The organism is Curtobacterium sp. NPDC090223, from assembly GCF_044746585.1.
GTDB lineage: Bacteria > Actinomycetota > Actinomycetes > Actinomycetales > Microbacteriaceae > Curtobacterium.
In genome coordinates this window covers 54,059-110,415 of record NZ_JBIVCN010000002.1, presented here as the reverse complement: position 1 = coordinate 110,415, position 56,357 = coordinate 54,059, and the positions used below count along the sequence as shown (strand labels likewise).

At 72.6% G+C, this 56,357-nt stretch carries 53 protein-coding genes (1 of these 53 cut by a window edge); 24 read left to right on the top strand and 29 right to left on the bottom strand.

What is annotated here, in order from left to right; genetic code table 11:
* A protein-coding gene (gene lepB, locus ACIPJY_RS05110; protein ID WP_400463201.1) for a signal peptidase I crosses the window boundary here: on the top strand, positions 1-571 show its 3' portion. 41 nt of this gene lie to the left of the window's left edge; the window shows 571 of its 612 coding nt (coding positions 42-612); its start codon lies off the left edge, out of view; the stop codon is at positions 569-571.
* A 51-nt stretch (positions 572-622) separates the two neighbouring features.
* Entirely contained in the window at positions 623-1,450 is an 828-nt protein-coding gene (locus ACIPJY_RS05105; protein ID WP_400463198.1) for a helix-turn-helix transcriptional regulator, read from the top strand.
* A gap of 13 nt (positions 1,451-1,463) precedes the next feature.
* On the opposite strand, the gene ACIPJY_RS05100 is transcribed toward ACIPJY_RS05105, so the two are convergent.
* From ACIPJY_RS05100 to ACIPJY_RS05080, 5 genes are read right to left on the bottom strand one after another with little or no spacing between them, the layout of a single operon-like run.
* On the bottom strand, positions 1,464-1,784 hold the full coding sequence (locus ACIPJY_RS05100) for a hypothetical protein (protein WP_400463195.1): 321 nt from the start codon (positions 1,782-1,784) through the stop codon (positions 1,464-1,466).
* Between the two features lie 9 nt (positions 1,785-1,793).
* Positions 1,794-2,420, bottom strand: coding sequence for a response regulator transcription factor (locus tag ACIPJY_RS05095; RefSeq protein WP_123654409.1), 627 nt, complete (start codon positions 2,418-2,420; stop codon positions 1,794-1,796).
* Positions 2,417-3,628, bottom strand: coding sequence for a sensor histidine kinase (locus ACIPJY_RS05090; protein ID WP_400463191.1), 1,212 nt, complete (start codon positions 3,626-3,628; stop codon positions 2,417-2,419). Before ACIPJY_RS05090 ends, ACIPJY_RS05095 begins: the two co-directional genes overlap by 4 nt.
* A 38-nt stretch (positions 3,629-3,666) precedes the next feature.
* Positions 3,667-4,476 carry an ABC transporter permease gene (locus ACIPJY_RS05085; protein ID WP_400463189.1) on the bottom strand — a complete coding sequence of 270 codons (810 nt, stop codon included), beginning with the start codon at positions 4,474-4,476 and terminating at the stop codon, positions 3,667-3,669.
* A complete protein-coding gene (locus ACIPJY_RS05080) occupies positions 4,473-5,381 on the bottom strand; it encodes an ABC transporter ATP-binding protein (protein WP_400463186.1) in 909 nt (302 codons plus the stop codon). The genes ACIPJY_RS05085 and ACIPJY_RS05080 overlap by 4 nt, the downstream gene beginning before the upstream one ends.
* 166 nt (positions 5,382-5,547) lie before the next feature.
* Here ACIPJY_RS05080 and ACIPJY_RS05075 point away from each other — a divergent pair, with 166 nt between their 5' ends.
* Positions 5,548-6,750 carry a PP2C family protein-serine/threonine phosphatase gene (locus ACIPJY_RS05075; RefSeq protein WP_400463183.1) on the top strand — a complete coding sequence of 401 codons (1,203 nt, stop codon included), beginning with the start codon at positions 5,548-5,550 and terminating at the stop codon, positions 6,748-6,750.
* A gap of 293 nt (positions 6,751-7,043) precedes the next feature.
* On the opposite strand, the gene ACIPJY_RS05070 is transcribed toward ACIPJY_RS05075, so the two are convergent.
* Complete coding sequence (locus ACIPJY_RS05070; protein ID WP_400463180.1) at positions 7,044-7,925, bottom strand: phosphoribosylaminoimidazolesuccinocarboxamide synthase; 882 nt, start codon at positions 7,923-7,925, stop codon at positions 7,044-7,046.
* Positions 7,922-9,190, bottom strand: coding sequence for a phosphoribosylamine--glycine ligase (gene purD / locus ACIPJY_RS05065; RefSeq protein WP_400463177.1), 1,269 nt, complete (start codon positions 9,188-9,190; stop codon positions 7,922-7,924). The genes ACIPJY_RS05070 and purD overlap by 4 nt, the downstream gene beginning before the upstream one ends.
* Before the next feature lie 57 nt (positions 9,191-9,247).
* Between purD and ACIPJY_RS05060 the strand changes: the two genes are divergently transcribed.
* Positions 9,248-9,610: a sterol carrier family protein gene (locus tag ACIPJY_RS05060; RefSeq protein ID WP_400463174.1), complete on the top strand. Its 363-nt coding sequence runs from the start codon at positions 9,248-9,250 to the stop codon at positions 9,608-9,610.
* A gap of 286 nt (positions 9,611-9,896) precedes the next feature.
* Here ACIPJY_RS05060 and ACIPJY_RS05055 read toward each other — a convergent pair whose 3' ends face one another.
* Complete coding sequence (locus ACIPJY_RS05055) at positions 9,897-12,473, bottom strand: response regulator transcription factor (protein ID WP_400463171.1); 2,577 nt, start codon at positions 12,471-12,473, stop codon at positions 9,897-9,899.
* Positions 12,474-12,581: 108 nt separating this feature from the next.
* On the opposite strand from ACIPJY_RS05055, the gene ACIPJY_RS05050 reads away from it, so the two are divergent.
* The gene (locus ACIPJY_RS05050) at positions 12,582-12,977 is read left to right on the top strand and encodes a hypothetical protein (protein ID WP_400463168.1); all 396 of its coding nucleotides are present in this window, start codon (positions 12,582-12,584) and stop codon (positions 12,975-12,977) included.
* An 84-nt stretch (positions 12,978-13,061) separates the two neighbouring features.
* Here the strand turns inward: ACIPJY_RS05050 and purF are convergent, their stop codons facing one another.
* Entirely contained in the window at positions 13,062-14,519 is a 1,458-nt protein-coding gene (purF, locus tag ACIPJY_RS05045) for an amidophosphoribosyltransferase (protein WP_400463165.1), read from the bottom strand.
* Between the two features lie 72 nt (positions 14,520-14,591).
* Between purF and purM the strand changes: the two genes are divergently transcribed.
* On the top strand, positions 14,592-15,689 hold the full coding sequence (gene purM / locus ACIPJY_RS05040; RefSeq protein WP_400463163.1) for a phosphoribosylformylglycinamidine cyclo-ligase: 1,098 nt from the start codon (positions 14,592-14,594) through the stop codon (positions 15,687-15,689).
* Positions 15,690-15,913: 224 nt separating this feature from the next.
* Here purM and ACIPJY_RS05035 read toward each other — a convergent pair whose 3' ends face one another.
* Complete coding sequence (locus ACIPJY_RS05035) at positions 15,914-16,138, bottom strand: DUF3073 domain-containing protein (RefSeq protein ID WP_123654398.1); 225 nt, start codon at positions 16,136-16,138, stop codon at positions 15,914-15,916.
* A 162-nt stretch (positions 16,139-16,300) separates the two neighbouring features.
* On the opposite strand from ACIPJY_RS05035, the gene ACIPJY_RS05030 reads away from it, so the two are divergent.
* Entirely contained in the window at positions 16,301-17,413 is a 1,113-nt protein-coding gene (locus ACIPJY_RS05030; protein ID WP_400463159.1) for an NAD(P)-binding domain-containing protein, read from the top strand.
* Positions 17,414-17,555: 142 nt separating this feature from the next.
* Here ACIPJY_RS05030 and ACIPJY_RS05025 read toward each other — a convergent pair whose 3' ends face one another.
* The 4 genes from ACIPJY_RS05025 to ACIPJY_RS05010 all read right to left on the bottom strand — a co-directional run bounded on the left by ACIPJY_RS05025 (position 17,556) and on the right by ACIPJY_RS05010 (position 21,521).
* Positions 17,556-17,996: a DoxX family protein gene (locus ACIPJY_RS05025; RefSeq protein ID WP_400463157.1), complete on the bottom strand. Its 441-nt coding sequence runs from the start codon at positions 17,994-17,996 to the stop codon at positions 17,556-17,558.
* 106 nt (positions 17,997-18,102) lie between these two features.
* The gene (locus ACIPJY_RS05020; protein WP_400463154.1) at positions 18,103-18,378 is read right to left on the bottom strand and encodes a DUF3072 domain-containing protein; all 276 of its coding nucleotides are present in this window, start codon (positions 18,376-18,378) and stop codon (positions 18,103-18,105) included.
* 113 nt (positions 18,379-18,491) lie between these two features.
* Positions 18,492-19,256 carry a hypothetical protein gene (locus tag ACIPJY_RS05015; protein ID WP_400463151.1) on the bottom strand — a complete coding sequence of 255 codons (765 nt, stop codon included), beginning with the start codon at positions 19,254-19,256 and terminating at the stop codon, positions 18,492-18,494.
* Positions 19,257-19,286: 30 nt separating this feature from the next.
* Positions 19,287-21,521 carry an APC family permease gene (locus ACIPJY_RS05010; RefSeq protein ID WP_400463149.1) on the bottom strand — a complete coding sequence of 745 codons (2,235 nt, stop codon included), beginning with the start codon at positions 21,519-21,521 and terminating at the stop codon, positions 19,287-19,289.
* A gap of 130 nt (positions 21,522-21,651) precedes the next feature.
* Here ACIPJY_RS05010 and ACIPJY_RS05005 point away from each other — a divergent pair, with 130 nt between their 5' ends.
* Positions 21,652-22,440, top strand: coding sequence for a MerR family transcriptional regulator (locus ACIPJY_RS05005; RefSeq protein WP_400463147.1), 789 nt, complete (start codon positions 21,652-21,654; stop codon positions 22,438-22,440).
* 209 nt (positions 22,441-22,649) lie between these two features.
* On the opposite strand, the gene ACIPJY_RS05000 is transcribed toward ACIPJY_RS05005, so the two are convergent.
* The 3 genes from ACIPJY_RS05000 to ACIPJY_RS04990 form a co-directional block, all read right to left on the bottom strand.
* Positions 22,650-23,222, bottom strand: coding sequence for a PadR family transcriptional regulator (locus tag ACIPJY_RS05000; RefSeq protein ID WP_400463144.1), 573 nt, complete (start codon positions 23,220-23,222; stop codon positions 22,650-22,652).
* Entirely contained in the window at positions 23,219-24,112 is an 894-nt protein-coding gene (locus ACIPJY_RS04995; RefSeq protein WP_400463142.1) for a DUF4097 family beta strand repeat-containing protein, read from the bottom strand. Before ACIPJY_RS04995 ends, ACIPJY_RS05000 begins: the two co-directional genes overlap by 4 nt.
* 87 nt (positions 24,113-24,199) lie before the next feature.
* Positions 24,200-24,874 carry a YitT family protein gene (locus tag ACIPJY_RS04990; RefSeq protein ID WP_400463139.1) on the bottom strand — a complete coding sequence of 225 codons (675 nt, stop codon included), beginning with the start codon at positions 24,872-24,874 and terminating at the stop codon, positions 24,200-24,202.
* A 62-nt stretch (positions 24,875-24,936) separates the two neighbouring features.
* On the opposite strand from ACIPJY_RS04990, the gene ACIPJY_RS04985 reads away from it, so the two are divergent.
* The 3 genes from ACIPJY_RS04985 to ACIPJY_RS04975 all read left to right on the top strand — a co-directional run bounded on the left by ACIPJY_RS04985 (position 24,937) and on the right by ACIPJY_RS04975 (position 30,382).
* Positions 24,937-26,391 carry a PLP-dependent aminotransferase family protein gene (locus ACIPJY_RS04985; protein WP_400463136.1) on the top strand — a complete coding sequence of 485 codons (1,455 nt, stop codon included), beginning with the start codon at positions 24,937-24,939 and terminating at the stop codon, positions 26,389-26,391.
* A 103-nt stretch (positions 26,392-26,494) separates the two neighbouring features.
* A complete protein-coding gene (locus ACIPJY_RS04980) occupies positions 26,495-27,145 on the top strand; it encodes a DUF6518 family protein (protein ID WP_400463133.1) in 651 nt (216 codons plus the stop codon).
* Between the two features lie 66 nt (positions 27,146-27,211).
* On the top strand, positions 27,212-30,382 hold the full coding sequence (locus ACIPJY_RS04975; RefSeq protein ID WP_400468144.1) for an efflux RND transporter permease subunit: 3,171 nt from the start codon (positions 27,212-27,214) through the stop codon (positions 30,380-30,382).
* Here the strand turns inward: ACIPJY_RS04975 and ACIPJY_RS04970 are convergent.
* Complete coding sequence (locus tag ACIPJY_RS04970) at positions 30,379-30,636, bottom strand: hypothetical protein (RefSeq protein ID WP_400463127.1); 258 nt, start codon at positions 30,634-30,636, stop codon at positions 30,379-30,381. The genes ACIPJY_RS04975 and ACIPJY_RS04970 overlap by 4 nt on opposite strands.
* A gap of 128 nt (positions 30,637-30,764) precedes the next feature.
* Entirely contained in the window at positions 30,765-31,853 is a 1,089-nt protein-coding gene (locus ACIPJY_RS04965) for an alpha/beta hydrolase (protein WP_400463124.1), read from the bottom strand.
* 98 nt (positions 31,854-31,951) lie between these two features.
* Between ACIPJY_RS04965 and ACIPJY_RS04960 the strand changes: the two genes are divergently transcribed.
* Both ACIPJY_RS04960 and ACIPJY_RS04955 read left to right on the top strand, forming a co-directional pair.
* Positions 31,952-32,806: a PPK2 family polyphosphate kinase gene (locus ACIPJY_RS04960; protein WP_400463121.1), complete on the top strand. Its 855-nt coding sequence runs from the start codon at positions 31,952-31,954 to the stop codon at positions 32,804-32,806.
* A 207-nt stretch (positions 32,807-33,013) separates the two neighbouring features.
* Entirely contained in the window at positions 33,014-35,113 is a 2,100-nt protein-coding gene (locus tag ACIPJY_RS04955; protein WP_400463118.1) for a DEAD/DEAH box helicase, read from the top strand.
* 135 nt (positions 35,114-35,248) lie between these two features.
* On the opposite strand, the gene ACIPJY_RS04950 is transcribed toward ACIPJY_RS04955, so the two are convergent.
* Both ACIPJY_RS04950 and ACIPJY_RS04945 read right to left on the bottom strand, forming a co-directional pair.
* Positions 35,249-35,758 carry a DinB family protein gene (locus ACIPJY_RS04950; protein WP_400463115.1) on the bottom strand — a complete coding sequence of 170 codons (510 nt, stop codon included), beginning with the start codon at positions 35,756-35,758 and terminating at the stop codon, positions 35,249-35,251.
* Positions 35,759-35,780: 22 nt separating this feature from the next.
* Positions 35,781-36,239, bottom strand: a complete 459-nt coding sequence (locus ACIPJY_RS04945; RefSeq protein WP_400463113.1) for a MarR family winged helix-turn-helix transcriptional regulator — start codon at positions 36,237-36,239, stop codon at positions 35,781-35,783.
* 390 nt (positions 36,240-36,629) lie between these two features.
* Between ACIPJY_RS04945 and ACIPJY_RS04940 the strand changes: the two genes are divergently transcribed.
* Together ACIPJY_RS04940 and ACIPJY_RS04935 are read left to right on the top strand one after the other, a co-directional pair.
* Complete coding sequence (locus ACIPJY_RS04940) at positions 36,630-37,799, top strand: exonuclease SbcCD subunit D (protein WP_400463110.1); 1,170 nt, start codon at positions 36,630-36,632, stop codon at positions 37,797-37,799.
* Positions 37,799-40,801 (top strand): AAA family ATPase, encoded by a 3,003-nt coding sequence (locus ACIPJY_RS04935; RefSeq protein ID WP_400463107.1) that lies wholly within the window; start codon positions 37,799-37,801, stop codon positions 40,799-40,801. The genes ACIPJY_RS04940 and ACIPJY_RS04935 overlap by 1 nt, the downstream gene beginning before the upstream one ends.
* Positions 40,802-40,843: 42 nt before the next feature.
* Here the strand turns inward: ACIPJY_RS04935 and ACIPJY_RS04930 are convergent, their stop codons facing one another.
* Genes ACIPJY_RS04930 through ACIPJY_RS04915 form a run of 4 tightly spaced genes read right to left on the bottom strand, consistent with a single transcriptional unit; the run spans position 40,844 to position 43,693 of the window.
* Complete coding sequence (locus tag ACIPJY_RS04930) at positions 40,844-41,026, bottom strand: hypothetical protein (RefSeq protein WP_400463104.1); 183 nt, start codon at positions 41,024-41,026, stop codon at positions 40,844-40,846.
* Positions 41,023-41,886, bottom strand: coding sequence for a class E sortase (locus ACIPJY_RS04925; protein ID WP_400463101.1), 864 nt, complete (start codon positions 41,884-41,886; stop codon positions 41,023-41,025). Before ACIPJY_RS04925 ends, ACIPJY_RS04930 begins: the two co-directional genes overlap by 4 nt.
* A gap of 41 nt (positions 41,887-41,927) precedes the next feature.
* Positions 41,928-42,788, bottom strand: coding sequence for an FHA domain-containing protein (locus tag ACIPJY_RS04920; RefSeq protein ID WP_400463099.1), 861 nt, complete (start codon positions 42,786-42,788; stop codon positions 41,928-41,930).
* A gap of 41 nt (positions 42,789-42,829) precedes the next feature.
* Entirely contained in the window at positions 42,830-43,693 is an 864-nt protein-coding gene (locus ACIPJY_RS04915; RefSeq protein ID WP_400463096.1) for a conjugal transfer protein, read from the bottom strand.
* Between the two features lie 679 nt (positions 43,694-44,372).
* Here ACIPJY_RS04915 and ACIPJY_RS04910 point away from each other — a divergent pair.
* Positions 44,373-44,807 carry a GNAT family acetyltransferase gene (locus ACIPJY_RS04910; protein ID WP_400463093.1) on the top strand — a complete coding sequence of 145 codons (435 nt, stop codon included), beginning with the start codon at positions 44,373-44,375 and terminating at the stop codon, positions 44,805-44,807.
* A gap of 13 nt (positions 44,808-44,820) precedes the next feature.
* Here ACIPJY_RS04910 and ACIPJY_RS04905 read toward each other — a convergent pair whose 3' ends face one another.
* On the bottom strand, positions 44,821-45,795 hold the full coding sequence (locus ACIPJY_RS04905) for an EamA/RhaT family transporter (RefSeq protein ID WP_400463090.1): 975 nt from the start codon (positions 45,793-45,795) through the stop codon (positions 44,821-44,823).
* Positions 45,796-45,831: 36 nt separating this feature from the next.
* On the opposite strand from ACIPJY_RS04905, the gene ACIPJY_RS04900 reads away from it, so the two are divergent.
* The 6 genes from ACIPJY_RS04900 to ACIPJY_RS04875 all read left to right on the top strand — a co-directional run bounded on the left by ACIPJY_RS04900 (position 45,832) and on the right by ACIPJY_RS04875 (position 52,110).
* Entirely contained in the window at positions 45,832-47,010 is a 1,179-nt protein-coding gene (locus tag ACIPJY_RS04900) for a lysostaphin resistance A-like protein (protein ID WP_400463087.1), read from the top strand.
* Between the two features lie 9 nt (positions 47,011-47,019).
* Positions 47,020-48,870, top strand: coding sequence for a DNA helicase RecQ (gene recQ, locus ACIPJY_RS04895; RefSeq protein WP_400463084.1), 1,851 nt, complete (start codon positions 47,020-47,022; stop codon positions 48,868-48,870).
* Between the two features lie 98 nt (positions 48,871-48,968).
* Positions 48,969-49,697 carry a lysophospholipid acyltransferase family protein gene (locus ACIPJY_RS04890; protein WP_400463842.1) on the top strand — a complete coding sequence of 243 codons (729 nt, stop codon included), beginning with the start codon at positions 48,969-48,971 and terminating at the stop codon, positions 49,695-49,697.
* 122 nt (positions 49,698-49,819) lie between these two features.
* Positions 49,820-50,143, top strand: coding sequence for a hypothetical protein (locus ACIPJY_RS04885; protein ID WP_400463081.1), 324 nt, complete (start codon positions 49,820-49,822; stop codon positions 50,141-50,143).
* 16 nt (positions 50,144-50,159) lie between these two features.
* Positions 50,160-51,071, top strand: coding sequence for a M23 family metallopeptidase (locus tag ACIPJY_RS04880; RefSeq protein WP_400463078.1), 912 nt, complete (start codon positions 50,160-50,162; stop codon positions 51,069-51,071).
* A gap of 112 nt (positions 51,072-51,183) precedes the next feature.
* Complete coding sequence (locus ACIPJY_RS04875; protein WP_400463076.1) at positions 51,184-52,110, top strand: NAD(P)-dependent oxidoreductase; 927 nt, start codon at positions 51,184-51,186, stop codon at positions 52,108-52,110.
* Here ACIPJY_RS04875 and ACIPJY_RS04870 read toward each other — a convergent pair.
* Positions 52,107-52,307 carry a hypothetical protein gene (locus tag ACIPJY_RS04870; RefSeq protein ID WP_400463073.1) on the bottom strand — a complete coding sequence of 67 codons (201 nt, stop codon included), beginning with the start codon at positions 52,305-52,307 and terminating at the stop codon, positions 52,107-52,109. The genes ACIPJY_RS04875 and ACIPJY_RS04870 overlap by 4 nt on opposite strands.
* A gap of 218 nt (positions 52,308-52,525) precedes the next feature.
* On the opposite strand from ACIPJY_RS04870, the gene ACIPJY_RS04865 reads away from it, so the two are divergent.
* Positions 52,526-53,422, top strand: coding sequence for an alpha-E domain-containing protein (locus ACIPJY_RS04865; protein ID WP_400463070.1), 897 nt, complete (start codon positions 52,526-52,528; stop codon positions 53,420-53,422).
* Between the two features lie 83 nt (positions 53,423-53,505).
* On the opposite strand, the gene ACIPJY_RS04860 is transcribed toward ACIPJY_RS04865, so the two are convergent.
* Together ACIPJY_RS04860 and ACIPJY_RS04855 are read right to left on the bottom strand one after the other, a co-directional pair.
* Positions 53,506-54,852, bottom strand: a complete 1,347-nt coding sequence (locus ACIPJY_RS04860; protein ID WP_400463067.1) for an MFS transporter — start codon at positions 54,850-54,852, stop codon at positions 53,506-53,508.
* On the bottom strand, positions 54,849-55,298 hold the full coding sequence (locus ACIPJY_RS04855) for a MarR family winged helix-turn-helix transcriptional regulator (protein ID WP_400463064.1): 450 nt from the start codon (positions 55,296-55,298) through the stop codon (positions 54,849-54,851). The genes ACIPJY_RS04860 and ACIPJY_RS04855 overlap by 4 nt, the downstream gene beginning before the upstream one ends.
* Positions 55,299-55,424: 126 nt before the next feature.
* Between ACIPJY_RS04855 and ACIPJY_RS04850 the strand changes: the two genes are divergently transcribed.
* A complete protein-coding gene (locus ACIPJY_RS04850) occupies positions 55,425-56,177 on the top strand; it encodes an SDR family NAD(P)-dependent oxidoreductase (RefSeq protein ID WP_400463061.1) in 753 nt (250 codons plus the stop codon).
* Positions 56,178-56,357 lie beyond the last annotated feature (180 nt).

The window sequence follows — 56,357 nt, the reverse complement described above, 5'->3', positions numbered from 1 at the left end:
GTTCCTGCGGGACCTCGTCATCATCGTCGTCGCGGCGCTGCTGGCGTCGTTCCTGGTCAAGTCGTACCTGGTGCGCTCGTTCTACATCCCGTCGGCGTCGATGGAGAACACCCTGCTCGTGGGTGACCGGGTGCTCGTGAACGAGCTCGTCCCGAAGACGGTGAAGCTGCAGCGCGGCGACGTCGTCGTCTTCAAGGACCCGGGCGGCTGGCTCGGCCCCGGGCTCGGCGACGACCTCATCAAGCGGGTGATCGGGCTGCCGGGTGACGAGGTGTCCTGCTGCGACGCGCAGGGGCGACTGCAGGTGAACGGCCACGCGGTGGACGAGCCCTACGTGCTGCACGACCAGGGCTCCGACCGGGTGTCGAACGACTTCACCGAGACGGTGCCGGCCGGCCGGATCTGGGTGATGGGCGACAACCGGTACGACTCCGCTGACTCCCGCGTGCACGGCGCCGTGCCGGAGTCGGACGTCGTCGGACGGGCCTTCGTCATCACGTGGCCGATCAGCCGGTGGTCGACGCTGTCCCGACACGGCGACGAGTGGGACGCGGTGCCCGACCCGGGGTGAGCCGAGCCGGCCGCGGTGTTGCGCGGGACCGCTGCCGCGATACCGTAGCGCGTGACCGAGACACCGCCGTTCGAGTACGTCACCGGGGGCGACGACGACGTCAGCCTGCGGCGGATCGGCACCCACGGACCGCGCACCGGGACGATCGGCCCCCGCCCGGACCACGTGCTGTTCTGGCTCTCGGACGGGCACGCCGTGCTCACCGCCGACACCGGCGAGCGGTGGGACGTGGGCCCCGGACGGCCGATGATGCTCTCCGCGCCGGTCGCCTACGCGTTCGAGACCGACGCCACCCGGATGACGCTGCTGCACCTGTCGCCGACGTTCCTGCAGACCGTGGCGGCGCGGGTCGACACGGACACCGATCCGTGGGAGTTCGTCCAACCCGACGCCGGGGACATCCGGCTCGAACCCCTCCGGACCTTGCTCCGCGAGGTGACGAAGCAGATCCTCGACCCGGGGCTGCCCGACGACGACCGCCGTGCGGTGAACCACCGGGTGGCGAAGGTCGTCCTGTCGACGTTCACCCGGTCGCGGTCCGACGTGGAGAACCGGCTGCGCCGCGTCGTGCGGTTCGTCCACGAGCACGCCGCCCACGACGTCACGGTGGGGGACATCGGCGCTGCGGCCGGGTTGAGCGAGCGCGGTGTCCAGGACCTGTTCCGCCGGACGCTCGACGTCACGCCGATGCGGTACCTCCGCGAGGTGCGGCTCGACCGGGTGCACCTCGAGCTGCAGGTGCGACGACGCGGTGTCGTCACGGTGCGGGAGGTCGCCGTGCGGTGGCGGTTCGCGCACCTCGGGCGGTTCGCCGCCGCCTACCGGGACCGGTTCGGGGAGAGCCCGCACGAGACGCTGGCGCGGTACGGCCGCGGCTGACACACCGGCTGGCTCAGCACCCGCTCGACGTCAGCGTCACGTCGGTGACCTCGCCGCTCGCGATGTCCGCCGTCGTCGAGCACAGCCCGTCGGCGCGGACGGTGACCTTGCCAACGGCGATCCCCGCGAAGTTCAGGGTGTCGCCCGGGAACGCCTTCTGGTGCGCGGCCGCCCGTCCGTTCGGGACGAGCACCTCGACCAGGTACCCGTGCTCGGCCTCGTTCGCGGACACGGTGACGGAGATCCGCCCGGTGGAGTCACGAGCACCGCACCCGGTCAGGACCAAGCCCGCGGCGAGACCGAGGACCAGGACAGCGGGGAGACGACGGAGCACCCGGCAAGCCTACGCGGAACCGAGCAGCCATCCGTTGTCGGCAGCCACCCGGAGCGCCTCGGTGGCGTTCCGCGCGGCCGTCTTCCCGATCGCCGCGGACAGGTGGTTCCGCACGGTGCCCTCGGACAGGTGCAGGGCGGCGGCGACCCCGGCGACGGTGGGCGCGGTCCGGAACGCGATGAGCGCGTCGGTCTCCCGCGGGGTGAGCGGCGACGGGCCGGCTGCCAGGGACTCCGCGGCGAGCACGGGGTCGACGACGCGGAACCCGCCGGCGACCCGGCGGACGGCGTCGGCGAGCTGTTCGGCGGGCGTGTCCTTGACCACGAACCCGGCGGCACCGGACTCGAGCGCGCGCCGGAGGTACCCCGGGCGGCCGAACGTGGTGACGATGAGGGAACGGCAGGACGGCAGCGACGCGGCGAGCTGTGCGGCGGCGGTGAGCCCGTCGGCGCCGGGCATCTCGACGTCGAGCAGCGCGACGGTGGCACCGGACTCCCGGGCGGCGTCGAGGACCAGGTCGCCCCTGGCCACCTGCGCGACGACCTCGATGTCCGGCTCGAGGGACAGCAGGGACGCGAGCGCACCGCGGACGAGCGCCTGGTCGTCGGCGAGCAGCACCCGGATCGTGTCGGTCATCGTCGCCCTCGTTCCACCCGGAGCAGGAACCCGCCCAGCTCGCTCGACCCGGTGACGAGCGTCGCACCGACGGCATCGGCGCGCTCCCGGAGCCCACGGAGCCCGTTGCCCCCGAGCACGTCACCACCCGCGGCGTCGGGACCAGCGGCACCGAGCACCCCGGTCCCGTCGTCCTCCACCGTCAGCGACGTCCGCGTGAGCGTGATGCGCACCGCCGACGCCGCCGCGTGCCGCACGACGTTCGTCACGCCCTCGCGGAGGACCCACGCGAACAGGCTCCGGACGTCGGTCGCGGCCACGTCGCCGGACACCGGCAGGTCGGCGTCGATGGACGCTGCGGACAGTGCCGCACGGGCCGAGACGAGTTCGGCGGACAGGTCGGCCTCCCGGTACCCGCTGACCGCCTGGCGCAGCCCCTGCAGGGCCTCGCGGGAGAGCCGCTCGACGTCCTGCATCTCGACCCTGGCGCGGGCGGGGTCGACGTCCACGAGTCGTGCCGCGAGCTCGGACTTCATCGCGACGACCGTCAGCGAGTGCCCGAGGACGTCGTGCAGGTCACGGGAGAAGCGGGCACGCTCCTCGACCACGGCCAGTCGGGTGATCTCGTCCTGGGCGACGCCGAGCCGCTGCTCCGCCTCGCGCTGGCGCCCGAAGAACAGCATCGACGCCCCGACCGAGACCGTGATCACGGGCGCGAACAGGATCCCCATGTCCGACGCGTTCGACCACCCGATGACCGCGGCGACGACGAGTTCCCCGAGCACGGTGACCACGACGATCGCGAGTGCCACCCAGATCCGTGCCGCGACGAAGCCGGACAACGCCACGAGCAGCGGCCACGACCACACCGCGAGCGGTCCGACCACGACGAGCAGGAGCGCACAGCAGAGGGCGTACGAACCGACGACGACGGTGCGCCCGGCGAGTCCGCGTCGCCACATCAGCTCCGGCGCGACCAGGTAGAACGCGTAGACCAGCGTGAGCGCGACGGTGGACACGAGGTGGTCCGTCAGCGAGCGCCCGTCGGTCCAGAGCGCCACGATGAGCAGCACCTGCCACAGCAGCCCGAAGACCGCACCGCCGTACCACCGCCGACGCGCGTGCGCGATCTCCGCCGCGTCGCTGCTGGGCGGAGCGGCCCACGGGAACGAGCGTGGGAGCTGACGGGAGGCCCGGCTCGCCCCCGCAACGCTCGTCACGTCGTCCATGGACGCAAGGCTAGGGCCGTCCGTGCCGGCCGCGCACGTCACTGCCGCGCGGCGTCACGACGGTAGCGCCACATGATGACGGCTCCGAGCGCGATCGCCCACCCGACGAGGACCAGCGCGGGTTCCAGCATGCCGCTCGTCCCCGTGGCGCCGGCGCCCATCTGCCCGATCCGGTTCAGCCAGTACGAGGGGAGCAGGTGCGCCACGCTGGCCATCCACGAGGGCATGATCGACAGCGGCACCCAGAGCCCGCCGAGGATCGCGAGCCCCATGAACACGACCATGAAGAGCGGCTGTGCGAAGGACGGCTTCGCGAACTGCCCGATCAGGATCGCGATCAGCGCGAACGGCACGACACCGCACCAGATCCCGAACGCCGCCGCGATCCAGTGGCCGGGGTCGAGCGAGGCGTGCAGCGCCAGGACGGACACCAGGATCGTCACGGCGATCGACATCGCGGAGAACGCCATCGCGGCGATGACCTTCGACACCAGGAACCCCCACCCGGAGAGCGGCGTGACCCGAAGCTGCCGGTTCCAGCCGATCGAGCGCTCGTTGACGATCGCGAAGGCCTGGCTGAGCGCGGCCATCATCGCGCCGTACGACGCCATCTGGAGCGTGGTCACGACGAGGTACCGCAGTCCCGTGGTGGGGTCCTGCTCCGAGCCGTAGGCGGCGCCGAAGACCAGGAGCATCACGACCGGCACGGCGAAGGTGAACACCATCGCCCGGACGTTCCGGAGCTGTCGCTTCGTCTCGAGCAGCACGTAGCGGATCGGCATCCGGCCGCCCCGCGCAGCGGGCGTGGTCAGCGGTGCGGCGACTGCCGCGGGGGTCGTGGTGGTCATGCGGGTGCTCCGATCGGGTCGCGGGTGAGTGCCAGGAAGGCGTCGTCCATCGTGGAGGCGACCACCTCGATGTCGTGGGCCTCCGGGAACGAGGCGACCAGGGCCCTGAGGGTGACGTCGGAGTCGTCGGTGCGGAGCGTGACGGAGCCGTGCCGAGCCTCCAGGCCGACCGTGCCGGGCAGTGCCAGCAGTGCGTCGTGGGCGGTCTCGGGGACCCCGCCGAAGCGGATCGTCCGCGTCGCGGCGATCGCCTTGATCTCGGCCGGGGTGCCGTCGGCGACGACGCGACCGGACCGCAGGATGACGATCCGGTCGGCGAACGTGTCCGCCTCGTCGAGGTGGTGCGTCGCGAACACGACCGTGCGTCCGGCGTCGGTGAACTCGCGCATCGAGGACCAGAACGTGTGCCGCGCCTCGACGTCCATGGCGGCGGTCGGCTCGTCGAGGACCAGCAGGTCCGGGTCGGAGACCACCGCGACCGCGAAGCGCGCGCGCTGTAGTTGTCCGCCGGAGAGCTTGTTCACCCGGCGGCCCGCGATCTCGGTGCACCGTGCGCGGCGCAGGGCCTCGTCGATCGGCATCGGGCTGCGGTGCGCGGCGCCGACGAGCGCGACCGCGTCCCGGACCGTCATGTCCGGCAGCAGCGCGCCGCCCTGCAGCATCGCGCCGACCCGACCGTCGATGACCGCCCGGCGCGGATCGTCGCCGAACAGCCGCACCGTGCCCTCGGTGGGGGAGGACAGCCCGAGCGCGAGGTCGACCGTGGTCGTCTTGCCGGCGCCGTTCGGGCCGAGCAGGGCGACGACCTCGCCGGTGCGGATGGTGAGGTCGACGCCGTCGACCGCGGTCACCGGGCCGAAGCGCTTCCGGAGGCCGCTGAGCTGGATCACGGGTGCTGGGTTCATGGTCCCAGCCTCCGGTGGGAGCGCGACGCGCCCATGGGGCAGCCGTCACGGATCTCCCGTGACTTCTGTCACGGGGCCCGGTCCGGCGGAATGACCCGTCTACTGGGGGCGGAGGTCCTCCGATCTGGGGACATGCCCTGTCCGGTTGGCGCGTTAGCGTGGAGTCATGACAGCGGAGACCGCGACGACCGTGCCGTCGACACCCCAGGCGGACGCGGTCCGGCGTGCGGCGTTGCTCGCAGCGCTCGACGTCGTCGAGGGTGGCGCGGAGGAACGCTTCGACCGGATCACCCGCATCGCACGCGAGGCCTTCGGCGTCTCCGGCTCGTTCCTCAACCTGGCCGGCGTGGACCGCCTGACGATCAAGTCGCAGCAGAGCGCGACGGAGTTCGGCCCGACGATCCCCTTGCAGGACACCTTCTGCGGACGCACGCTCACGAGCACCGGAGCCGTGCTCGTGCCGGACGCGCAGTCCGATGCCCGGTTCCGCGACCTCCCGATGGTCACGGGTGACCCGAACGTGCGCTTCTACGCCGGGGTCCCGCTGCACGTCGGCTCCGACGACGTCAAGGTCGGGACGCTCTGCCTCATCGACTCCGCGCCCCGGACGCTCGAACCCGACGACGTCGCGCTGCTCGAGGAGCTCGGGACCTGGGCGGAGCGCGAGCTCGCCGCCGGCGCCGACGAGGACCGTCTGCGCTCGGTGCTCGCCGGGCTGGAGCCCGCCGCGGTCGACGTGCCCGGGTACCTGGTCACCGGGATGTCCGTCCCGCACGGGGTCGTCTCCGGCGACTTCCACGACTGGCACGTGTCGGATCGCGGGCTGCACCTCACCGTGTCGGACGTGATGGGGAAGGGGATGTCCGCGGGGCTCCTCGCCGCGAACATCCGTGGGGCGCTGCTCGCGCACGCCACGTCCGCCGCGGACACCGCCGTCACCGCGCTCGAGGCCCAGGTCGCCCCGGAGCTCAGCCGCGCGGAGTCCTTCGCGACCCTGTTCCACGGTGTGCTGTCGCCGGCGTCCGGGCGGGTGGACTTCGTCGACGCCGGGCACGGCCTGGTGCTGCAGCTGCACGCCGACGGCACCGAGACCATCCACCGCTCGTTCGACCTGCCGCTGGGACTGCACCCGACGGGGCTGTCCCGCTCCGCGGGGTCGCTCGTGCTCGAGCCGGGGGACACCCTCATCCTGGTCAGCGACGGCGCACTCGAGCTCTGGGACTCCACGCTCGCGTCGCTGTCGCGGCTCGGCGGGCTCTACCGGAACTCGACGGACGCGGCGGCGTTCCTGGAGCGCATCCGCGCTCGCGCGGCGTCCCACGATCCGGGAGACGACCTGACGGTCGTCGTCGTCGCGCGCGACGCCTGAGCGCGCGGGCGTGCGGGCGCGCGGGCGCGCGCGGCCGTGAGATCGCACTTGGTGTCGGACCGGCGCGGAGGAGGCGACGCGTACTGCGATCTCAGCGGCGCGCGGCCAGCGCGAGCACGTCCGGACGGGAGGCTCCGTGCCGGACCGGCGCCGAGCCTCCCGTCTGGCAGATGCCGCGTCGCGCGGCCGTGAGATCGCAGTTCCAGTCGGGTGACGCCGCGGGGTGACGACACGAAGTGCGATCTCACCGGCGCGGGATCGCGCGCGGCCGGGCGCGCCCCGGCGCGCGGGCGCTACGCGCCCAGGCGCTCGATGAGCTCGCGGTAGCGGGCGGCCGTGCGCTCGACGATCTCGTCGGGGAGCACCGGCGGGACGCCCTGCTTGTCCCAGTGGTCACTGAGCCAGTTCCGCACGATCTGCTTGTCGAACGAGTCCGTCCGGTTGCCCTGGTCGTACGAGGTGGCGTCCCAGTACCGGCTGGAGTCGCTCGTCAGGACCTCGTCCCCGATGCGGATCTGCCCGGCGGTGTCGTGCCCGAACTCGAACTTCGTGTCGGCGATGATGGCCCCGCGCTGCAGGGCGATCGCCGCTGCCTCGGAGTAGACGTGCAGCGAGAGGTCCCGGAGCTGCGCCGCGATCTCCGGGCCGACGAGCTCTTCCGTGCGCTCGAAGGAGATGTTCTCGTCGTGCTCGCCCTGGGGTGCCTTGTACGCCGGCGTGTAGATCGGCTCCGGCAGCCGGTCGCCGTTCGCGAGGCCCTCGGGCAGGGCGACGCCGCAGACGCTGCCGGACTCCTGGTACTCCGCCCAGCCGCTGCCGACCAGGTAGCCGCGGACGACGCACTCGATCGGGAACATCCGCAGCGGCATCACGTGCATCGACCGGCTCGCGATCTCCGACGGCACCGGCGTGCTGGTGCCGGTCGGCGCGAGCAGGTGGTTCGGGACGTCACCGAGCTGCGTGAACCAGAATCGGGAGAGCCGCGTGAGGAGCTCGCCCTTGCCCGGGATCGGCGGTTCGAGCGCGAAGTCGTACGCGCTCACGCGGTCGGAGGCGACGAGCAGGAGCTCGGTCGCACCGGCGACGTTCGCGGTGCCGGCGGGGACGTAGAGCTCGCGGACCTTGCCGGACGAGACGTGCTGCCAGCCGTCGACCAGGGGTGCTGCTGCGCTCATCGGGTGACCTTCGCGGCGATGTCGGTGCGGGACTGGGAGCCCTGCAGGGTGATGTCGTGCAGGCCGGCGTACGCACGGTCCCGCGCCTGGGTGAAGTCGGTGCCGGTGGCGACCACGCTGAGCACCCGACCGCCCGTCGCGACGAGCTCGCCGTCGAGGACGCCCGTCGCCGCGTGCAGGACCGCGACGCCGTCACGGGCGTTCGCGGCGTCGATGCCGGTGATGGCGCGGCCGGTCTTCGGGTTCTCCGGGTAGCCCTCGCTCGCGAGGACGACGGTGACCGCTGCGTCGTCGCGGAACTCGGGTGCCGGGCGGCCGCCGAGCTGACCGGAGGCCGCGGCGAGCAGGAGCTCGCTGAGCGGGGTGGCCAGCCGGGGGAGGACGACCTGGGTCTCCGGGTCGCCGAAGCGCGCGTTGAACTCGATGACCTGGACACCCTGCTCGGTTACGATCAGGCCGCAGTAGAGCAGCCCGACGAACGGGGTGCCCTCGTGTTCGAGCTGTCGGACGGTGGGCAGCGCGACGAGGTCCGCCACCTCGGCCACGAAGGCGGACTCGGAACCCCACCGTTCGGCGAGCCAGGGGAGCGGCGAGTAGGCCCCCATCCCGCCGGTGTTCGGACCGACGTCGCCGTCACCGAGGCGCTTGTAGTCCTGCGCGGGGCTGAGCGGCGCGATGTCGTGGCCGTCGCTGAGGAAGAACAGTGAGACTTCTTCGCCGTCGAGGAACTCCTCGACCACGACGGGTCCGTGCTGCAGCCAGTACGTGGCGTGGTCGACGGCGGCCTGACGGTCCTCGGTCACGAGGACGCCCTTGCCGGCTGCGAGCCCGTCGGCCTTCACGACGTACGGGGCGCCGAGCTCGTCGATGGCGGCGACGGCTTCGTCGATGGTGCCCGCGGAGACGGGACGGCCGGTCGGGACGTTCGCCTCGGACATGATCCGCTTCGCGAAGGCCTTCGAGCCCTCGAGTGCGGCGGCGGCCTTGCTCGGACCGAACACCGGGATGCCGCGGGTCCGGATCGGGTCCGCGACGCCGGCGATGAGCGGTGCCTCGGGGCCGACGACGACGAGCTCGATGTCGTTCTCGATCGCGTACTCGGCGACGAGCGGACCGTTCGTGGGGTCGAGCGAGACCGTCTCGACGTCGGCCGCGATGCCGGCGTTGCCGGGCGCTGCCGTGATGACGTGACCGGCGGACTCCGCGAGGAGCGCCGTGATGATCGCGTGCTCGCGGGCACCGGAACCGAGGACGAGGATTCGCACCCGATCACCCTACCGAGCCACGGGCCCGTGCTGCGATGCACCGGCTAGCCTGTGGACATGCCGGGCAGGACGATCGACGACGCGGAGGGATCCGCCGCGCTGCGGGCGGTGGTGGCAGGGGCGACGGACCGTCCGAGTGTCGCGACGGCCGTCCGGTGGACGCTGCAGCGCCTCGCCGAGGACGTCCCCGGCAACAGCGTCGAGGTCCGGGTGCCGCCGTTCGGCGCCGTGCAGGCCGTGCCGGGGCCGCGACACACCCGCGGGACCCCGCCGAACGTCATCGAGACGGACGCGACGACGTGGATCGCCCTGGCCACCGGTGCCCTGCGCTGGGACGACGCGTCGATCGGCGCCCTGGTGAGCGCTTCCGGGTCCCGCGCCGACCTGGCTCCGTTCCTGCCGGTCCGGACGAGCGACTGACGACCAGCGACGAGCGCGCGCCGGACACCGCGTACCCGCCGGGATCGAATTAGGTAGGCCCTACCGATGTGGCGACGACAGCCCCGGCCGTAGCGTAGAAGTCGCCGGGATTCGGACCCGACCCGAACGGGTCCGAACCCGGCGACGGACCCAACGCTACGCGATGTTCGGCGTCACGTGTCAACCATTCGGCGTGGCGTGCTGCATTCCGCAACCGAATTGCGTTTCCATCGCGCGTGCAAGGCCGAAAGGCGCAAAGTCGGCGGCCATCGGGCCTGCAGCGAGTTCAGAGCAGCGCGCTCAGCTCCGACCGCGCGTGCAGGTCCCACTTCGCGAACACCCGCGACAGGTGCGCGTCGATGGTCCGCACCGACAGCCCGAGCTGCTCGGCGATGCGCCGGTTCGACAGTCCCTGTGCCGCGAGCTCGGCGACCTCGTACTCACGCCGGGTGAGCGGTGTCCGGACCCGTCCGGCGGTGACCGCCATCCCGCACGAGGCCAGCACCGTCTCGGCCGCGATCGTCCTGGTGCGGTCGCCGGCCCGGATCGCGTCGGCGTACTCGACGATGGCCGCGGCGAGTGGTCCGTCCACCCGGGCCGCGGCCTCGCGCATCCGGTCGAGCGACCCGGAGGTGTCCTGCCCGTTCAGCATGTCGTTCGCGTAGTGCAGCGTGTGCGCGTACATGACGTGCGTCCACGCCCCGCTCGCCGTCGCCCGGTCGATCAGCTCGTCCGCGTGTCGGAGCCCGGCGGGGTTGCCGAGCACCGCTTCGGTCCAGGACACGGTCGTCGCGATCTGCTCGCCGGTGATCCGCATGGCCCGCGGCGGGGTCGTCCGCGCGCGCTCGAGGGCGGCGCCCGCTTCTTCGGCGCGGCCCGCGTACGCCAACGCCATCGCCAGCCGGGCCCACGGGTACGCCCCGAACCCGCCGTGGTCGGCGACCGCGTACCGCTCGCACGCGGCGGAGAACGCGGTGATCGCGTCGTCCCAGCGGCGCTGCCCGAGCGCCAGGTTGCCGGCGCCGATGAGCTCGAGGGTGAAGTCGTACTTCAGGAAGGGGTTCGACCGGTTCAGCGAGACCTCGGTGAAGAGGTCCTCGATCTCGCCCCGCCAGACCTGGACCTGGTGCAGGACGGAGATGAGTTCGCCGACGCTCCACGGCGCTTCCTCGACGTGGGCCGCGGCCGTCGCCAGGGACGCCCGCCCCAGCGTCATCGCGTCGTCGAGCCGCCCGGCCGTCGCGAGCGCCATCACCGCGCAGGGTGCGACGCAGAGGAAGGACACCGGGACGGTGGGCGCGTCCACGATCCCGGACCGGTCGATCTCGACGCGGAGCTCCCCGAAGCGCCCGCCCCACCCGAGGTGCGCGAGCCGGAGCAGGCGGAGCCGTTCGGCAGCGTCGGCGCGGACCAGTCCCATCGCCACGTCGGTGAGGGCGACGGCGGCGAGCGGGTCGTCGTCGTGGAACTGCCGGATGTTCGCCAGGGTCTCGCAGGCCTCGATGACGGCCGTGTCGGCGACTTCCTCGTTGCGCGTCCGGACGATCTCCCACGCGGCCTCGGCGTCGGCGCGGCCGGCCTCGCGACCGCTGCTGTACCCGGTGGCGAGCGACCGCAGGCAGAGTGCCGCGACGCGCTCGGTCGGCGACAGGTCGGCACGGAGCACCGCGGAGCTGAGGGCGACGGCGCTCTCGAGCTCCTGCAGCCGGGTCGCGACGTGTGCGGCGTCGAGCAGCTGCGGCACGGGCGGGAGCACCCCGCACTCGAGCGCCCAGAGCGCGGCGCGGAGCCGGGCGGCCGGGACGGCACCGGCGGGGTGGTCGGTGCGGAAGGCGTTGGCCCGGGCGAACAGGGTGGTGCGCCGGGCGACGGGGACCAGGGAGCGGACGACCTCGCCGACGAGCGGGTGCGAGGGCCGGACGACCGGGGCGCCGTCCGCGAGCGAGTCGATCCGGACGAGGCCGAGCGCCACGACGCGGTCCACGTCCCCGCCGCCCACCAGGCCGAGCAGCCGGGACAGCGGGATCGGGTCCGCCAGTGCCACGATGTCGACGACGTCGCGGAGGTCCTCCGGCAGCGCGCCGAGCTCCGTCCGGTACATGTCCGCCAGGCTGTTCGACGCGGTGATCCGCCCCCGCCAGTACCACCCGGAGGCAGTGTGCTCGAGTGCGCCGGACGCCAGCGCGGCCCGCACCACCTCGCGCAGGTACAGCGGGTTGCCCTCGGTCGCCCGGTGCACGCGCTCCACGGAGGCGGACTCGAGCGGGGCCGCGAGGGCGTCGCCGATCAGCGCGGCGGTGTCCCGGAGGTCGAGGGGCCCGAGGTCGATCCGCTCGAGCAGGTCGTCCTGCCACAGCGACCGCAGCGGCTCGGCGAGCGCGGTGAAGTCCCGGCAGGTGAGGACCAGGCGGGCGCCCTGGTGCCGGACCAACCAGGCGACGTACCGGGCGGAGATCGCGTCGAGGTGGTCGGCGTCGTCCACGCGGAGCAGCAGGTCGCGGTCCACGACGTCCGCGGCCTCGCGCAGGCGCTGCTCGGCTCCGGCCGCGTCGGCGAGGACCTCGGCCGGCAGGTCGCCGAGCCGTTCCGAGACCGCGCCGAACGGCATCGAGGCGCCGGTGGCGACCGCGGTGATCGGGACCACCAGGAGTCGGCCGTCGCCCTCGCGGCCGGCGACCCGGTCGGTGACGCGGGCGGCAGCGGTGCTCTTCCCGAGCCCGGGTGCACCGACCAGCGCGACGCTCGTGCGGTGCTCGGCGACGACGGAGACGGCGCGGTCCTCTTCGCGGCGCTGCACGATCGGCCAGGCGATCCGGGCGGGGACGTGACGACGTCGGCGGTCAGCGGCCGTCGAACCGGTCATCCAGCGTCACCTCCACCCATGGGATACCACTCGGTACGATCCATCTTGCCCTGGAACGGCCTGGACGGGCAGGCCGGAGCACGTCCCACAGTGGGGGACAATGGAGTCGTGAGCAACACCGATCAACCCGACGACGCTCCGGTCCCCGAGCCCGCCACCGTCTCCACCCCGGACGAGGTCACCATCCGTCGTGCCCCGAAGTTCGGGGTGTTCATCGTCGGTGGCGCACTGCTCGGCTTCGTGGTGACGGTCATCGTGATCGCCCTCACCCTGAATCTGGACCGCGGCGACCAGACCGAGACGGTCGGCTTCAGCGGGCTGGTCGGCTACTTCGGCCTGTGGGGCGTCGCCATCGGCGGCTTCGTCGGCGCGGTCGTCGCCATCGTGCTGGACCGGGTCTTCGCCCGCCGGGCCGCCCGCCTGACGGCGGAGCGGGTCGCGGTGGACATGCCCCCTGAGACCGTGGACGGCGAGATCGAGGACCACGGCGACCAGCGTCCGTAGTCGCGACCAGATCGACGGACGGGAGGCCCGGTGCCAGCTGGCACCGGGCCTCCAGTCCGTCTGGTGGTCGCGTTCGCGACCAGCTCAGCTGAGCTGGTTCGCCTCCACCCAGGAGAGGTACTCCGGGCTCACCGTGCCGGTCACGTACTCGCCCGTGAAGCAGCTCATCTCGAGGTCCGTGACGTCGGAGCCCTCGATGATGGCGTCCCGCATGTCGCCGATCTCCTGGTAGATCAGGTGGTCGCTGCCGAGCACCCGGTTGATCTCCGGGATCTTCCGGTCGTGCGCGATGAGCTCCTGCCGGGTCGGCATGTTGATGCCGTACACGTGCGGGAAGCGGACCGGCGGAGCCGCGCTCGTGAAGGTGACCTCGTTCGCGCCGGCGGCGCGGGCCATCTCGACGATCTCCTTGCTCGTCGTGCCGCGCACGATCGAGTCGTCGACGATCAGGATGTTCTTGCCCTTGAACTCGGACGACATCGCGTTGAGCTTCTGGCGCACGGAACGCTTGCGCTCCGCCTGCCCGGGCATGATGAACGTCCGGCCGACGTAGCGGTTCTTGTAGAAGCCCTCGCGGTACTCGATGCCGAGCTTCTGCGCGACCTGCATCGCGGCGGGTCGGCTGGAGTCCGGGATCGGCATGACCACGTCGATGTCGCCGGTCGGGGCGTACTGCGCGATCGTGTCGGCCAGGCGGTTGCCGAGGCGGAGTCGGGCGTCGTACACCGAGATGCCGTTCATGACGGAGTCGGGGCGCGCGAGGTAGACGTACTCGAACGAGCAGGGCACCAGGCGCGGGTTCGCCGCGCACTGCCTGGCGTGCATCGTGCCGTCCATCTCGACGAAGATCGCCTCGCCCGGGGCGACGTCGCGGACGATGTCGTAGCCACCGGACTCCAGCACGAGCGACTCGGACGCGACGACCCACTCGGACTTGCCGGCGTCGTCGAACTTGTGTCCGAGGATGAGCGGCCGGATGCCGAACGGGTCGCGGAAGGCCAGCAGCCCGTGGCCGGCGATCGTCGCGATCGCGGCGTACGAGCCCTCGACCCGCTGGTGCACGCGTTCGACGGCGTCGAAGACCTGGCCCGGGTCGAGGTCGGCGCCGCGCACCTGTCCCTGCAGCTCGTGTGCCAGGACGTTCACCAGGAGCTCGGTGTCCGAGCTCGTGTTGAGGTGCCGACGGTCGATGTCGAAGAGTTCACGCGTCAGTTCCCGCGTGTTCGTCAGGTTGCCGTTGTGGACGAGGACGATGCCGTAGGGCGCGTTCACGTAGAACGGCTGGGCTTCCTCTTCGTTGCTGGCGGCACCCTTCGTGGCGTACCGGACGTGCCCGAGCCCCATCGTGCCGAGGAGGGCACGCATGTCACGGGTGCGGAAGGACTCCCGCACGTGACCACGGGTCTTGTGCATGTGGTGGATGTGACCCTCGACCGTGGCGATGCCCGTCGAGTCCTGTCCCCGGTGTTGCAGGAGGAGCAGAGCGTCGTAGATGGATTGGTTTGCAGGCCCCTGCGCAACGAGGCCGACGATGCCGCACATTCGCGGTGTGCTCCAGACCGTAGAATCGGGTGGTACCGAACAAGTCTGCCATGCCACGACGGAGGACTCCGCATGCCCAACCCGTACGCAGAGGCCGGGGTCGACACCGCCGCCGGTGATCTGGCCGTCGAGCTGATGAAGTCCGCGGTCGCGGCGACCCACAACACGTCCGTGCTGGGCGGCGTCGGTGGTTTCGCTGGGCTCTACGACGTCTCGTTCCTGAAGGACTTCTCACGGCCGCTGCTGGCCACGTCGACCGACGGCGTCGGCACGAAGGTCGCCATCGCGCAGGCGATCGACAAGCACGACACCATCGGCCAGGACCTCGTCGGCATGGTCGTCGACGACATCGTCGTGGTCGGCGCGAAGCCCCTCTTCATGACGGACTACATCGCATGCGGCCGGGTCGTGCCGTCCCGCATCGCGGACATCGTCGCCGGGATCGCCCGCGGCTGCGCCGAGACCGGCACCGCCCTGGTCGGCGGCGAGACCGCCGAGCACCCGGGTCTCCTCGGGCCGGACGACTACGACGTCGCCGGTGCCGCGGTCGGTGCGGTCGAGGCCTCCGCCGTCCTGGGTGCCGAGCGCGTCCTCGACGGGGACGTCGTCCTGGCGATCGCGTCCTCGGGGCTGCACTCGAACGGGTACTCGCTCGTGCGGCACATCCTGTCGTCGCGCGGGGTCGGCTTCACGGACACGCTGCCCGAGTTCGGTTCGGCTTCCGTCGGCGAGGCCCTGCTCGAACCGACGCGCCTCTACACGACGCCGCTGCTCTCCGTGATCTCCTCGCACGAGGGAGCGGTGCACTCGCTCTCGCACGTGACCGGTGGTGGCATCGCGGCGAACCTGGCGCGCGTGCTGCCCGTCGGGTCCTGGGTCGAGGTCGACCGTGCCACCTGGGAACCCCTGCCCGTCTTCCGGGTCCTCGCCGACATGGCGGGCACGCCGATCGAGGACACCGAGAGCACCTGGAACCTCGGCATCGGCATGTTCGCCGTGGTGTCCGCCACCGCGGCGTCCGAGGTCATCGCGTCGCTCGGGTCGGCCGGGCTCGCCTCGTGGGCGGTCGGCACGGTGTCGACGTCTCCGCGCGAGCTCGACGGCTTCGAGCAGGGCGCGAAGGGCGTCGACGGCGGCGCGGTGCGCCTCACCGGGACGTACGCGGGCTGAGGCGCGCGGCGCTCGCGGGCGCGCGTGCTGCGCGGGCCCGCTCTGCGGAACTCTTTCGACACCGTTCGTGTCGATCGACTCGTGCCGTGTCGAAGCTTGCGGACGCAGGTGATGCGTTTGCAAGCTCCGACACCGTTCGTGTCGATCGACATGTGCGGTGTCGACTCATGCGCACACACGAACGCCGCGCCCCGGAAGGGTGCGCGGCGTTCGAGTCCCGCGGGTCAGGCGGACTTGTTCTGCTGGTCCTGCTGGGGCTCGAACTCGTCGTCTTCCTCGTACTGGTCAGGCCCGTATTGGTCTGCCCAGCGGTCGACGTAGGAGTTCTCGTCCGAGTCGTGCCCGGCGGAGAGCTCGCGTTCGAGCGCACCGTAGTTCGTCTCCGGGCTGAAGTACTTCAGCTCCCGGGCGACCTTGGTGTGCTTTGCCTTCTGACGGCCGCGCCCCATGCGTGACCCCCTCGTGTGTCGGCTCGTGTCCAGTGCTACGGGAGACGAGTCATCACCCGGAGAATCCGAACGGTTCGTGGTTGGAAATCTGCCGATCACTCTACCATGTACCCCTATCTGGACATGGCCCCCGACCGTGCGCGTCCAGCAGAATCGGAAGTGATGACGGACCTGACACCGACCGCCGACGACCAGCACGCCCGGGTGGTCGTCATCGGTGCGGGGCAGGCCGGGCTCTCCGTGGCGTACCACCTGCGCCGGCTCGGCCTGGAGCCGGGTACCGACCTGGTCGTCCTGGACCGGGCCCCGGCCACGGGTGGCGCCTGGCAGTTCCGCTGGGAGGCACTCCGGCTCGGCGCGGCGCACCGGGTGCACGACCTGCCCGGGATGGGTGCGATGGGGCTCCGGTTCGACGATGCCGACCGTTCCCGGCCGGCACGGGACGTCGTCGGCGAGTACTACCGACGATTCGAGGAGTACTACGGGCTCCGCGTCCGGCGTCCGGTGGCGGTGACGAGCGTCACCCGCACGGCCGGCGGGCTGTGTGTCGCGACCCGCACCGCCGACGGGCACGAGAGCCGGATCCACGCCGAGGTGGTCGTCAACGCGTCCGGTACGTGGGGCACCCCGTTCGTGCCGTGGTACCCGGGGCGCGACACGTTCGCCGGACGGCAGATCGACACGACCGAGTACCGGAGCGCGTCGGAGTTCGCCGACCAGGACGTCGTCGTGGTCGGCGGTGGGACGAGCGCGATCGGCTTCCTGCTCGAGCTCGACGGCGTCGCCCGGTCCACGCGGTGGTTCACCCGGCGTCCCGTGGTGTGGTCGGAGACGTCGGCGCTCGACGTCGAGTCCGCCGTCGCCGCGGTCGACGAGCAGGACCGGGCGGCCCGTGCCGGTGAGGTCCTGCCGAGCATCGTCAGCGGCACGGGCGTCCCGGTGTCCCGGCGGATCCGGGCGGGTCTGGACCGGGGGGTGCTGCACGACGAGCCGGTGTTCGCGAGCATCGAGCGCGACGGGGTGGTGACCGCGGACGGCGAGCACGTGCGCGCCGACGCGATCGTGTGGGCCACCGGGTTCCGCGCGGACCTCCGGCACCTCGCGCCGCTGCACCTGCGGACCGCGAAGGGCGGCGTCGTGGTGTCCGAGGGTCGCTCGCAGGAAGAACCGCGCCTGTTCCTCGCCGGGTACGGTCCCCAGGCCTCGACGATCGGCGCGAACCGGGCCGGACGGCTCATCGCGCGCCAGGTGATGGACGCGCTCGCCGCACCCTGACCTCGCACGGTGCGAGGCCCCGCGCCGCGCCCCCGCAGTGTGCGAGGTTCCGTACTGCGTGCGCGGCCTTGCGCCTCGCACAGTGCACGCAACCTCGCACACTGCGGAGCGGGCGCGCGCGGCGCGCAGCGCCCGCGCAGCGCTACGCGGGCAGGGGCTCGGAGAGCCCGCGGCGGCGACGGCGCGCCCGCAGCACGAGCGCGTCGAGGGACAGGCGGCCCGGGCCGGTCAGCGCCACCGCGAGCGCGGCCGCCGCGAGCACGAGCACGTACTCGAACCCGCCGTCCTGCGAGAAGAACCCCGCGGAGGAGTGGGCGAGCACCCCCGCGACCACCATGTCGACCGCGAGCAGCACGCCCACGATGCGCGTCGCGACACCGAGCACGAGCAGGATCCCGCCGACGAGTTCGAGTCCGGCCACCAGGGGCGCCGCGACCTCGGCGAGGGGGACGCCCATGCCGGAGAAGCCCTCGGCGACGGCGGGGATGCCCTGCCCGAACTTCTGGGCGCCGTGGGCGATGAACACCACCCCGAGGACGACGCGGAGCACGGTCAAGCCGATCGATGTCGATGTCGTTCGCATGCCCACGACGGTAGAGGTTGACGTGTCATCGATCACCCCTGTCCGGGGGTCTCGCCGGGTATCGCCAGGACATGCCCAGCCCGGAGTCCGCAGAAGAGCGGACCCGTCAGGAGGTCGCGCCGATCGTCCCCGAGCTGTCCGTGCCGTCCGGGGTGCCCCGACCGGTCTTGGCCTGCAGGCGGTCGATGTGCTCGGACGCCTCGGCCTTGGAGAGGTCGGCGGGGAGTTCCTCACCGGCTTCACGCGCCAGGGTGTCGAGGTAGCTGCGCTGCGGGCCGGTCATCGGCTCGTCGCCGGTGACCCACTGCTCGGGGTCCTTGCTCGCGGTGGTCGAGGGGTCGGGGCGTGCGCCGCCGAGGGTCTCACCAGATGCATCACTCATGCCGCGAACGCTACGCGCGACCCACGACACCGACATCAGGCGCGAGCCCGATCGGGGGACGCCACGCCACCGACGCCACACCACCGACGCCACGCCGACGCCGGCCGCCGACCTCAGGCCGGCACCGCCGTGTACCGGACCAGGTCCGGGCCGACCTCGTTCGCCGCCAGCGGCACCGACCGCCCGTCGCGCGTCACCCAGAGCGTGTTCGCCGGTTCGTCGAGCCGCTCCACCGGCAGCAGCGACCCGTCGAGGAGCACCGACGCACGCACCCGGACCGTCCCGGACGGTACGCGCGGCGGCAGCCCCGGCACGTCGTCCGCGTACGCCGGGTACGTCCCGGGCGCCAGCAGCGGGCTGATCGGGGTGGTGACGATCTCGACCCCCGCGGCGCCGGAGCCGGTCACGGCGCCGGCCGTGACGGTGACCAGCCGGACGACCTGGTCCTTCGGGAGCGGCGCGTCCACAGCGCCGGAGCCGGCCAGTGCGCGGAACGCGGGCCGACCGTCGGGGGCGAGGTGGGCCTCCCGGCCGTCGATCTGGACGCGACCGCGTCCCCGGGTGTCCGCGTAGACACCGGCTTCGAGACCGGAGCGACGTGCCTCGATGAGCGGGACGACGACCCGGTCGGGGCGGTACCAGTCGCGGAGCGTGGCGGGGTCGACCCAGCCGATGCTCGCGACGCCGCGGGCGAGTTCCGCGTCGTCGTCGACGGCGCGCTCGTCGAGCGCGCCGAGCGGGTGCTCGCCGCGGACGGCGACCAGCCCGGCGTACCGGTCGTCGAGCGGCGCGTGGTCGAGGACCTCGACGCGCTTGGAGACCTTGCCGCCGTGGCCGTCGAACGTCGCGTAGGTGCGCAGGTCGGGAACGTCGGTCATGGCTTCAGATCGTATGCCGGGAGGCCCGGGTCACTCCGCGGACGTCGGCGTGCGTCCCGGGGAGGCGGGCACCAGGGCCTTGAGCTCGCCCGTGCACAGGGCCGGGTCGACGCCGTCGGCGGGGCCGGCCGGACGGGTCACGCGGCGCGACTGCGTGCCGGCGCGCTGGACCGAGAGGCTGTTGCGCTGGGCCGACCGGAGGAGCCGGTCGTCCTCCTCGCTGCGGAACACGCCGTTCGGCGAGCGACGGAGCGCGGGACGGACGGGCTCGCCACGGCGGTCCTGGCCGGGGAACGGGCGGGAGCGGCGGCCGTAGAGCAGCTCGGACGAGTCGAGCAGCCACGGCACGAGCGCGACGGTGACGCCGTGCACGAGCAGGAGCTTCTTCCGGATCCGGCGCCCGCGGTGGTTGTGGAGCAGGCCCTCCCACCAGTGGCCGACGATGAAGACCGGCGTGTAGACCGTGACGACCTCGGAGCCGTGCTGCATCCGGTGCGCCTTGATGTACTTGATCAGGGGCATCGAGATGTCGCGGTACGGGCTCGGGACGATCGTGAGCGGGACCTCGATGCCGTGCTCGGCCCACTGCTGCCGGAGCAGTTCCGCGTCGGCCTCGTCGATGGAGACGTGCACCGCCTCGAGGTCGGCGTGCTTCGCCGCGATCGCGTAGTCGAGCGCCTTGAGCACCGGCTTCTGGAGCTTGTTCACGAGGACGATCGCGTGGTCGCCGGTCGCGCCGAACTCGGTCTCGACGTCCGCCTCGATCTCGTGCTTGACGTCGCGGTAGTAGCGGTTCACGCCGAGCATGAGCACGAACAGGACCGGCATGATGACGAACACCAGCCAGGCGCCGTGCGTGAACTTCGTGATGGTGACGATCACCAGGACGACGAACGTGAAGGTCGCGCCGGTCGCGTTGATCGCCCGGGAGCGCATCACCTGGCCGCGGTTGACGGGCTCGGTCGCGGTGCCGTCGCGGTCCTCGCGGAGCAGCCGCGTCCAGTGCCGGACCATGCCGGTCTGCCCGAGCGTGAACGACACGAAGACGCCGATGATGTACAGCTGGATCAGGCTCGTGACGTTCGCCCGGTAGACCACCAGGAGCGCGGCCGCGACGAGTGCGAGGACGATGACGCCGTTGCTGTAGATCAGCCGGTCGCCGCGGGTCGAGAGGGCCTTCGGGGCGTACGAGTCACGCGCCAGGATCGAGCCGAGCAGCGGGAACCCGTTGAACGCGGTGTTGGCCGCCAGGAGCAGCACCGCTGCGGTCGTCGCCTGGATGACGAAGAACAGCACGGAGTTGTCGCCGAAGGTCGCCGCGGCGATCTGGGCGATGAGGGAGCGCTGCGGCGTGGTGGCGCAGTTCGCGAAGCCCTGCAGGTCGCATGCTCGTTCGGCGTAGTGCACGCGGGCGACGAGCGCCAGGGTGATCAGCCCGACGAACAGGACGATGGCGATGCCGCCCATCGCGACCAGGGTCGCCTGGGCGTTCTTGACCTTCGGGCGGCGGAAGGCCTGCACGCCGTTCGCGATCGCCTCGACGCCCGTCAGCGCGGAACAGCCGGAGGCGAAGGCGCGCAGGAGCAGCAGGATGAAGGCCGCCTGCGTGGTGTGCTCGACGTTCGTGATCGTGTAGTTCGCGGACTCGGCGACCGGGGCGTTGCCCGCGAGCACCCGGACCAGGCCGGTGACGACCATCACGAACACGCTCGCGACGAACAGGTAGGTCGGGATCGCGAAGGCCTTGCTGGACTCCCGGACGCCACGGAGGTTCGCGGCCGCGAGCAGCACGACGAACAGCAGGGCGAGTTCGACGCGGAACTCGTTCAGGACCGGGAGCGCCGAGATGATGTTGTCCACGCCCGAGGCCACCGACACGGCGACGGTCATGACGTAGTCGACGAGCAGTGCGCTCGCCACGACCAGGCCGGCGCGTTCACCGAGGTTCCGGTGCGCGACCTCGTAGTCGCCGCCACCGGAGGGGTACGCCTTGATGAGCTGCCGGTAGGACGCCACGACGACGAGGAGCAGCAGGACGACGAGCGCGGCGACCCACGGTGCGAAGGTCAGGAACGACATCCCGCCGAGCAGCAGGATCATCAGGAGCTCCTGCGGCGCGTACGCCACGCTGGACAGCGGGTCGCTCGCGAAGATCGGCAGTGCCAGGTGCTTCGGGAGGAGCTGTCCCTCGAGCTTCTCGGAGGGGAGGGGATCCCCGATCAGTCGCGACTTCAGCGACCGGATCTCGTTCGTCACGAGCGGCAAACCTACTCATTTCCGGGCGCGAGTCAACACGGGTGCCGAGCGCGGTATTCCGCCTCGGGTGCGGTTGTGTCGGCCGGTTCCCAGATTGGTGCTTGCGGTTGACGCAGCGTCAACCCGTAGCGTGTCCTGCATGAGCGATCCGACAGACACCGGCGACCCAGCTGCGAAAGCACCGCACGGCATCGCCGACGTCGCGCGTTCCGCCGGTGTGTCGAGCCGCACCCTCCGGCACTACGACGCGATCGGGCTGCTGCCCGCGACCGCGGTCGGGGACGGCGGTCTGCGGCGCTACGACGACCGAGCGCTCGTGCGGCTCCAGCGCATCCTGCTGCTCCGGGGCCTCGGGCTCGGACTGTCCGCGATCCGGGACGTCCTCGACGGCGAGCAGGACGACGTCGTCGCGCTCACCGCACACGTCGCGTGGCTCGAACGGGAACGCGACCGCATCGCCCGGCAGCTGCAGGCGGTGCGCACCACCATCACCAGACTCCGGAAGGGAGAGGACATGACCACGCACGACACGTTCGACGGATTCGACCAGACGCGGTTCCGGGACGAGGTGGCCGAGCGCTGGGGCGCCGACGCCTGGGAGCGGGGCGCGGCGTGGTGGGGCGCACAGGACGGCTCGGCGAAGGCCGCGTTCCAGGCCGAGCAGCGCGCGATCGCGACCGACGCCGCAGCGCTCGCCGCGTCCGGCGCGGGTCCGTCGTCCGAGCAGGGCGTCGCGCTCGCCCGCCGGCAGTTCGCGTGGCTCGCGCAGGCGACGCCGCCAGCCGAGCTCACCGCGGAGCGGTTCCGCACGCTCGCTGACATGTACGTCGCGGACGAGCGGTTCACGCACGCCTACGAGTGGGCGGGCGCCGGCGCGTCCCGCGCGCTCCGCGACGCGATGCACGCGCTGGCGGACGCGGGGCTGTAGCGCCGCGCCGCGCGGTGGCGCGGCCGCGCGCCGCTGGTGCGGTGCGGCTTCGCACAACCGAAAACGGCCCGAACCACGGAAACGCGTGGTTCGGGCCGTTTTTGGTTGTGCGGCGGGCCGACAGGCGGCGGGCAGGCCGCGGGCCGACAGGCGGCCGGGCCGCGGGCCGACGGGAGGCCGGGGTCGCCCCCGCCCCGCCGGCACGGCTGTCAGAGCGACTTGCGCAGGGCCTCGAGGCCGTCGCGCAGGCGCGTGACGGTGTCCGGGCCGAGCGTCCCGCGGGTCGCACGGCGACGGAGGTCGGCGCGGACCTGCTGCCGGAACGACGACAGCGCCATCTCGAGCTCGCGGAGGGCGCGGGCGCTCTCGGACGGGACGGTGACGGGCTCCTCGGCGTCGGCGCTCTGCGCGGAGGCGGCGAGGTCGGCACGGAGTGACCGCATGGCGTCGCCCACCGAGGCGCGGACGCCGTCGGCCAGGGACTTCACGGAGTCGTTCACGCCGGCTTCGAGCGAGGCGATCTCGTCCGCACGGGCAGCGAGTTCCGCGCGGCCGGCCTCGGTGATCGCGTAGACGGTCTTCCGGCCGTCAGCGGTCTTCGACACGAGGCCGTCGTCCTCGAGCTTCGCCAGGCGCGGGTAGACCGTGCCGGCGCTCGGGACGTACGTGCCGCCGAAGCGGTCGGCGAGGGCCTGGATGACCTCGTACCCGTGCATCGGGTGGTCGGCGAGCAGCACGAGCAGGTAGAGCCGCAGGTGGCCGTGGGCGAATACCGGGCTCATTCGGGTGCCTCGCTCTCGTCGACGACGGTCGGGGTGGCCGTCGGGAAGCCCGCGGTCGTGGTGGTGTCGGTGTCCGCCGGGGGAGCGGTGGCGACGGGCGGTGCGTGCAGGACCGCGATGTCGCCGGACACCGAGTTGACGCGGAGGTCGAGCCAGGCGCCGGAGAGCTCGCCGCCCTGCTTGACGTAGGACCCGCGGACGCCCTTGATCTCGGCGTCGTCGAACTGCAGCTTGCCGGACGCGGTGCTGACGGTGCACCGGAAGGGCACGCCGTCCTCGAGCCGGACGCTGACCGAGCCGGACACGGTGTTCACGCGCGCGGAGTCCGGGGTGCCGTGCAGGTCGAGCACGACGTCCGCGGAGACACCGTCGGCCGAGAAGCGCGGGATCTCGCCGGTCGCCACGACGTCGCCGGAGACGGTGTGCACCGTGAGGGCGCCGTCCAGGTCGCGCATCGTGGTAGTGCCGGAGACCGCGTTGACCGTGACGTCACCCGCGACGCCGTCCACGACGAGGTCCCCGGAGACGGTGTTCAGCGTCGCGCCGCGGTTCGTGCCGGAGAGCAGCGCGCCGGCCGACACCACGCCGAGGGTGACCCCGGCGTCGCGCGGCACCAGGATGCTGACGTCCGCGTGTGCCTTGCCCCGGAAGGACTTGAGGAACCCGATGGGGTCGTCCCAGCGGATCTGCGGGTGGTCGACGGTGAGCGTGTCCCCGTCGAGCTCGACCTTGAGCGCCTTGCCGGACACGCTGTGGACCTCGACCCGTGCCGTGGGTTCGTCGTGTGCGACGACGTCGACCTGCCCGCCGACGAGGCCGACGCGCAGTGACCGGACGATGCCGGTGTCGATGACCTTGGGCTCCTCGACGAGCCACTTCTCCTGAGCCATGTTGTCTCCTCGAACTCGCGATGTATCGCGTCTGGTGAGGGACACGTTATATCGCGTCTTGCCAACTCGCAAGGGTCGTCGGGCGATTCACGGGACGGGCGTGGGCTCCGTGGCGGAGGCGAGCCGGGCCTCCCGGCCGGTCGTGCCGTGACCGGTGCGCTCCGGCGACCACGGGAACCGGCGGAAGAGCGGCATGAGCGGCTGGACCATCGGGCCGATCACGAAGGCGGCGACCACCGTCCCGGCGCCGACGTCGCCGCCGAGGAACCAGCCGACCACGACCACGGTGACCTCGATGACGGTGCGGGCCAGCCAGATCGGCCAGCCGAGGCGCTCGTGCACGCCGACCATCAGGCCGTCCCGCGCCCCGGTGCCGAAGCCGGCGCCGATGTAGAACGCGGTCGCCAGGGCCAGCAGTAGGAGCCCGGCGACGAACAGGCCGATCCGTGCCGGCAGGCCGTCCGGGGTGGGCACGAGCCAGAGCACGAGGTCCGCCGACGGGCCGATCGCCAGGGCGTTGAGCAGGGTGCCGATGCCGGGCTTCTGGCGGAGCGGGATCCAGAACAGCAGGATGATGCCGCTCGACACGACCGTGATGACGCCGAACGACCACGGCACCACGTTCTCCAGGCCCTCCGTCAGCACCGTCCACGAGCTCACCCCGACGATCGCGCGGACCTGCAAGGCGGTGGCGGCGCCGTAGAGGAACAGGCCGACGAAGAGCTGCGCGAACCGGAGGGTGAGGGCGACGGGGCGGGACATGGCTCCGATGCTCGCCGGGATTGGACTGCCGGTCGAGAGCCAATTCCGCTAGCGTGGATCGCATGACGCCGGTCCTGCTCAGTGCTCGTTCCGCCGCCCTGCTCCTCCGTGAGTGGCGCGACGGCTCCGACGCCCCCGCGTACGAGGCGCTCGCCGACGCCGTTCGCGTGCTCGTCATCGACGGCCGGATCCCGCTCGGCGCGCGGATGCCCGCGGAACGCGGTCTGGCCGAGACGCTGGGCGTGTCCAGGACCACCGTCGCGAACGCCTACGCGCGGCTCCGCGGCGACGGGTTCCTGCTGTCCGTCCGTGGGTCCGGCAGCGTGGTGCAGCTGCCGCGGGACCTCGCGGGGCGGCCGGACCCGGAGCGCCTCGGCGGCGTGGTCACGGGCGACGTCCTCGACCTGCGGAAGGCGGCCATGCACTCCGCCCCCGGCGTGGCGGAGGCCGTCGAGCGGGCGGTGCGCCACGTGCCGGCGGCGCTCGCCGGGATCGGGTACGACACCGTCGGCGACCCGGGGCTGCGTGCCGCGATCGCCGACCGGTACACGGGACGCGGGTTGCCGACCTCGCCGTCCGAGATCGTGGTGACCATCGGCGCGCAGCACGCCATCGCGCTGCTGGCCAGGGTGCTCGTCCGGCGCGGCGACGCCGTGCTCGTCGAGTCGCCGACCTACCCGCACGCGCACGAGGCCTTCCGCGAGGCCGGCGGCCGACTGATCGGCGTGCCCGTCGACTCCCGGACCGGCTGGGACGTCGGCGTGCTCGAGACGGCGCTCCGGCGCTCGGCGCCGTCGGTCGCCTACGTGATGCCGGAGCTGCACAACCCGACCGGGGCGACCATGTCGGCCCAGGCCCGGTCCACGCTGCTGTCCGTCGCCGCGTCCACGGGGACGACGGTGATCGCGGACGAGACGATGGGGGAGCTCCGGATCGACGGCGACGCCTCGCCGCCGCTGGCCGCCGCGGCCGACGGGACGGGCGCCGCCGTCGTGATGATCGGGTCGGCCGACAAGGTCTTCTGGGGCGGGCTGCGGATCGGGTGGGTCCGCGCGTCGCCGGACCTGCTGCAGCGGCTGCTGCTCGCCCGCCCGACGGGCGACCTCGGCACGCCGGTGCTGGACCAGCTGGTCGCGCGGGAGCTCTTGCCGCGGACCGAGACCGTCCTGGAGGCCCGGCGCGAGTACCTGCGACAGGGTCGCGACGAGGTCGTGGGCGCGTTGCGCGCGCGGCTCCCGGAGTGGGACGTCCCGTCGCCGGCGGGCGGGTTGACGACGTGGGTGGGGCTCGGGCGACCGGTGTCGAGTGCGCTGGTGCTGGCCGCGCGGTCCGAAGGCGTCGTGTTGGCGTCCGGCGGGGTCTTCGGCCCGGACGGCGGGTTCGAGCGGTTCCTCCGGGTGCCGTTCACGATGCCGCCGGCGGACCGCGTCCGGCTGGTGGACGTGCTCGAGCGGGCGTGGGGGCGGATCGGCGGGACGTCGGCCGGCGTGCAGGGGTCGTTGGCCGCGGTGGTGTGAGGCGCGGGCGCGGGTCGTCCGTCATCCTGTCGGCTGATCCTGCGCCGTGCTGATCCGCCCTACGGGTGATGTCCCGCGGCGGGCAGCTCACCATGCTGGGGTCATGACGCCGACCATATCCGCTCCGCCCGTCCCGCCGGTCCCCGCGGTGCCGGTCGCCGCCCGGGTCTCGATGCTGCTCGGCGGCGCGCTGCTGGCCGGCGTGCTGACGTCGTACGGTCAGGGCGTGCCGGGGCTCTCGACGGCGTCGAACGCGGCCGGTCCCTGGTTCCTGGTGGCCGTGGCGCTGCTGCTCGTCGCCCGGGTCCGCGGCGGTCGGGTGGGGATGCCGCTGGCGATGCTCGGCGGTGTCGTCGTCCTCGAGCTCATGCACGTGGGGTACTGGGCGACGTCGAACCTGCGCGGGTTCCCGGACGTCCTCGCCGTCACGAACCCCTGGGTGCTCCTCGCCGTCCCGGCCGGGGTGCTCGCCGGTGCGGTGGCGGTGCTCGTGCGTGCCCCGGACGAGCGGTGGCGGGGAGCCGCGGCCGGGGCGACCGGGGCGGTGCTCGTCGGGGAGGGCATCCGGGCACTGCTGCGCGTGGCGTCCTCGACCGGTGCCGCGTCCTGGGTCGTCGAGATCGTCGTCGGGGTGCTCGTCGTGGCTGCTGGCGTCGTGTCCGCCCGGTCGCCGATCGGCCGGGTCGTCGCGCTCGGCGTCGGGGTGGTCGGGACGGTCGGGGTGCTCGTCGCCTACCTCGCGCTCGGCGGCTAGGGCCCAGGGGCGCACTCCGGCACCCGGCTGCGAACCGGTGTCGGCGCATCCTGCGAGGATCGGATGGTGCACCTCCTCTCGGTCTTCAGCCTGCGGAACCGCGCGCTCATCGCGCTGGTGACGATCGTCGTCGCGATCTTCGGCGGCATCTCGCTGTGGAGCCTCAAGCAGGAGCTCATCCCGAGCGTCCAGTTCCCGCAGGTGGCGATCGTCAGCGCCTACCCGGGGGCCACGCCGGAAGTCGTGTCGAACGACGTCTCGACGAAGATCGAGCAGGGCATCCAGGCGGTGCCCGACCTCAAGTCGACGACCGCCACGTCCTCGACCGGGCAGAGCGTGGTGTCCGCCGAGTTCGACTACGGCTCGAACCTGGCCAGCGCCGAGGACAAGATCCAGACCGTCGTGAACGCGCTGTCGCTGCCCGACTCGGTCCAGACCCAGATCGTCACCGGGTCCTTCGACGACCTGCCGGTGATCCAGCTCGCGGTGTCCGCCAGCGGGAACCAGGAGCAGCTCGTCGACCGGCTGAACGCGACCGCGATCCCCGACCTCGAGAAGCTCGACGGCGTCCGCGAGGCCGACGTCTACGGCAACCCGGGCCGCCGCGTCCTGATCACCCCGGACCGGGACGAGCTCGCCGCTCGGGGCCTCTCCGAGACGGCCATCAAGGACGCCCTCGACGACAACGGCACGCTCATCCCCGGCGGCACCATCACCCAGGACGGCTCGACGCTCTCGGTGCAGACCGGGCAGCGGATCGCGTCCGTGGCCGACATCGAGGCGCTGCCCCTGACCGGCGGCGGCGCGGCGACCACGGTGGGAGACGTCGCGAAGGTGGCCATCACCGAGTCGCCGCGGACGTCGATCAGTCGCGTCGACGGACAACAGGCACTCACGATCTCCATCACGAAGACGCAAGAGGCGAACACCGTCGACGTGTCGAAGACCGTCCGTGCCGCGCTGCCCGACATCGAGTCGAAGATCGACGGCAACCCGCAGTTCACGGTCGTGTTCGACCAGGCGCCGTACATCCAGCAGTCGATCGACTCCCTCGCCGAAGAAGGCCTGCTCGGCCTCGCGTTCGCCGTCGTCGTGATCCTCGTCTTCCTGCTGTCGGTCCGCTCGACGATCGTCACCGCGATCTCGATCCCGACCTCGGTGCTCCTCGCGGCGATCGGCATGCGCGCGGCGGACTACACGCTGAACATCATCACGCTCGCCGGGCTCACGATCGCGATCGGCCGTGTGGTGGACGACTCCATCGTCGTCATCGAGAACATCAAGCGGCACCTGCAACCGGGCGTCGACCGCAGGCAGGCGGTGCTCGACGGCGTGCGCGAGGTCGCGGGCGCGGTCACGGCGTCCACGCTGACGACGGTCGTGGTGTTCCTGCCAGTGGCCTTCGTCGCCGAGCTCGTGGGTGAGCTGTTCCGACCGTTCGCGTTGACCGTGACGATGGCGCTCATCGCGTCGCTGCTCGTCGCGCTGACGATCGTGCCGGTCCTCGCGTACTGGTTCCTCCGCGCGCCGAAGGGCCACAAGCACGCGGGCACGGGGTCGCCGACAGCGGCGGACCCGGCGGTCCGTCCCGCGGACCCGGCGCTCCGTCCGGCGGACTCGGCGCTCCGCTCGGCGGACGACCTGCACGACGCCGGCGCTCCCGACCGGCTCCGCCGCGGGTACCTGCCGGTGCTGCACTGGGTCCTCCGGTTCCCGGCGCTCGTCGTCGTGCTGGCCGTCCTGGTGCTGGGCGGGACCGCGGCGGCGCTGCCGTTCGTCAAGACGAACTACCTCGGCGACTCCGGCCAGAACACGTTCACGGTGACGCAGGACCTGGCGCCGGGCACCTCGCTCGACGTCCAGTCGGACGCCGCGCGCAAGGTCGAGCGGCAGCTGCGGGCGGTGGACGGCGTCGACACCGTGCAGACCACGATCGGGTCGAGCGGCCAGTCGATCCAGGCCGCGTTCGGCGGTGGCGGGACGGCATCGATCCAGTACGCGGTCACCACCGACTCCGACGCCGACCAGACCCGGATCCAGTCCGACACCCGGAAGCGGCTCGACGCCCTGGACGGTGCCGGCGAGATCGCGCTGTCGTCCTCGGGCGGCGGCTTCGGCGGCAGCAGCGACATCGAGGTGGACGTCACCGCCCCGACCCAGGCGCAGCTGCAGACCGCGGCGGACAAGGCGCTCGACACCCTGAAGGACGTCGCGCACACCACCGGGGCGTCGAGCAACCTCTCCGCCGCCGAGCCGTACCTGGCCGTCCGGGTGGACCGCGTCAAGGCCGGGGCACTCGGCCTCACCGAGACGCAGGTCGGCGGGATCGTCGCCGCGGCGGTCTCCCCGCAGGACACCGGCACGGTCGAGATCGACGACGCCTCGCTCGACGTCTACATCGCCGACCCGGAGCCGCCGACCACCGTCGACGCGCTGCGGGACCTGTCCCTGCCGACGTCGACCGGGCCGGTCCCGCTGTCCGACGTCGCCACGGTCGAGAAGGCCGACGGCCCGACGACCGTCACGACCTCGGACGCGGTCCGCACGGCGACGATCACGGTCACGCCGGACTCCGCGAACCTCGGGGCGGCCGTCACGGCGGTCACCTCGGCGGTCGACCAGCTCGACCTGCCGAAGGGGGCGTCGGCGACGATCGGCGGGGTTGCCTCGAGCCAGTCGTCGGCGTTCAGCCAACTGCTGCTCGCCGCACTCGTCGCGATCCTCATCGTCTACGTCGTGATGGTCGCGACCTTCCGGAGCCTGCTCCAGCCGCTGCTGCTCCTGGTGTCGGTGCCGTTCGCCGCCACCGGCGCGATCCTGCTGCAGATCGTGTCCGGCATCCCGATCGGGGTCGCGTCGCTGATCGGCGTACTCATGCTCGTCGGCATCGTCGTGACGAACGCCATCGTGCTCATCGACCTCGTGAACCAGTACCGGCGGCGGGGACTCCGCGTGCGCGAGGCGCTCATCGAGGGTGCGACGAGGCGACTCCGGCCGATCCTGATGACGGCCCTGGCGACGATCTTCGCGCTCGTGCCGATGGCGATCGGGGTCACCGGGCAGGGCGGCTTCATCTCGCAGCCGCTCGCGCTCGTCGTGATCGGCGGGCTGGTGTCCTCGACGCTGCTGACCCTGGTCGTGCTGCCGGGGCTCTACTACCTGGTCGAGCGGGCGCGGGAGCGTCGGGCGGACCGACGTGCGGCCGAGGGGGACCCCGTCGCGCCGACGGAGGGCTAGCGGCTGCCGGCGTCCTCGTCGGGGGCGCCGGCACCGCTGAACCACGCGACCAGGACGCAGGTGAGCGTCGTCAGGAACGCGATCGCACCGAGCTGGGCGACGAGCGAGGTGTGCCCGGTCGCGGCCCCGTAGCCGGCGAAGCCGACCGTGACGAAGAAGGACAGCCCGAGGAGCAGCTCCGCGCCGGTGCGGACGGGGGAGTGTCGGTCCCAGGTCGTCGCGGGGCGTGCGGGGCGGGTCGAGGTGTCGGTCACACCGTGCAGTCTCCGTCCGACGGGCCCTTCCGGGGCAGACCCGAGTCCGGGTGCCACCCGCCCGGGGTACAGCCGGGGTCGGCGCTGTGACGGACCGCGTCGCCGCGGCTCCTGAGCCCTGATCCGGCTCAGCCGAGGTGGCGTCGGAGGAACGACACGACGCGTTTGCTCATCGCCTCGTCGAGTTGCGCGATGGAGTGCGCGGTGCCCTTGACCGCGACGAACGTCACCGGCACGTCGTGGGATCGCAGCGTGGCCGCGAAGTCCTGGGACTCCCACAGCGGGATGAACTCGTGCGTCGAGTGCCCGATGAAGAACGGTGCCGTGTCCGCGGTGACGTTGTCCGTCGGCGACGCCCTGGCCGCCGCCGGGCACGAGGAGTACGTCGAACAGCCGAGGTACAGCAGCTGCTTGCGCTGGAACGCCGCCGACACCCCGTCCGGCTCCGTCGAGCGTGCGGTGAGGTCCGTCGGCCCGCTCAGGTCGACGACCGCCCGGATCCGGTGCCCCTCGGCGTAGGCGGTGGACTCGTGGTCCTCGACGGCGAGCATCGCCGCGAGGTTGCCGCCCGCGCTGCCGCCGAACACCCCGATCCGGTCGACGTCGACGTCGTAGGTCGACAGGGTCGTCGGCCGGTACACCCAGTCGAGCGCCCGCCGGACGTCGTCGAGGCCGGCGGGGAAGGGGTCCGTCGGTGCCAGGCGGTAGTCGACGTTGAACGTGACGAAGCCCTGCGACGCCAGGTACTTGCACACCGAGCGGTAGGCGGCGGTGGCCTTGTCGCCGTGCGACCAGCTGCCGCCGTGGATCATCAGCACCGCCGGCCGGGTCCCGGTGGCGGCCTTCGCAGCGGCCGCGGTCGCCTCGGCGGCGGGGATGGCGGCCGAGTCGCCGGCGTCGCGGGCAGCGGCCGCAGCGGCATCCGCTCCGGCCCCCGTCCCCGCCGCCGCGGTCGGTGCGGCCGAGGGCGTCGCCGTGGTCTCGGGGGCACTGTCGACCGGCAGGCAGACGTCGAGTTGCTGGAGCCGGTCCGTGCCGTACGGCACGTCCGCGACGACGTCGATGCCGTGGTACCGCAGCGAGAGCGGGTAGATCACGGGGTCGGCGGTCACCGTGGCGTTCTCGTCGCCGGTCGGATCCGAGCTGCACGAAGTGATCGCGCCGAGCGCCACGACCGCGGCGACGAGCGCGATCAGCGTGCGACGGCCGGACCTCATCGCCGACAACGGTATCCCGAGGTGCTGCGCGACGCATGACGCCGTTCACCTCGTGGTGCCAGGATGAGCGGCACACCACCGTCGATGCAGGAGGACCCGTGAGCCGACGCAAGGCATGGAACGCCGATCCGGAGCCGCTCCTGCGCGTGGACGAGGGCTTCCTCCTCGCCGACGTCGACCCGGACGGCACCCCGGGGTTCCCCGGACGGAAGATCGACGGACTCGAATCACTGGCGGCCGGTGCCGACCGGCTATCGGCGCTGCAGGAACGGCTCTGGGCAGCGGCGACCGCCGGCGACCAGCGCCGTGTGCTGCTCGTCCTGCAGGCGATGGACACCGCGGGCAAGGGCGGCATCGTGTCGCACGTCGTCGGCGCGGTCGACCCGAACGGCGTGCACTACGCCGGCTTCAAGGCGCCGACGGCCGAGGAGCGCGAGCACGACTTCCTCTGGCGCGTCGAGCGGGAGCTCCCCGGTGCGGGACAACTCGGCGTGTTCGACCGGTCGCACTACGAGGACGTCCTCATCCAGCGCGTGCGGTCGTTCGCCCCGCCGGCCGAGATCGAGCGGCGCTACGGTGCGATCGTCGACTTCGAGAACCGCCTGGCGGAGCAGGGCACGACGATCGTCAAGGTGATGCTGCACATCTCCAAGGACGAGCAGCGCGCCCGGCTCGGGGACCGCCTCGACCGCCCGGACAAGCACTGGAAGTTCAACCCGGGTGACATCGACGAGCGGCTGCTCTGGGACGACTACCAAGAGGCGTACCAGATCGCCTTCGACCGGACCTCGACCGCCGTGGCGCCCTGGTACGTGGTCCCGGCGAGCCGGAAGTGGTACGCCCGGCTGGCGGTCCAGCAGCTCCTGCTCCGCGCGCTCGAGGACATGCACCTGTCCTGGCCCGCCGCGGACTTCGACGTGGCCGAGCAGCGCCAGCGCCTCGCCGAGTCCTGAGGGGTGGTTTCTCGGCGCCGGGTCACGTAGGCTCACTCGGTCGGCCTTCGACACCGCGGCTGCGAGCCGCGGACGTGTTTGGGTGTTGTGTAGTTCGAGGGCTGGAATCACGTCGATTCGACGACGGGATGAACCCCCTCTCCACGAACCGCCCCCGCCGATGTCGCTGCCGGGCTGCGTGGCATGTCCGCACCCCGGAAAGTAGCTATGGCCCCGTACGACAAGGGCGCGAACTCGCGCGCCTCCGACCGAGTCCGTCACCCGAACGGCACCCCTGCCGCTCGCAGCAACAAGCACCGCGGCTTCCGCGCCGCCGATCCGTCGGCACCGCGGCAGAAGCAGCGCTGGGACGCCGACGACCGTCGCAACCGCTCCTCGCAGGGCGACCGTCCGAGCCGCCCGAACTGGGAGCCGCGTGACGCCTCCCGGTCGAGCTGGGAGCCCCGTGGGGCCGGACGCCCGGCGCGCGGAGCAGACCGTGACGACCGTGCCCCGCGCCGCTTCGACCGCGATGACCGTGCGCCCCGTCGCTTCGACCGCGATGACCGTGCGCCCCGTCGTGACACCGACGACCGTGCGCCGCGCCGGTTCGAGCGCGACGACCGTGCTCCGCGTCGTTTCGATCGCGACGACCGTGCCCCTCGTCGGTTCGACCGTGACGACCGCGCCCCGCGTTCGTTCAACCGTGACGACCGTGCACCCCGTCGTGACAACGACGACCGTGCCCCGCGCCGTTTCGACCGTGACGACCGTGCCCCGCGTCGTTTCGACCGTGACGACCGTGCACCCCGCCGTGACAACGAGGACCGTGCCCCGCGTTCGTTCAACCGTGACGACCGTGCGCCCCGTCGCTTCGACCGCGATGACCGTGCACCCCGCCGTGACAACGAGGACCGTGCCCCGCGTCGCTTCGACCGCGACGACCGCGCCCCGCGTCGCTTCGACCGTGACGACCGCGCCCCCCGCCGTGACAACGACGACCGTGCGCCCCGTCGCTTCGACCGTGACGACCGCGCACCCCGCCGCTTCGACCGCGACGACTCCGAGCGCGGCCACTTCGTCCCCGCCGACGACGTCAAGCTCGAGAAGCTCCAGGCCGAGTCGACCATCGCGGCCGACGTCGAGGGCGTGACCTTCGCGGACCTCGGCATCGGCGGCAACATCTCGCGTGCCCTCGGCGAGCTCGGCGCGACCAGCCCGTTCCCGATCCAGGCGGCGACGATCCCCGACGTGCTCGCCGGCAAGGACGTCCTCGGCCGCGGCCGCACGGGCTCCGGCAAGACCATCGCGTTCGGCGCCCCGCTCGTCGAGAAGCTCATGGAGAACGGCGGCGGCACCAAGCGCAAGATGGGCCGCGCCCCGCGTGCGCTCATCCTGGCGCCGACCCGCGAGCTCGCCCTGCAGATCGACCGCACGGTGCAGCCGATCGCCCGCTCGGTGGGCCTTTTCACGACGCAGATCTACGGCGGCGTCCCGTACGGCCGCCAAGAGGGAGCGCTCGAGCGCGGCGTCGACATCATCGTCGGTACCCCTGGCCGTGTGCAGGACCTCATGAACAAGGGCAAGCTCGACCTCAGCGAGGTCGTCATCTCCGTGCTCGACGAGGCCGACCACATGTGCGACCTCGGGTTCCTCGAGCCGGTGCAGGAGATCCTCGAGGCGACCGCACAGGTCACCCCCGAGGGCAACCGTGCACAGAAGCTGCTGTTCAGCGCCACGCTCGACACCCAGGTCGCGGCGCTCGTCGAGCAGTTCCTGCACGAGCCGAGCGTGCACGAGGTCGCGGGTGAGGACCAGGCGTCCTCGACCATCGACCACCGCGTGCTCGTGGTCGAGCAGCGTGAGAAGGACCGCCTGCTCGAGGAGCTCGTCGCCGGCGACGGCAAGACGATCGTCTTCGCCCGGACCCGCGCCTACGCCGAGCGGCTCGCCGACCAGTTCGAGGACGCCGGCATCCGCGCGACCTCGCTCCACGGCGACCTGAACCAGTCGCGCCGCACGCGCAACCTGCAGCTGCTCACCAGCGGCCGCGTGAACGTCCTCGTGGCGACCGACGTCGCTGCGCGCGGCATCCACGTCGACGACGTCTCGCTCGTCGTGCAGGCCGACGCGCCGGACGACTACAAGGCGTACATGCACCGCTCGGGCCGGACGGGTCGTGCCGGCAAGGAGGGCACCGTCGTGACGATCGTCCCGCGTGGCCGCATCCGCAAGATCGAGGGCATCCTCGAGCGCGCCGAGATCGAGGCCGACCTCGTCCAGGCCGCGCCGGGCGACGGCATCGTCGCGGAGCTCGCCGCGCGCTGACGCCCCCGTCTCCGCGGGACGCCCCGCCAACCGCGAAACGCCGCCAGCAATGGCGGCGTTTCGTCGTTCCGGAGGTGTCTCGTGGACTCGCCGGTGCCTGGCGGAGTCGACCCGGGCCTCCCGGCCGGTTCCGCGTCAGCGGTTGAAGAACAGCAACCCGCGCGCGTACCCGGCCTGACCGGCGTGCTGGACGCAGTCGTCCAGGATGCTCACGAGTCGTGCGCCGGCGGTGACCGGCGGGTCCCACGCGTCGTCGACGACGGGGTCGAGGTCCTCCGGACCGAGCGTGCCGAGGTACTCGACCGTGCGCGCGTGCACCGCGCCGAGGTAGTCGTTCAGCAGCGCGGCGGAGGCGCGGACGCGGCCGACGTCGTCGCGGGACATGCCGTAGCCGAGGGCCTCGGGCGGGAACGGCAGGCCGAACCGGTCGTACCAGCCGTCCGCGGTCCACACCTGCTCGGTGCCCGCGAGGTCGGCGATCTGGGCGTCCTGGCCGCGTGCGATGTGCCACGCGAGCCAGGCGAGGGTGTTCGCGCCGGCCGCCGGACGGGACGCGAGCTGGTCCTCGGAGAGCCCGTCGAGGGCACGTCCGACGGTGTCCGGCACGCGGGAGAACGCTTCGATGAGGAGGTCGCTGGGGGTCATGCCCCCGACCGTACGCGCCGTCCTAGGCCCGGGTGTGCGCCGTGGACTCGCCGGAGCGACGCCCGAGTGCCTCGCCGATCCGCGCGAACGCGTCGCCGATCCGCCGCCGCTCGTCGGGGGCCACGACCTCGCGGAAGGCGGCGGAGTACACCGCGCCGATCTGCTCGGCGACGGCCTCACCCGACGCGGTGAGGTGCAGCAGGATGCTGCGGCGGTCGTCCGGGTTCGGACGGCGCTCGATGTGCGCGCGCTTCTCGAGCCGGTCGATGAGCGACGTCATCGCGCCCGTGGAGAGCTCGAGGTACTCGCTGGCCTGCTTCGGGGTGACGCCGGCGCCGTCCGCTGCGGCGAGGAAGAACACGAACCGGCTGTCCGTCGGGTTGAGTCCCCGGGCGACGCTCTCGTGGTTGAGGACGCGCGCGTGCTGCGTCTGCATGATCCGGAACGCGGTCATCAGGCGACCGAGGTCGGAGTCCTCCACGCCATCGGCAACGCCGCCTGGCGCGTCGAGGGGGGATGCGGGTGCCGGGGGGGTCGCGGGCGCGACGGTGGCGTCCGGGACTGCTGTGATGCGGGTGTCCGTCATCGGGCGTGCTCTCTTCGGGTGGTGATCGCGGGCACGATCGGCGAGGCGACACCGGATGCCGCCGTACTGCTCATTGAACAAGTATCTCACTCATCGAGGTACCCCCAGCAGTGGGGCATCGCACGGCTTGTGCGCAACTCGTCCCGACACCGACACCGACACCGACACCGACACCGACACCGGCACCGGCCCGGTGGACGGCGCCGGCATGGACTCGGTCCGGGTTGTCCACAGCTGGCCGCGCGGTGTCCGGGGATGTCCGTGGACGGCGCTACCGTGACGGACATGCGCATCCTGCACACCGGTGACTGGCACCTGGGCCGCACCCTGCTCGGCGCCGATCTGCTCGAGCACCAGGCCGCCTTCCTCGACCACCTCGTCGGCGTCGTGGTGCAGCGTTCGGTCGACCTCGTGGTGATCGCCGGTGACGTCTACGACCGCGCGATCCCGCCGGTCGACGCCGTCCGCATGCTCTCCACCGTGCTCGAACGGCTCGCCGCCGTCGCCACGGTCGTGGTCACACCCGGCAACCACGACTCCGCCGCCCGCCTGGGGTTCGGGTCCGGGGTCATGAACGAGCGCGTCCGGATCCTCGCCGAACCGACCCGCGTCGACGACCCCGTGCTCGTCGACGACCCGGCCGGTCCGGTCGCCGTCTACGGCATCCCCTACCTGCAGCCCGACATGGTGCGGTACGCCCTCGCCGCCGTGCCGGACGAGCCGCTCGCCCGATCGCACCAGGCGGTGGTCGGTGCCGCGATGGACCGCATCCGCGCCGACCTCGCCCGCCGACCGGGCACGCGCAGCGTCGTCGTCGCACACGCCTTCGTCGGCGGCGCGGAGCCGAGCGACAGCGAGCAGGACATCCGCGTCGGCGGTGTCGACCGCGTCGCCGAGTCCGCGTTCGCCGGCATCGACTACGTCGCCCTCGGGCACCTGCACGGCCCGCAGCGTGTCGGCGACTCCGAGCGGATCCGGTACGCGGGATCACCGCTGGCGTTCTCCTTCGGCGAGCGGAACCACACGAAGTCGGTGACCCTGGTGGACCTCGACGCGGCCGGGGCGGTCGCCGTCGAGCTCCTGCCGACGCCCGTCCCGCGCCCCCTCGTCGACGTCCGCGACGGCATCGACGCCATCGAGTCCGGGGAACACGCCCGCCACGCCGAGTCCTGGGTGCGCGTCGCCGTGACGGACACCGTCCACCCCGAGCGGATGTACGCGCGCGTCAAGGCCCGCTTCCCGCACGCCGTCGCCGTCACCCACGAGCCGGCAGACGCCCCGGCACGGACGACCAGCCGCGCGGTCACCGCCACGTCCGACCCGGTCGAGGTCGCAGCCGACTTCGTGACGTTCGCCACCGGTGGCGCACCGTCGGCCGACGAACTCGCCGTCCTCCGCGAAGCCTACGAAGCCGCCGCCGCCGTGCTCTCGGATCAGGACGGGGCCGCGCGCTGATGTACCTGCACCACCTGGAACTCCGCGCCATCGGGCCCTACCCGGAACTCGTCACGATCGACTTCGCCGCGCTCGCCGCCTCCGGGGTGTTCCTGCTCGAAGGCCCCACCGGCTCCGGCAAGTCGACCATCATCGACGCCGTCGTCTTCGCACTGTACGGCGGGCTCGCGGGCGCCGACGCCAGCAGCGACCGGCTGCACAGCCAGCACGCCGACCCCACCGTCGAGCCCTTCGTCGAGCTGGTGTTCGAGACCGGTGCCGGCGTGTTCCGGGTGCGGCGCACACCGCAGTACGACCGACCGAAGCAGCGGGGCACCGGCACCGTGCGGCAGCAGTCGTCCGCCCAGCTCTCCCGGCTCGCGGCCCCGAACGACCCGGCGGGTGAACCGGTGTCCGCCCGCGCACAAGAAGTCGGTGCCGAGATCGCGCGCATCGTCGGCCTCGACCGCGCCCAGTTCCTGCAGACGGTGGTGCTCCCGCAGGGTGAGTTCGCACGGTTCCTGAAGTCGCCGGGCGAAGACCGCCGGAAGCTCCTGCAGTCCCTCTTCGGCACCGAGATCTACGACCGCACCGCCGACGAACTCGCTGCCCGGCGCCGCGCGGCCGCCACTGAGGTCGACGCCGCCGACGCCCGCGTGCGTGACGCCCTCGCCCGGTTCGCCGAGGCCTCGGGACGCGCCGAGACGGCCGCCGACACGGGCGGAGACACCGACGAGCCGGACGTCGCCGCGGTGGTCCACGAACTCCGCTCGGCCGCCGACGCCGCAGCGCACACCCGCGCCGACGCCGCGGTCGCGGCGCAACTCGCGGCCGACCACGAGCAGGCCGTCGGGCTGCGGCTCGCCGCACTCGACCGCCGAGCCGCACTGCTCCGCCGAGCCGCCGTCCTCGACGACCAGGCAGCGGCCGTCGCCGCGGCCCGCGCCCGGCTCGCCGTCGCGGAGCGCGCTGCCCGGGTCGCTGCGGTGGCCGACGGCCTCGACGCCGCCCGGGTCCGCGCCGCCGACGCCGAGCGAGAACGCGACGCCCTGCGCGAGCGGCACGGCGTGGCCGACGACGACGACACCGCCGGCACGCGGAGCCACCTCGTCGACGCCGTCGGTGCGGTGCGGCACCTCGTCCCCGTCGCCGAGTCACTCCCGGCACGCCGTGCCGCGCTCGACGACGCCCTGGCAGCGGCCGAACGGCTGCGCGAGCGACGCTCCGAACTCGATGCCGAACTCGGCCGTCGCCCGGCGGAACGCGCGCAGATCGTCGAGGCAGCACGCGCCGCAGCCGAGGCAGCGGGCGACGCCGCCGACGCACAGCGCGAATCCGACGCCGTGCAGGACCTCCGGCGGGCCGCAACCGAACTCGATGCCGTCCGCGCACGGGCCGCCGACGCCGAAGCCGCAGTGGTCCGCGCCCGGACCGCCGCCACGGCCGCACTGACCGCCGAGCAGCACCTCCGGGAGCGCCGCATCGCCGGACTCGCGGGCGAGCTCGGTGCCGCGCTGACCCCCGGGGACCCGTGCCCGGTCTGCGGCGCGGTCGAGCACCCCGCGGTGGCGTCACCGCAGGACGACCACCCGACGCCGGCGCAGATCGCCGAGGCCGCCGCGGCCGCCCGTCAGGCCGACGCGGTCCTCGCCGAGGCCGCGACCGACCTGGCCCTCGAGCGTGCCGAGCGCGACCGCCTGACGGGCGTGCTCGGACCGGTGTCGGCGGCGGACCTCGAACGTCGTGACACCGCGGCGACCGCACGGCTCCGCGCCGCGCGGACGGCGGCCACCACCGTCGCGGAGCGCGAACGCGACCGTGCCGCCCACGACGACGCCACCCGCGCGCTCGAGCGGGACCGCAACGACGTCGACGCCCGGTGCCAGGTCCTCCTCGCGACCAGCGCCGCGGACCAGCAGCGGCTCGAGCAGGACAGCGACTCCGTGCGGGCCGCCCTGGCGTCGCTCGCCGCGGAGCTCGACGGTCCCACGGTGCCGGACGACCTCCCCGCGGCCGTCACCGCGCTCGACCGCCGCATCGCGGAACTCGGTGCCGTGGCCGACGCCGTGGAACGAGCACGCGCGGCCACCGCCGCCGCGGACGAACGGGGGACCGAGGTCGCGCGGATCGTCGCCGACCAGGACTTCCCGGACGTCACGGCGGCACGCGCGGCGCAGCTCGGACCGGCGGAGACGGCCCGACTGCGGGCCGAGGTCGACGACGCCGACCGGGAACGCGCCGTCGTCGACGCCGGGCTCGCCGAACCGTCGGTGGTCGCTGCTGCCGACGACGACGCCGAAGCGCTCGACCTGCCCGGCGCCCGCGCCGAGAAGACCCGCACCGCCGCCGCACTCGACGACGCCACCCGGGCCGCGGTCAGCGCGGAGGACCGGGCCGGCGCGACGGAGCGCTGCGCCGCCGACGTCACCCGTGCGGTCGCCGCCCGCGAATCGACCTCGGCGCGCAGCCGTGCCGTCGTCCGGCTCGCCGACATCGCGGCAGCTGCTCCCGGGCAGAACCCGACCGGGATCACCCTCGGCACCTACGTGCTGATGCGCCGCTTCGAGGACGTCGTCGCCGCGGCCAACGACCGGCTCGGCGCGATGCTCGGTGGGCGCTTCACGCTCGAGACCTCCGACGAGCGCGAGTCCGGCGTCCGAACCCGCCGTACCGGGCTCGCGCTCGCGGTGCGCGACCACACGACCGACACCACCCGCGACCCCAGGAGCCTGTCCGGCGGCGAGACCTTCACGTTCTCGCTGTGCCTGGCGCTCGGGCTCGCGGACGTCGTCCAGGCCGAGGCCGGCGGGGTATCGCTCGGCACGCTCTTCGTCGACGAGGGCTTCGGCACGCTCGACCCGGAGACCCTCGACGACGTCATCGGCCAGCTCGCGCGCCTGACTGCGGGCGGGCGTCAGGTCGGGATCGTCAGCCACGTCGAGGAACTGAAGCAGCGCATCCCGGAGCGGATCGCGGTTCGCCGGGCCCCGGGCGGCGGCTCCCGGGTGACCACGACGGTCTGACGCCCGTCCGCTCCCGCGGCGGCGACCGCTGCCCCGCCGTCGTCAGGGCGTCGGTGTCGCCGAGGTGTCGACGGTGCCGTCCGGCGGCGGGAGGATGTCCGCGGCGACCCACGGGAACACCCACGTGAACAGCACGAACACGATCGCTGCGAGGAGCACCAGCAGCTCGAGCACCTTGAGTGCGGTCGGACCCGGCAGGATCCGCCAGACGAACGGGAAGATCACTGTGCGGTCTCCGTGAGTTCCTTCGGGGTGCCCTCGGACACGGGCATCCAGTAGTCGAGCTTGGCGTGCGTGACGTACCGCTCCTTCGCGGACCACATCGGGTGGCACGCGGTGAGCGTCAGCCACCGGTCGCTCGCGGTCGGTTCGACCCCGGGCTTGTTCGGCACCGGCGCGATCGTCTCGACGTGCTCGGGGGTGACGATCTGGCTGTCGGTGACCTTGTAGACGTACCAGACGTCGAAGTCGGTCTTCTTGTCGGTGACACGGACGACGATCGCGTCGTCGGTCTTCAGTTCGGCGATCTGGTTGAGCGGCTTGCCGTAGGTCACACGGTGTCCGGCGACGGCGAAGTTGCCCGGTGCTCCGGGCATCGCGGTGTCCTGGTAGTGGCCGAGCCCGATCGTGTTGAGCACCTTCTCGCGGTCGGTGCCCTCACCGATCGGCCGGTTGTAGTCGGCGCCGAAGCGCGGGATCTGCATCGTCCCGAAGACGTCGGTGACGTTCGGCGGCTCCGCCAGGACGGGGGCCGTGCCGCGGTGCTCGGTGCCGTTGCCGGCGCCGGCCTTCTGCTGCCCCAGGTCCTGCACGAGCGCGGTCTGGCCGTTCACCGCGACGACGTCCGTCCACCACGCCGTCCAGAGCACGTAGAGCCCGGTGAGGGCCCCGGCGATGATGAGGAGCTCGGCGATCAGGGAGACGATCGCACCGCCGACGGTCTGGCGCGGTCGTTGTGGTCGTGCCGTCCGGTCACGACGCCGGGTCGGCGGGGTGTCCTCGAGGGGCGTGCGCTCCGTGGTGGCTTCACGGAGCCACCCGACGGCGTCCGGGGTCTGGTCGCCGGTCCGGGGCGGCTCGCTCACGAAGGCTCCTGATCTGTGGAGTGGTGCGGTGACACGACGTGCTAGACCACGACGAAGAACTGGTCGCCGATGTCGACGCGTGCGCCGCGCGGAGCGCGGACCACGACACCAGGATGGCACGTCCGCTCGGAGCCGTCGACGGTCACCGACGTGCCGTTCGCAGAGCCGAGGTCCTCGATCGACATGCCGACGGCATCGACCGTGAACCGGATGTGGGCGTTCGACACGCTGCGGGTGGGATCCGGGAACCGCACGCCGTTCTCGTGGCCGATCGGTGCGCGGCCGAGGTGTCCCTCCCCGCTGACGGCGATGGTCGTCCCGAGGCTCGTGTAGAGCTTGGCGCGGTGGCGCGGAGCACTCCGACGGCGGGTGAGCACCGTGTGCTCGAGGACGTCCTCCGACTGTTCCAGGACGTCGGTCCGCGGGAGCGTCCGGACCGGAGGTGTCGGTGTCATCGGAGTCGTGGGGGGTGCGGACCGCGGCACCGGGGGGATCACGATGGTGTCGGTCGTCACGGGGAGCGCTTCCGCTGCTGCTGCCAGGTCGGGATCGACGTCGACGTCCTGCGCGGTCTCCGGCTCCGCTGCTGCATCGTCCGGAGCGGCGTCGGTGTGGTCGGTGGGCTCGCTCTCGGGAGCGCCCGGCGCCTCCGGGAGGATCCGTACGGCGCCGTTCGCCGCGACCTCGAGGTCCCAGTCGCCCTCGGCGCCGCTGGTCTGCAGGTGCACGGGCGCACCGGCCACCTGGGCCATCAGGACGACCGTCTCGATCGCCGCTTCGCGGGCCTGTTCGGTCGTCGGGTGGGTGGAGGTCTCGGTGTGGCCGTCGTGGGTGAGTGCGAGGGTGCCGCTGGTCGCGATGTGGCTGCGTACCGTGACGGAACGGGTGTTGGTGAGAGGCATATGGGGTCCTGATCGTCGGTGGGGGGAGTCGGGGTTCGGCGTCATGCGGATCGGACCGCTGCGGTGGCGGAGCGGACGCGCCAGCCGGAGTCGTCGGTGACGACGAGGCGGTACTGCTGCTCGATCGTGGCGCCGCCGGCGGTCTGCCAGCGGACCGTGGCCCACCCGGTCTTGCGGTCGCCCCCCGACCGGTCGACCTGCCAGCCGGTGAGTGCTCGGAACGTCAGCGCCCCGTCGAGGCCGGTCGACCGGTTCCCCTGGTCGGAGAGCGGCACGTCGCCGGCGTCGAGGGCCGAGAAGTACTGCGCGACGGCCGAACGCGATGCCGCCGTGGCCGCCTGGTCCGGCGTGGGCGCCGAGGGCGTGGGGACGGTGGGGGCGCTCGTCGGGACGCCGACGGAGGCCGGCAGCGCCGACACCCACACCCGCGCGCCGATGACCGTGACCGGGACCGCGAGCGACATCGTCTCGGGGGTGCCCGGCTTGCCGTCGACGTACGAGGTCACGGGGACCACGACCGTCACGATCGCGTTCGCGGCGTCGACGTAGGAGAACCCGGCGGCGCGGGCGGTGCCCGCGCTCGACCGGCCCTCGCCGTCCCAGCCGACCTGGTCGCTCAGACCCGCGACGACGAGCGTCGCGATCGCTGCGGCCCTGGGCGCGGGGTCGTCCTGGTCCCACGTGAAGTAGGTCTCGGCGAACTGCTCCGCGGTCGACGCGGCGATCGCCTGGGGGAAGGTCGCCGAAGCGGGGGCGCTCACGGCGGCGGTGGGGAGGAACATCGATCGCACACCGACGACGATCGTGACGATGGTCGCGGCGGCGATGAGGACCTGGATGGTCCTGGTCCATCCACGGCGCCCACCACGGGATCCGAGGCCGATGACGTCCCGGGCGACGGCCACGAGCGCCGATCCCGAGGCGCCGAGTGCCCGCGGGGAGGACGTCCGTGCCGCGCGGCCACGTTCCGGTCCGACGGGCGCCGGCGTCGGAGCCGGAGTCGACGCGGGAGCGGGATCCGTTTCGGGAGCGGGAGCGGGAGCGGGAGTGGGTTCCGGGTTCAGCGCGGGAGCGGGAGTGGGGTCCGGTTCCGGGTTCGGCGCGGGGACGGGAGCGAGGGCGGGGACACGAGCAGAGGCGGGAGCCGGCGTGGGGCCCGGGACAGGAGCGGGAGCGGAAGCGGATGCCGGGACGGGCGCAGGGGTCGGAACGGAGAACGGCGCCGGCGCGGCCGGGACCGCGGCAGCGTCCGTGACGGCAGGGCGCGCCCACGGCCCGCGGGGTACCGCCGGGGCGTCCGGCGCCGGGTGCACCGAGGCACGGTCGGGAGCCGCTCGCGACCAGGCGGACGGAGCTGGAGGTACCGGAGGAGGTGCCACCGCCGGAGCAGTCACCGCCGGAGCAGCCACCGATGCCGACGCGTCCTGGGCCGCGGCGAGTCGATCGGCCGCGTTCCTGCGCTCGCGCAGTTCGCGGCGCGAGAGAAGTGCTTCGGGCAAGGGAACTCCTCGGATCGGGATACCGGAAGAGTATTAAAATATCACATGCGGATGCGTGACGCCATGGGTTCTCTAGGATGACGCGATGGCCTTCACGATCCGGACCTTCACCCCCGCCGACACCGAGGCGGTCGTCGCCCTCTGGGAGTCCTGCGGCCTGGTCCGTCCGTGGAACGACCCGCGCAGGGACATCGCGCGGAAGCTGACCGTACAGCCCGAGCTGTTCCTCGTCGCGACCGACCCGGACGACGACGGCGCCATCGTCGCGGCGGGCATGGCGGGGTTCGACGGGCACCGGGGCTGGGTGAACTACCTCGCGGTGCGGCCGGACCTGCAGGGCTCCGGCCTCGGCCGGACGTTCATGACCGAGTTCGAACGGCTCCTGACGGACCTCGGCTGCCCGAAGCTCAACCTGCAGGTGCGTGCCGGGAACGAGCGCGTCATCGGGTTCTACGAGTCCCTCGGCTACGCGGATGACCACACGGTGTCGCTGGGCAAGCGCCTCATCCCGGACGCCTGACCCACGCGGCGCCTCACGCCAGGGCGAGCGCCACGGACGCGACGAGCGCCAGCCCGATGCCGACGGCCTGCAGCACGGTGAGGCGTTCGCGGAGCACCACGCCGGCCAGCACCACCGTGCCGATCGGGTAGAGCGCGTTGAGCACGCTCATCACCGGGAGCGTCGACGGGTCCGTGCTCGAGTGCAGCCCGGCCTGGATGAAGACGTTCGCCAGGGCGTCGAGCACCCCGCACGCGACGATCACCGATGCGACCCGCCGGACGGAGCCGCCAGCGACCCGACGGACCGAGCCGTCAGCGACCCGAAGGGCGGAGCCGCCAGCGGCCTCGGAGCCGAGAACCGCACCTGCCGGCACCGGCGGGGCGGGGTCTGCCGAGCCTCCTGTCCGAGCAGCGGCGAGCCGCGACCACACCAGTGCCGCCGCACCGAGCAGCACCGCCTGCAGGACCCTCGCCACCACGAGGGGCGCGACCCCGGAGTCGGCCGGCGTCTCGTTGAACGCGAGCACGATCCCGCCGAACCCGCACCCGGCGACGGCCGCCGCGGCCACCCCGCGCGCCGTGAGCCGCGCGCCGCCGGTGTCCCGCACGGAGGCGACGAGCACCACCGCGACCACCGCGACCACGAGCGCGCCGATCGCCACGGGCGGCAGCACGGTGCCGCCCAGCACCGCGACGAGCACGGGCACGACGGCGGCGAACACGGCCGTGAGCGGGGAGAGCACGCTCATCGGCCCGATCGCGAGAGCCGCGTAGAGCAGCAGGACGGCGACGGCACCGGACAGCCCGCCGAGTGCGCCCCAGACCGTGGCCGACCACGAGAACCGTCCACCGACCACGACGAGCCCGACGAGCAGCGGCGCGATGCCGACGGCGGCGCCGATCGCGGCCACGGTCACCGGTCGGATCCGCCGGGACGCCAGGCCGCCCAGGAAGTCCGCGAACCCGTAGACCAGCGCGCCGCTGAGGCCGAGCAGGACGGTGAGCACGGGTCCCATCCTGCCCCGCCCGGTAACCTGCGCTGCGTGAGCGTTCCCTACCACCGTCTCTTCCGCGTCGACGGCCGCTGGCGCTGGTGGCGCCCGCTCGTCGCCCTCGCGTTCCTCGCCGGGTGGTACCTGGTGTCGCAGGTCCTGATCACCGTGGCGTACTTCGTGCCGATCGGTGCGACGCAGGGGGAAGACGGGCTGCTCGACCTGGAGCGCAGCCTGCAGGACTCCGCGCTCGACCCGACGGACCCGATCATCCTGAGCCTGTCGCTGGTGTCCCTCGTGGTGCTGCTGCCCGGCATCCTGCTCGCGGTGCGGATCGCGCGGATCGGTCCGGCGAACACGCTGTCCTCGGTGCGCTTCCGGGTCCGCTGGCGGTGGGCGGCGTGGTGCGTGCTGCCGACCCTGGTGATCGCGGCGGTGATGTTCTTCTTCCAGTCCGCCGGCATGTTCACGTTCGACGGCGGCTTCGGCTGGAACACGGCGGAGATCGGGCAGTCGACGGTGTCGCTCGGCACCCTGACGACGACGATCGTCCTCGTCGTCCTGCTCGTGCCGTTCCAGGGCGCCGCAGAGGAGTACGTCTTCCGCGGCTTCCTGATGCAGACGATCGGCGCCTGGATCCCGTGGCGCATCGTCGGCTCGGTCGTCGCCGTCGCGGTGTCGACCGTCGTGTTCGCACTCCTGCACATCCCGAACGGCTACAACGTGTGGGGCATCCTCGACGTCGGTTCGTTCGGCCTGGTCGCCGCCGTCATCGTGCTCCGGACCGGCGGCCTCGAGGCCACCGTGCTCCAGCACGCCTTCAACAACATCATGATCTTCGTGCTGCAGGCGCCGGGGTGGTCGAAGGTCGACCTCGACTCCTCGAACGGCTCGTGGCAGGGCTGGTTGCTCACGCTCGTCACGTCGCTGGCGTACTGGGGGATGGTCGAGCTGCTCGCGACGTGGCGGAAGCTCGACCGCGCGTTCCCGGGCGCCGAGGCGCCCCGGTTCCGCGGTGCGGTGCCGGCCTGGGCTGGCGGCAGGCGCTGGACCCGGCCGGGAGGCTCGGGCTGGGTCGACTCGCCCGCTCGCCCCGAGGGGGTGGCCGGTTCCGGCGCGATGGCCGGGGTCGTCCCGGCAGGCGCTGGTCCGGCGGCTGGTCCGGCGGCCGATCCGGCGGCTGCTCCGGCGACTGTGGAGAACGCCGGTGGTGTCACCGGTCGCCCGTAGGCTGGGTGGATGAGCACCACCGAGGCACCTGCCGAGGCCGTCACGCCGTCCCGGGCGGCCGCGCTCGACGTGCTGCACCGGGTCTGGGGCTACGACGACTTCCGTGGTGAACAGGCCGCGATCATCGACCGGGTCGTCAGCGGCGGGGACGCTCTCGTCCTGATGCCCACCGGCGGCGGCAAGTCGCTCTGCTACCAGGTCCCCGCGCTCGTCCGTGACGGCGTGGGCGTCGTGGTCTCCCCGCTCATCGCCCTCATGCAGGACCAGGTCGACGCCCTCGCGGCGAACGGTGTCCGGGCCGCCTTCCTCAACTCGACGCAGGGGCCGGACGAACGCGCTCGGGTCGAGCGCGCCGTCGTCTCGGGCGAGGTCGACATGCTCTACCTCGCACCCGAACGACTGCGGCTCGAGAACACCCGCGCGCTGCTCGACCGCGCGCGCATCGCCCTCTTCGCCATCGACGAAGCGCACTGCGTGGCCCAGTGGGGCCACGACTTCCGCCCCGACTACCTCGAGCTGAGCGTCCTGCACGAGCGCTGGCCGACGGTGCCGCGGATCGCGCTGACCGCCACGGCGACGCCGCAGACCCACCGCGAGATCTCCGCCCGGCTCGGCCTGGACGACGCAGCGCACTTCGTCGCGGACTTCGACCGGCCGAACATCCAGTACCGCATCGAACCCAAGACCGGTGCGCTCCAGCAGCTCCTGACGTTCATCCGCACCGAGCACAAGGGCGACGCGGGCATCGTGTACTGCCTGTCACGCAACTCCGTCGAACGCACGGCTGCCGCGCTCTCCGAGCAGGGCATCCCGGCGCTGCCGTACCACGCGGGGCTCGACGTGCGGGTGCGGGAACGCAACCAGTCGACCTTCCTGCGCGAGGACGGCATCGTCATGGTCGCCACGATCGCGTTCGGCATGGGCATCGACAAGCCCGACGTCCGCTTCGTGGCGCACCTGGACCTGCCGAAGTCGGTCGAGGGCTACTACCAGGAGACCGGTCGTGCCGGACGTGACGGTGCCCCGTCGACGGCCTGGCTCGCCTACGGGCTGAACGACGTCGTGCAGCAGCGCCGGATGATCGACCAGTCCGAGGGTGATGCCGCGCACCGGCGACAGCTCAGTGCGCACCTCGACGCGATGCTCGCGCTCTGCGAGACGATCGAGTGCCGCCGGGTCCGCCTGCTCGCGTACTTCGGCCAGGAGTCCACGGCGTGCGGCAACTGCGACACGTGCATCGCCCCGCCGGAGTCGTGGGACGGCACCGTACCGGCGCAGAAGCTCCTGTCGACCATCGTCCGGCTCGACCGGGAACGCGGGCAGCGGTACGGCGTCGCGCACCTGGTCGACATCCTGGTGGGCAAGTCGTCGCCGCGTGTGCAGGAGCTCCAGCACGAGACCCTCGCGACGTTCGGCATCGGTGCCGACCTGTCCGAGGGCGAGTGGCGCACCGTCGCCCGGCAGATCCTGGCGCAGGGGTACGCGGCCGTCTCCAGCGACGGGTACGGCACCCTCGTGCTCAGCCCGACGAGCGCCGACGTCCTCGCCGGGCGGGTCCAGGTGCTGATGCGCCGCGACCCGGTGAAGGCCCCGCGCGCCAGCCGGTCCCGCCGACAGGTCGTGTCCGACATGCCCCAGGAAGCCCTCGGGCTGTTCGAGGCGCTCCGAACATGGCGTGCGGCCCAGGCGCGCGAGCAGGGGGTCCCGGCCTACGTGGTGTTCAACGACGCCACACTGCGCGGCATCGCGGCGGTCCGCCCCGCGGACGCCGACCAGCTCGCCGAGATCTCGGGTGTCGGCGCCGCGAAGCTCGAGTCCTACGGGCGCGCCGTGCTCGACGTGGTGGCAGCAGCCGACTGACCTGGCCGGTCCATGCCGATCGGGGCATGTACCCCTCCGGGCCGTGGCTACACTCGGTACCTCCCGCCCCGAGGAGGCAGCAGGTGTCCGGTTCGTCGATGTTCGCCACCGTGCTCGGACGTGCCGTGGTGGCACCGCTCGCGCGGGTGGTCTGGCGGCCGAAGATCATCGGGCGGAAGAACGTCCCGAAGCGCGGGGCCGTGATCCTCGCGAGCAACCACCGGTCCTTCATCGACTCCCCGGCGATCACGATCATGGCGCCGCGGAAGGTGTCGTTCCTCGCCAAGCAGGAGTACTTCACCGGAACCGGCTTCAAGGGCGCGGTCTCCCGGGCGTTCTTCGGCGGCATCGGCGCGATCGGGGTCGAGCGCGGCGCCGGGGCCGCGGCGCAGCACGCGCTCGACCTCGGGCTCGCCCGCCTGCAGGAAGGCGAGGCGTTCGCGATCTACCCCGAGGGCACGCGGTCCCTCGACGGCCGGATCTACCGCGGCCGCACGGGCGTTGCCTGGCTCGCGCTGACGAGTGGCGCTCCCGTGGTGCCCGTCGCGCTCCGCGGCACCGAGGACGTGCAGCCGGTCGGGTCCCGGATCCCGAAGCTGGCACGCGTGACGATCGAGTTCGGGACGCCGATCGACCTGTCGTCGTTCGGGGAGGCCTCGTCCGGTCGAGCTCGCCGGCACGCGACCGACGCGGTGATGGCGGCGATCCAGGCGATGAGCGGCCAGGAGCCCGCGAACGCGTACAACAACCCGCCGGCGACGATCGTCGAACGGGTCCGTCGTGCACTCCACCGTGACGACCCGAGCGAGGCCGTCGAACCCGACTGAGCAGCTGCCTGGTCGGCACTATTGCACATATGAAATATCGATGGCAGGATGTGGACGTGCTCCCGCACACCCGGACCGTCCGAACCGGTCCGGATCAGCCCACAGATCCGAAGGTCAGCAGCATGTCCTCCACCCCGCTCTTCGACTCCATCGCCCGCGACCACGACGGCAACCCCGTTGCCCGTGCCACGTTCGCTCCCGCTCCGACCTCGCCGATGACCGCTCCGGTCGCTCCCGCGCAGTCGATGTTCGTCCCGGCCGCGCTCGTCGCGGCCATCGACGAGATCCTGACCCGGATCGGCTCGGCCCTGGTGCAGGAGCACGCCGTGCGCGCGGACCAGCTCGCCCTGGTCGAAGCAGTCGCCGACGCGATCACCCGGGCGGTCGTCGACGCCGTCGTGGCGGAGCTCGACCGGATCGCCGCCGACGGCATCGTCCGCGCCTGACCCGCCCGGCGAGCCCATGACGACGAACCCCGGACTCCCGGTGCGCCCGCGCGGGGCCGCCCGGGACGCTGCGAACCGTGCAGCGGCCCTCGCCGCTGCCTCGACTCCGGCGTCACAGTCGCCCGGGGCGACGGTGTCCACCCCCGTCGCCCCGGAGCCCACCCCCGTCCCCGCCGTGCTCCCGAGCCGTCGGAGTCTGCGTCCCTCGCGCCCCAGCCGGCCGGACCCCGTCGCGACTGGCGTGCTCCTCGCCCGCATGGCCACGGCGCCGGTCCGCGCGCTCGGCGACGCGGTGCACTCGGCCCGCGCCGTCCCGGTCACGGCCACCGCGGTGGCAGCGTGCCTCTTCGTCACCGTCGCCACCCCGCAGCCGGCGAGCGCCAGCCCCGTCGGCGTCTCCGCGGTCGCGTTCGACATGCAGGAGTTCACGGTTCCCGACGCGGCTCGCCTCGAGGCGGTCCGTGACGGCTTCTCGGTCGGCCGTACCGCTGCCGCTGCCGCACCCGTCGGCAGCACTTCCGTGCCGGCCGTCCGCCCGGTCGCCGGTTCGATCCCGACCGCCGGCGGCTTCGGCGCACGCTGGGTCCGCGGGTGCGGGGCGTGTTCCACCGATCACCAGGGCCTCGACTTCGCCGCTCCGACGGGGACCGCGGTCGTCGCGGCGATGTCCGGACGGGTCGTCTCGGCCGGTGTCTTCGGTGGCTACGGCGAGCAGGTCCTGCTGCAGCACGGCGACGGCACGCAGACGCGCTACGGGCACCTGTCCCGGATCGACGTCCGTGTGGGACAGTCGCTCGCGGCGGGGGAGCAGCTCGGAGCCGTCGGCAGCACCGGCGTCTCGACCGGGTCGCACCTGCACTTCGAGGTGGTCATCGGCGGCCGGCCCGTCGATCCGGCGACCTGGCTCGGCGCCCGCGGCCTGCTCTGAGCCGCCCGTCCTCCGGCCCGCGGCGCAGCTGACCGGTGGCGAGCCGCGCCGGCGTACCGTCCGAGGTGCCGGCGGCACCGTGCCGTCCGGCGGGACGGAGACGGACTTGCGCGTGACGGTGCTGGGTACGGGAGCGATGGGGGCCGGGGTGGCGGAGTCGCTGCTCCGCGAGGGACACGAGGTCACGGTCTGGAACCGGAGTCGTGACCGGGCGCTGCCGCTGGGGGACCGCGGCGCGACCGTCGCGGACGATCCCGGTGCGGCCGTCGCCGACGCCGAGGTGGTCCTGCTGACGCTGTTCGACACGGACGCCGTGGTCGACGTGCTCGAGCAGGCCGCCGGCGAGGCCCCGGAGGACACCGTGTGGGTGCAGAGCTCGACGGTCGGGGTGGACGGCACCGAGATCGTGGTGCAGATCGCCGCGAAGTACGGCATCACCCTCGTCGAGGCGATGATGCTCGGCACGAAGGCGCCGGCGGAGCAGGGCAAGCTGACGATGCTCGCCGCGGGGCCCGGCGAGACGCTCGACCGCATCGACCCGGTGCTCGACGCGATCGGCGTGAAGACCGTCCGCGTGGGGGACCGGGTCGGTCAGGCGACGGCGCTGAAGCTCGCGGCCAACGCCTGGATCGCGTCGATCACCGCGGCGACCGGGCAGTCCCTCGCGATCGCGCAGGGGCTCGGCATCGACCCGGCGCTGTTCCTCGAGGCGATCGACGGCTCCGCGAGCGACTCCGCGTACGCCCACACCAAGGGCGGGTCCCTGCTGGCAGGGGAGTTCCCGGCGCAGTTCGCGCTCGACGGCCTCCGGAAGGACATCGGGCTGATCACCGACGCCGCACGGTCGGCCGGGGTGTCCACGACACTCCTCGACGCCCTCGGGCGGGTGTACGCCGACGCGAGCGCGGCCGGCCACGGCGGCGACGACATCGCTGCGGTGGGGACGGTCTTCCAGCCGGAACGCAGCCGGTCGGACCACGGCCAACCGGAACGCAGCCGGCCGGACCGCGGCCAGCCGGACCAGGGCGGCAGCGACTAGCGGCGGAACCACCGGCGGACGGCAGCACCGAGCCGACCGACCGCCTCGTCGTTCATCGTGTTCGCCAGGTCGAAGGCCTCTCGCGTGGGATCGCCGCCGTCCCGGATGCGCCGGAGTGCGGCGTCGGCCCGGGCGCGCGCATCGAGTTCCGCGAGGGGCATGTCGTCCTCGGGCTCGTGCGGCCGCGTCTCGGTCATGGCCCCAGGCTACGCTCGCGCGCACGTCCGGCAGTGTGCGCGCTCGTGGTGGATGCGACACCGCCCGCGGGTTCGCGCTGCGCATTCGCCTGCACGTTGTCGCGATACTCGCCGGCAGCACCACGCGAACGCCCCGCGCAGCACGCAACACCGGTGACGCGGCCCGGAAACACCGCTGCAATCCGGGGTCAGTAGGTTTCCGACATGCAGGAGCCGCGGTGCTGAGCCGACTCGCCGGGAGCGTGTTCCGCGTGGGGGCGTCGGTCGAACGTGCCGACGTGATCGCGCGGCTCCTCGACGTCTACCTCGCGCGCTCGGACATCGCGACGGGCCCCGGGGAACGCCTGACGGCACGCGAGCTCCGCGCGGTCGCCGGCGCCGCCGTCCGGCCGTCGACCGTGCTGGACCGGGCCGCAACGCTCGAGTCCCTCGCGCTCGACCGGCACGAACCCGCCTCCATCGCCGGCGCGGTCGCTGTCGCCCGTGACGACGCCCGCCGTGCGCGGGACGTGGTGTCGACCGAGCTGTGGGACTGCCTCAACGTGACCAGGTCACGCATGCCGCGCAAGATCGCCGCCGGCCGGGAGCACGAGTTCCTCGGGTGGGTGCGGGAGCGCAGCGCGCTGGCGATCGGCGTGGTCGAGGGGGACGCGAGCCGGGACGAGGTGTGGGAGTTCTTCACGCTCGGCCGGTCCCTCGCGCGCTGCGCGGCCACGGCACGACTGCTCGCGTCGGACCTGCTCGAGCCGACGTCCGCGGCGTCCTGGAGCACGGCGCTCCGGGCCTGCGGTGCGGGCGAGGCCTTCCAGCGCGAGTCCCGTCCCGGCGCGCCGGCGTCCGAGGCGGCGGCGTTCGTGCTCCTCGACGAGCGCAGTCCCCGGTCGATGCTGTTCCTGACGATGCGCGCCGAGGAGTGCCTCGCGGACGTGGCCCCGACGGTGGTCACCGAGGAGCTCGACGAACTCCGGGAGGCGCGTCGGGCCCTCCAGGCGATCCCGCGGACGGAGGCCGTGGACGCGGCACGTGCGGCCGGCCGACGGCTGGCCGCAGTGGCGGGTCGCGTCGCCGAGGCGCTCGACGAGCGCGTCTTCGCGATCGCCGAACCGACGCACTGACGATCTGCGCCGGACGGGACCACCCACCGGTCCGAAGGCTCGGTGCGGCCTGGCACCGGGCCTCCTGTCCGTGGGGCGGCGGCTCAGACCGAGCTGGACCGGTCCGCCACCGCCTCGTCGCGTTCCAGGTCCTGCCGGAACTCCGCGCGGGACGCGCGCGTCCCCACCACCGGGATCGAGTGCGTCACGGCCATGTGCAGGAGGTTGTCGGCGTCGTACCGGACGCGGAAGTGCTCGTGGCGGATCAGCCAGACGAGCGCGATCGCGAGCGCGACGAAGCCGGATGCCGCGCCGACGCCGATCGCCCAGCGTGGTCCGGCGGCGTCCGCGATGGCGCCGACGATCGGGGCGCCGATCGGGGTACCGCCCGCGAAGATCGCCATGTAGAGCGCCATCACGCGGCCGCGCATCGCCGGTGCGGTGGTGGTCTGGACGAGGGCGTTCGCCGTGGTCATGAAGGTCAGCGACGCCAGGCCGACGAACATCAGGACGATCGCGAACGTCCAGTACGTCGGGGCGAACGCCGCTGCCGTGCACGCCAGACCGAACCCCGCGCTGGCGATGACGAGCAGGCGCATCCGTGGGCGCTCGCGGCGGGCGGAGAGCAGCGCACCGAGGACCGAGCCGATCGCCATCACCGAGTTGAGCAGGCCGAACTCGCCGGCGCCCTTGTGGAACTCGACGCGGGCCATCGTGGAGGTGAAGATCGGGAAGTTCACGCCGAAGGTGCCGACGACGAAGATCATGCAGAGCACCACGATGATGTCCGGGCGGGTGCGGACGTACTGGAAGCCGGCGATGATCTGGCCCTTGCCGCGCTTGGCCCTGACCCGTTCGGCGAGCTGCTCGGGGTCGACGAACTTCAGCGCTCCGAGGACGGCCGCGAACGAGGCGGCGTTGATGATGAACACCCACCCGGAGCCGATCGCGGCGATGAGCACGCCGGCGACCGCGGGGCCGATGAGCCGTGCGGCGTTGAACGACGCGGAGTTGAGTGCCACGGCGTTCGCGACGTGCTCGCCGGTGACCACGTCGGACACGAAGGCCTGGCGGACCGGGGTGTCGAACGCGGCGACGACGCCGAGGGCGAGCGCGAAACCGTAGAGCGACAGCAGCGTCGCGGTGTTCGTGACGACCATGATGCCGAGCCCCAGCCCGAGCATGCCCATGAGCGCCTGCGTCAGCATCAGGGTGCGCCGCCGGTCGAAGCGGTCTGCCACCAGGCCGGTCCAGGGGAGCAGGAGCAGCTGCGGCCCGAACTGCAGGGCCATCGTGGTGCCGACGGCGATCGCGTCGTTGTGGGTCAGCTGCGTCAGGACGATCCAGTCCTGCGCGGTCCGCTGCATCCAGGTGCCGACGTTCGACACCAGGGCGCCCGCGAACCAGATGCGGTAGTTGCGTCCCGACAGGGACCGGAACATGGCCGTCACTGGTGGGCCAGCCTCCTCATGATCTCGGTGGCGTCGGCGAGGACGCGTCGTTCGGCAGGTGTGAGCGCGGCGAGGCGCGGGGAGAGCCAGTCGTCACGGCGACGGCGGGTCTCGACCACGAAGTCGGCACCGGCCGGCGTCGCACCGATGAGCACCTTGCGGCGGTCGTCGCCGTGACCGCCCTTGGAGACCAGTCCGCGCTCGACGAGTGCTGCGACGGTCTTCGTCATGGAGGGCGGGGTGACGCCGTCGCTCCGGCTCAGCTCCGCGAGGGTCATCGGGCCGTCGCGGTGCACCCTCGCCAGCGCGGAGAACATCGCATCGCTGACGCTCGAGTCGGCCTTCTGCGCACGGAGCGTCCGGGACAGCCGGTTCACCGCGACACGGAAGTCGGTGCTGAGCGACGGGTGCGGGGCGGCGCGTTCAGTGGTGTCGGACAGGGACATGGTCGTTAGCCTAGCAAATTAGTTCAGCGAACGAACTTGTTGCCATCAGGAATTGTCCATGCGGGTGTATGGTTCTGGATCGTAGACAACAGGTGTTGCCGATCAACGAGTAGGAAGAAGCACACAATGTCCGAGTTCGAGGGCAAGGTCGCCATCGTCACCGGTGGCGGCAGCGGCATCGGTGAGGCCATCGCGAAGGAGCTCGCCACGGCGGGCGCGAAGGTCGTCGTCACCGACATCAAGCTCGACGGCGCCCAGCGCGTCGTCTCGGCGATCGAGGAAGCGGGCGGCACCGCCGTCGCGTTCGAGGCGAACTCGGCCGTCGCCGCCGACAACGAGCAGGCCGTGCAGTTCGCGGTCGACACCTACGGTGCGCTGCACCTGGCCGTGAACAACGCCGGCATCGGTGCGGCTCCGCAGCCGATCGGCGAGTACGACATCGCCGCGTGGGACCGGGTCCGTGCGGTCGACCTCGACGGCGTCTTCTACGGGCTCCGGTACGAGATCCCGGCGATCCTGGCGGCCGGTGGTGGCGCGATCGTGAACATGGCCTCCGTGCTCGGCTCGGTCGGCATCGCGAACAACGCCGCGTACGTGGCGTCCAAGCACGCGCTCGTCGGCCTCACCAAGGTCGCGGCGCTCGAGTACACCGCCCAGGGCGTCCGCACCAACGCCGTCGGCCCCGGCTTCATCGACACGCCCCTGGTCCGCGCGTCGCTGTCCGCCGAGGAGCTCGCGGCGCTGGAGTCCGAGCACGCTGCGAAGCGCCTCGGGACCGACGCCGAGGTCGCTGCGCTCGTGCTCTTCCTGCTGAGCGACAAGGCCTCGTTCATCTCGGGCAGCTACCACCTGGTGGACGGCGGCTACTCCGCGCACTGAGGCGGGGCCGCGCGGGTACCGCGCGGGGTGGTCGTCTCGCGCGTCGGTGGTCGAATCGCGGGGGGGGGGGGGGGGGGGGCCCCCCCCCCCCCCCGCGGGGGGGGGGGGGGGGGGGGGGGGAATGGGGCGCCCGGGGGCGGGGGGGGGGGCGGGGCGGGTGGGGCCGGGGGGGGGGCGCGC

Coding starts and splice junctions, on each gene's coding strand:
- ACIPJY_RS05085 (WP_400463189.1), bottom strand. CDS start 4,476: ATGACCACCACGACCCCCGCGGCAGTCGCCGCACCGCTGACCACGCCC.
- ACIPJY_RS05025 (WP_400463157.1), bottom strand. CDS start 17,996: ATGCGAACGACATCGACATCGATCGGCTTGACCGTGCTCCGCGTCGTC.
- ACIPJY_RS05060 (WP_400463174.1), top strand. CDS start 9,248: ATGCCGGGCAGGACGATCGACGACGCGGAGGGATCCGCCGCGCTGCGG.
- ACIPJY_RS04985 (WP_400463136.1), top strand. CDS start 24,937: ATGACGCCGGTCCTGCTCAGTGCTCGTTCCGCCGCCCTGCTCCTCCGT.
- ACIPJY_RS04885 (WP_400463081.1), top strand. CDS start 49,820: ATGTCCTCCACCCCGCTCTTCGACTCCATCGCCCGCGACCACGACGGC.
- ACIPJY_RS05090 (WP_400463191.1), bottom strand. CDS start 3,628: ATGGACGACGTGACGAGCGTTGCGGGGGCGAGCCGGGCCTCCCGTCAG.
- ACIPJY_RS05035 (WP_123654398.1), bottom strand. CDS start 16,138: ATGGGGCGCGGCCGTCAGAAGGCAAAGCACACCAAGGTCGCCCGGGAG.
- ACIPJY_RS04920 (WP_400463099.1), bottom strand. CDS start 42,788: ATGCCTCTCACCAACACCCGTTCCGTCACGGTACGCAGCCACATCGCG.
- ACIPJY_RS05005 (WP_400463147.1), top strand. CDS start 21,652: ATGAGCGATCCGACAGACACCGGCGACCCAGCTGCGAAAGCACCGCAC.
- ACIPJY_RS04850 (WP_400463061.1), top strand. CDS start 55,425: ATGTCCGAGTTCGAGGGCAAGGTCGCCATCGTCACCGGTGGCGGCAGC.
- ACIPJY_RS05000 (WP_400463144.1), bottom strand. CDS start 23,222: ATGAGCCCGGTATTCGCCCACGGCCACCTGCGGCTCTACCTGCTCGTG.
- ACIPJY_RS04990 (WP_400463139.1), bottom strand. CDS start 24,874: ATGTCCCGCCCCGTCGCCCTCACCCTCCGGTTCGCGCAGCTCTTCGTC.
- ACIPJY_RS05080 (WP_400463186.1), bottom strand. CDS start 5,381: ATGAACCCAGCACCCGTGATCCAGCTCAGCGGCCTCCGGAAGCGCTTC.
- ACIPJY_RS05075 (WP_400463183.1), top strand. CDS start 5,548: ATGACAGCGGAGACCGCGACGACCGTGCCGTCGACACCCCAGGCGGAC.
- ACIPJY_RS04980 (WP_400463133.1), top strand. CDS start 26,495: ATGACGCCGACCATATCCGCTCCGCCCGTCCCGCCGGTCCCCGCGGTG.
- ACIPJY_RS05095 (WP_123654409.1), bottom strand. CDS start 2,420: ATGACCGACACGATCCGGGTGCTGCTCGCCGACGACCAGGCGCTCGTC.
- ACIPJY_RS04950 (WP_400463115.1), bottom strand. CDS start 35,758: ATGACCCCCAGCGACCTCCTCATCGAAGCGTTCTCCCGCGTGCCGGAC.
- ACIPJY_RS04910 (WP_400463093.1), top strand. CDS start 44,373: ATGGCCTTCACGATCCGGACCTTCACCCCCGCCGACACCGAGGCGGTC.
- ACIPJY_RS04855 (WP_400463064.1), bottom strand. CDS start 55,298: ATGTCCCTGTCCGACACCACTGAACGCGCCGCCCCGCACCCGTCGCTC.
- ACIPJY_RS04890 (WP_400463842.1), top strand. CDS start 48,969: ATGTTCGCCACCGTGCTCGGACGTGCCGTGGTGGCACCGCTCGCGCGG.
- ACIPJY_RS05020 (WP_400463154.1), bottom strand. CDS start 18,378: ATGAGTGATGCATCTGGTGAGACCCTCGGCGGCGCACGCCCCGACCCC.
- ACIPJY_RS05055 (WP_400463171.1), bottom strand. CDS start 12,473: ATGACCGGTTCGACGGCCGCTGACCGCCGACGTCGTCACGTCCCCGCC.
- ACIPJY_RS04955 (WP_400463118.1), top strand. CDS start 33,014: ATGGCCCCGTACGACAAGGGCGCGAACTCGCGCGCCTCCGACCGAGTC.
- purF (WP_400463165.1), bottom strand. CDS start 14,519: ATGTGCGGCATCGTCGGCCTCGTTGCGCAGGGGCCTGCAAACCAATCC.
- recQ (WP_400463084.1), top strand. CDS start 47,020: ATGAGCACCACCGAGGCACCTGCCGAGGCCGTCACGCCGTCCCGGGCG.
- ACIPJY_RS04935 (WP_400463107.1), top strand. CDS start 37,799: ATGTACCTGCACCACCTGGAACTCCGCGCCATCGGGCCCTACCCGGAA.
- ACIPJY_RS05015 (WP_400463151.1), bottom strand. CDS start 19,256: ATGACCGACGTTCCCGACCTGCGCACCTACGCGACGTTCGACGGCCAC.
- ACIPJY_RS04940 (WP_400463110.1), top strand. CDS start 36,630: ATGCGCATCCTGCACACCGGTGACTGGCACCTGGGCCGCACCCTGCTC.
- ACIPJY_RS04965 (WP_400463124.1), bottom strand. CDS start 31,853: ATGAGGTCCGGCCGTCGCACGCTGATCGCGCTCGTCGCCGCGGTCGTG.
- ACIPJY_RS05030 (WP_400463159.1), top strand. CDS start 16,301: ATGACGGACCTGACACCGACCGCCGACGACCAGCACGCCCGGGTGGTC.
- ACIPJY_RS05070 (WP_400463180.1), bottom strand. CDS start 7,925: ATGAGCGCAGCAGCACCCCTGGTCGACGGCTGGCAGCACGTCTCGTCC.
- purM (WP_400463163.1), top strand. CDS start 14,592: ATGCCCAACCCGTACGCAGAGGCCGGGGTCGACACCGCCGCCGGTGAT.
- ACIPJY_RS04870 (WP_400463073.1), bottom strand. CDS start 52,307: ATGACCGAGACGCGGCCGCACGAGCCCGAGGACGACATGCCCCTCGCG.
- ACIPJY_RS04880 (WP_400463078.1), top strand. CDS start 50,160: ATGACGACGAACCCCGGACTCCCGGTGCGCCCGCGCGGGGCCGCCCGG.
- ACIPJY_RS04995 (WP_400463142.1), bottom strand. CDS start 24,112: ATGGCTCAGGAGAAGTGGCTCGTCGAGGAGCCCAAGGTCATCGACACC.